Below are 57,671 nucleotides of genomic sequence, written 5' to 3' on the forward strand. Positions count from 1 at the left end.
CCAGCAAACTAGTAGATGTCGTCAGATTCGAAAAACTGGATTTACTGCATGTACATTATGCGATTCCACATGCTTCCGTTGCCTATTTAGCAAAACAGATATTAGCCTCTTACGGCATCCATATCCCGGTAGTAACCACTCTACATGGGACAGATATTACACTGGTAGGAAAAGATAAAAGCTTCAATCCAGTAGTTACGTTTTCGATAAACCACTCTGATGGGGTGACGGCCGTTTCGGAGAATCTGCGTGAACAAACACTAGAATCCTTTGAGATTACCCGAGACGTACGTGTAATCCCTAATTTTATAGATTTCTCCCGTTTTCACAATAAAAATAGGGAACATTTTAAACGTGCAATAGCGCCAGATAACGAACGTATTATTATTCACACGTCCAATTTCCGAAAAGTAAAAAACACACCAGACGTTATTCGCATCTTCCAAAAAGTTAATGAGGTTATTCCCAGCAAACTGTTGATGGTGGGAGATGGTCCGGAACGAAGGAACACCGAAGAACTGGCACGCCAGTTAGAAGTTAGTCAAAACGTGCGTTTCCTTGGAAAACAGGAAGCCATTGAAGAAATTCTATCTGTCTCGGACTTATTCTTAATGCCTTCTTCCTCAGAAAGTTTTGGGCTAGCTGCTTTGGAAGCTATGGCTTGCCATGTGCCTGTTATTTCCTCTAACACCGGTGGATTGCCAGAGCTCAATGTAAATGGTGTCAGCGGCTTTCTTAGTGATATTGGAGATATCGAAGATATGGCGAAAAACGCTATTCATATTTTAGAAGACTGTGAACGCTTACAGGTATTCAAAAACGCGGCTTTTGCTCGGGCGAAAGAATTTGATCTAAGCAACATCCTTCCGTTTTACGAATCCTATTATAAAGAGGTGCTGGAAGGATTAAAGAATAAATGACCTCGATGAAAAAAGCGTAATATAATAATCGGCGGCTAGAAAAAAAGTTCTATCTTTGGCTTTTGGAAATATTCCAAAAAACGATCATGAAATATAAACGTATCCTACTCAAACTCAGCGGAGAAGCCTTAATGGGCGAACAAAGTTACGGCATTGACATCAATCGGGTGATGCAATATGCAAACGATATCAAAGAAATTCACAGTCAAGGTTTGGAGATTGCCATTGTTATCGGTGGCGGAAATATCTACCGTGGCTTAAGTGCAGAAAAAGCTGGAATGGATCGGGTACAAGCTGACTATATGGGTATGCTAGCAACTGTTATCAATAGTATGGCACTACAGGATGCACTAGAAAAAGTTGGTTTAAAAACCCGTTTGCTGACCGCCATTAAAATGGAGCAAATCTGTGAGCCTTTTATCCGTAGACGTGCCGTGCGACATCTCGAAAAAGGACGAATTGTTATTTTCGGTGCAGGTACAGGAAATCCTTATTTCACAACAGATACAGCAGCCTCTTTACGTGCTATCGAAATCAATGCAGATGCTGTACTTAAAGGAACGCGCGTAGATGGTATATATACGGCTGATCCAGAAAAAGATCCATCTGCAAAACGTTACGACCAGATCTCTTTCCAAGAGGTTTACGAAAAAGGTTTAAATGTAATGGACATGACAGCATTTACGTTATGCCAAGAAAACAACCTTCCAATTATTGTGTTTGACATGAACAAACCGGGCAACCTGAAAAAATTAGCCAATGGTGACCACATCGGAACAGTTGTTAGGTAATTTATTGCAAAAGAAATACATAAAGATATGAATGAACTGATATCCTTAGAATTAGACGATTGTAAAGAGAGCATGGGTAGGGCCGTGACTCATACAGAATCTGAGCTGACTAAAATCAGGGCAGGCAAAGCCTCTCCCGGCATGTTGGATGGAATAGCCATCGACTATTATGGTAGTATGACCCCCCTTTCTCAAGTAAGTAATATTAATACGACCGATGCTAGAACTATTGTTATTCAGCCTTGGGAGAAGAATTTAATCAGCACCATAGAGAAAGCAATTATAGACTCAAACATCGGACTGAATCCGCAGAACGATGGTGCTATTATTCGTTTGGCCGTACCTCCGTTGACGGAAGAGCGTCGTCGTGACTTGGTTAAAAAAGTAAAAGAAGAAGCCGAGAAAGGTCGCGTGGCGATACGGAATATTCGTAAAGATGCAAATGAATCCATTAAAAAATTAAAAGGGGACGGTGTATCAGAAGATGAGATTAAAGTAGGAGAAACGGAAGTGCAGAAGCTAACAGACTCTTTCATTACTAAAGTAGATCAACTGGCCGAATTGAAAGAAAAAGATATTATGACCGTCTAGTCAATTTTCGAAGCGCTAAGCTTAGCGCTTCGAAAAAGTTAGAAGATCAAAATCATAGGAAAAGGGTTCTATAAAAAAATAGAATCCTTTTTTCATATCCTTTTTTCATATCCTTTTTTTAACTAACTTTCATCTCAGATTACCGATTTTTAAAGAAATTTCGCTAAAAACAATTTATACGAATGAAAAATAGAAGAGGATTTTTAAAACAGGCAGGCTTAGGTTTATCCGTCGCTTTTCTTAGTCCATACTTATTCTCCTGTCAAGACGATAAATCGAGAAGTAGCCCTTTTCATAATCTCGGTCTTCAACTGTATTCTATCCGCGACTTACTAAATGAGGATCCTATAAAAACAATAAGTACAGTAGCCAAAATCGGCTACAAGCATGTGGAAACATTTGGAGTAGACGATGTTGCAGGCACTTATTGGAAACTTCCTATTGCAGAACTGAAAAAGGTATTGGATGACAATAATCTGAAAACACATAGTGGCCACTATGATCTCTCTAAATACCTCAACAAAAACTTAACTGAACACGAAAATATTGAAAAATATATTGAGATTGCACATCAATTAGGCCAATCCTATATTGTCGCTCCTATCACGCCGATGGATGATCTAAACAACCTAAAAACCGAGGATTATCAATATGCCGCAGAACAGCTGAATAAGTTTGGAGAAATGGCTAAAAAAGCAGGCATTAAAGTAGGTTATCACAACCATTTTTGGGAATTTAGACGTTTTGCGAATGGAACACGAGGGTTGGATATTCTTATCGCATTTACGGAGCCTGATCTCGTAGATTTTGAGCTCGACCTTTTTTGGACGGAAAAAGCGGGTCTTAACCCACAATCTTATTTTGACAAATATCCAGGTCGATTTCCGATGTGGCATATAAAAGATATGGACAAACAGCACATCAATTCTGTTATTGGAGAAGGTTACGATGACGCTGATTTTGAGGATATCATGAAAGAAATCAAATATACAGAGGTCGGAACTGGGGCTATAGATTTTATCCGAATTGCGGATTATGCGGATAAATCGGGGCTAAAATATGCTTTTGTGGAACAAGATGACATCTATATGCCAAACAAATTTGAAAGCATAAAGAAAAGCTACGATTATGTCAAGAAGCATCTAACGAAATAAGAAGGGTTAGATATGGATAAGAAATCACTTTATATTATTCGGCATGCAAAGGCTGAATTACCTACTTTCGGTAAAGACGACTTCGACAGAGATCTGCTTTCAACCGGAATTGGCCGTGCTGAACTTATTGCTCAAAAGCTAAAAACACAGCTACCGGCTGCGGATGAAAAAACACTCGTTATTTCCTCAACAGCTAATCGTGCGATGCAAACCGCAAAAATATTTTGCGGTGTTTTAGGTTATCCCGAAGAACGTATTGTGTGGGAACCGAAAGTTTATGAAGCACATTATCTTTTTCTGATGAAACGCTTAAATGATATCCCTTCATCTTATGACCGCATACTGTTGTTCGGCCACAACCCCGGTGTTTCCGATCTTGTTGCCTATACAACCGATCATTCTGTCAATCTTAAAACGGCTCATACAGCTTGCTTGGAAGTGGAAGAAGGAATAGATTATTCGACGTTATCAGCCAATACGGCTATCCTAAAACAGGTCATTACCGAATATTGACAGCATACATACTGCGCTCTGATAAAAGGAATCTTTATAAAATATGGCAAATCAACTTTTATACGAAAACTCTCCCTATTTAAAACAACATGCACACAATCCTGTCGATTGGATGCCTTGGGGTGAGGAAGCGTTACAAAAAGCGAAGAACGAAAACAAACTCATTATCGTGAGCATCGGTTATTCTGCTTGCCATTGGTGTCACGTCATGGAGCGTGAAAGTTTCGAAAATGAAGCTATTGCAAAGACCATGAACACCTTATATGTATCTGTCAAAATCGATCGCGAGGAACGTCCCGACATCGATCAAATTTATATGATTGCGGTGCAATTAATGACCAACACGGGAGGTTGGCCGCTAAATTGCATCTGTCTACCCGACGGACGCCCTATATATGGAGGCACTTATTTTAAACCACATGATTGGCAACAGATATTGTTACAGATTGCACAAATGTGGGAAGAAACACCGGATGTGGCTTTAGATTATGCCGAACGCTTATCCAAAGGCATCCATCAAGCAGAAAAACTTCCGATTGTCCCTATTCCGGAAGCGTATACCACTACCGATTTACATGCTATTGTAACCCCATGGAAAGCACAATTTGATGCGACAAATGGAGGCTACAGCAGGGAGCCGAAGTTTCCCTTGCCAAATAACTGGTTGTTTTTCCTCCGCTATGCTTTCCTTGCAAAGGATCAAGCGGTATTGGAACATGTGCATTTTACCTTAGAGAAAATAGCAAATGGAGGTATATATGATCAAGTAGGTGGTGGATTTGCTCGCTATGCAGTAGATGGTCGTTGGCATATTCCTCATTTTGAGAAAATGTTATATGATAACGGACAACTTATTTCATTATACAGCGAAGCTTATCAGCAACGTCCTTCACGACTATACGAAAGAATTGTAGAAGAAACGATAGCCTGGGCACAACGGGAAATGCTTGCCGAAAATGGCGGTTTCTATTCGGCGTTAGATGCTGATAGTGAAGGAGTAGAAGGAAAATTCTATACTTTTCATCACGAAGAACTGGAAAACATACTAGGTAAAGATGCTCCCCTTTTTATTGATTATTTCCATGTGACGAAAGCCGGAAATTGGCCGGAAGAAAGTACGAATGTGTTATATTGTGCCATCGATGGGGATAAAATGATGCTCAAAAGTGGATTCTCAGAAGATGAGTGGGAAAAATATCTCCGTAAAATAAAAGTAAAACTCCATGCCTATCGCGAAAAGCGAATAAGACCGGGCTTGGACAACAAACAATTGACTTCCTGGAATGCACTTTTTGTAAAAGGATTAGTGGATGCCTACCGCGTCTTTGGCAAGCAGCAATATCTCGATCTCGCCATCCAAACGGCAAACTTCATCAGACGAGATTGTTTTTCGGATGAAACCAGCTTACTCCATCAACCGGCAGACCACAACCGGAAAATTTTTGGTTTTTTAGACGATTATGCTTTTACAATCGACAGTTTTATATCCTTATACGAAGCCACATTTGACGAAGACTGGCTGTACGAAGCGGAAGGCCTGACTCAAGAGGCTGTCGGCATGTTTTATGATGAGGAGGAAAAGACATTTTTCTATACCGCTGATGATGCAGAAGAGCTAATTGCACGCAAAAGTGAAATCATGGATAATGTTATTCCTGCATCGTCGTCCGCCATTGTACGCGTACTCTATCGATTGGGGGAGATATTCGATCAAGAACGCTACATCGCGATAGCCGACCAAGTGTTTGCTAATGTTTTTCCACAGATCAAACAATATGGATCAGCCTATTCAAACTGGGCAATCCAACTGTTAGAACATGTGTACGGGAACAATACGATCGCATTAACCGGCAAGGAAGCGGGGGCTTGGCGGAAACAGCTAGACAAACATTATATTCCAAATAAAATAACGCTGGGCGGAACAAAAAGCGATCTACCATTGTTAAAAGATAAAGCCGGTATGGAATCAAAATCCTACCTTTGTAAGAATAAAGCCTGTAGTTTACCCCAAAATTCGGTGGCAGAACTACTGGCATTAATACATGATAACAGGGATTCATCCCAAATAAATTAAACAAAATGGCAATAGAAAACAACAATGTCGTTGCATTGAATTACAAGCTTCACACCGTAGAAGCAGACGGAGAAAAAGCATTTGTAGAAGAAACCACAACTGAAAACCCTTTGACCTTTCTATATGGTGTAGGCATGATGCTTCCCAAATTTGAAGAAAATATAGCTGGATTAAGCATTGGTGATAAGACTTCCTTTACGTTAGAGCCAAACGATGCTTACGGAGAAAAAGATGACCGCGCAGTAGCACAATTGCCTGCAGATATGTTTAAAGAAACGGGACTTCCTCCAGTTGGTGAAGTTTTACCTTTACAAGATAACGAAGGCAATCAGTTCCGTGCGGTAGTTGTTGAAGTGACTCCTGAAGCAGTGGTAGCTGATTTGAATCACCCAATGGCAGGAAAGACATTGAATTTTGATGTCGAAATTTTAGCCGTTCGCCCTGCTACCGAAGAGGAATTGGCACATGGACATGCACATGGCATCGACGGTCAGTCAGGTCATTAAGAACTCGGAACAAAGAAGAAGGACCATCCTTCTTCTTTGTTCCTTTATCTTTTTTCTTTTACAGCTCGTAACATCTCGCGTTTACCAGGAGCACCAGGTGCTTTTTCAATAGCAAAACCTAAAGCTTTCATGATACGTTTTAAATTTCCAGTAATAGCGTAAGTAACAAATATCCCTCCCGGCCGCAAAAAAGAACATACGTGTTCCAACGTTTCCGCCGTCCACATCTCGGGTTGATGTACAGCAGCAAAAGCATCGAAATAGATCACGTCAAATTTTTGTATATCGCTGAAATCTATTACTTTTTTATGTGCAATCAATAGGTTAATAGACGCTGTAAAAGGAATCACTTCCGTCTGCGATTTTTCATAATTATCGATGAAACTCGTCCAGATTTCCGGCTTTACAAAGTTATCGTATCCAGTTTTGAATATCACTTCTTCTTTTAAAGGATAAGCTTCAATACCTACGTATTCCAAATCTATACCTTGGGTATCGGCATAATCTGCTGTCAACAGAAAGTTTAATCCCGTACCAAACCCCACTTCCAACACCGCTACATGTGTTTTTTTTTCTTTTTGCAAGAAAAAATCAAGTCCCGAACGGAGAAAAACATGGTGACTTTCCTGTAAAGCGCCGTGTTTAGAGTGATAATGCTCTCCGACTTCAGAATGGTATAAGGTAGACGATCCATCGCCTGTTATTACAAATTGCATATTGGAGATTATTTTCACAAATTTACGACAAAAAACGGGACAACTGTGTAGAACAATTCTAAATAGTTTACAAAGTTTGGCAAATTCCTATCTTGCAAAAGCATTTCGTAATTTTGTATTTCATTTAGAGATAGTGCGATATGAAACCGAGATGTAAATAATACGGAAATGAGGACACAATGATTATTTACATCGGACTCTCATCAGCCATTAAAAAAAATAATTAGATGAAAAAAAGCTCAATTATCTTAATTGTTATCATCGCTATAGCGATTGCGATGATTGTTGTTATTTATACTGACTCTAGTACATATTCTACTTTTACGGAAGCAAAAGAGAAAAAAACAGAGCTTTACGTCGTGGGTGTCCTAAATAAAGAGAGAGACTTATATTACGATCCGATTAAGGACGCCAATCATTTTTCTTTCTACATGTATGATAATGATAGTACAGAATGCCAAGTCGTGTTTAGGGGCTCTAAGCCTCAAGACATTGAGCGGTCTGAACAAATCGTGCTTACTGGTAAAATGGAAGGTGATGTATTTCATGCGAGTAAGATATTAATGAAATGCCCATCTAAATATAACGAAGATGAAGTGGAAGTCATTGAAACAAGTGTAGCGCCTGCAACGGCATTTTTGGGTCGCGAATAGCGACAATCCTATTTGTGGATCATCTTTAGATATTTTTTACATTTATTTTGAACAATGGACGTTAACTACGTTGGAGAACATCTTTTACCGGGAAAAATCGGTCAGTTTTTTGTGATTCTTTCCTTTGGTGCTGCCCTTTTTTCACTTATCAGCTATTTTTTCGCTACACGTGAACCCGAGGTTAAATCGTGGAAAACACTTGCCCGGATTGGCTTTTGGACTAATTTAGTCTCTGTTGTGGCTATTGGTACCATTCTATTCTACCTCATTTACAATCACTATTTTGAATACCACTACGTTTGGGCGCATTCTTCAAAATCACTCCCGACCCACTACATCATTTCTTCTTTTTGGGAAGGACAGGAAGGGAGTTTTTGGCTCTGGATGTTCTGGCAAATCGTATTAGGCGTTATCCTCGTATTTAAGGCCAAAAGTTGGGAAGCACCGGTTATGACGTTCGTTATGCTGTGTCAAGTTTTCTTGGGCTCTATGTTGATCGGCGTAGAAATATTGGGATCCCGTATCGGGAGTTCCCCTTTTATTCTGCTACGGGATGCTATGCAAGGCCCAGTTTTTACCCGACCTGATTACTTAAGTATGATTGGAGATGGACGCGGATTAAATCCCTTATTACAGAACTACTGGATGGTTATTCACCCTCCTACCTTATTTCTCGGCTTTGCCTCCATGATTGTTCCTTTTGCGTACGCAGCATCTGGTCTTTGGCTTAGGCGTTACAAAGAGTGGATGAAACCGGGATTACCTTGGGCACTTTTTGCTGTTATGATTTTAGGAGCAGGTATTATTATGGGATCTTTCTGGGCATATGAAGCACTGAATTTCGGTGGTTTCTGGGCATGGGATCCGGTAGAAAATGTATCGATTATTCCTTGGTTAACATTAATCGCTGCTGTCCATGTAATGCTTGCTTATCGCAATTCAGGACATGGATTCTTTACAGCTACTTTATTAACGATGATTAGTTTTGTACTCGTCATTTATGCTTCCTACCTCACAAGAAGTGGCATATTGGGAGAAACATCAGTTCACTCCTTTACCAGCTTAGGGATGTCGGGCCAGCTCATCGTCTTCAATCTCATTTATCTGGTATTGATGGTCGTAATGCTCGTGTGGCGAAACAAAGAGATGCCATCTTCCAAACAAGAAGAAGATATCTATTCCCGCGAATTCTGGTTATTTATTGGCGGGTTAGTATTAACGGTCGCTTGCATACAAATGATAGCAACTACCTCTATTCCGGTATTTAATGCTTTGTTTGGCACAAAAGTCGCTCCTCCAGTAGATCCCATTCCACATTATAACAAATGGCAAGGTGCTTTTGCCGTGGTGATTATGCTCGTAACAGCATTCACACAATTTTTAAAATATAAAAAAACAGATCCTAAGAAATTTTGGGCATCTACATTAGCCTCTTTTCTATTTGCGGTTATACTAAGTGCTATAATTGTTTATTTCACGAAGACATATACCAACGTGATGTATATCCTGTTGACGTTGACTTGTATATTTTGTCTATTAGCGAATATGCGTGTTTTCGGCGATGCGTTGAAAGGTAAATGGCGATTAGCAGGATCTGCTGTTGCACATATCGGATTTGCATTATTGCTATTGGGAGCACTTATCGCTGCGGCAACAAACGAGGTGATCTCGATTAATGAGAGCCGCTACATACAAGTACAGAACTTTGGCCAGGAAGGTGACAAATTCTCCGACCCGGGCGAAAATCTGTTTTTGACAGAGGGTGAGCCTAAACAAATGGGGAACTACCGAATTACCTATGTCGGCGATAGTGTAGCTCCTCCTAATGTGTATTATAAAATTTTATATGAACGCATCGATGAGGAGACGGGGAATGTAAAGGAATCGTTTGTATTACGTCCATTTGCACAACACAACCCCGAAATGGGAGGTCTAATCGGTACGCCCGATACCCGCCACTACCTGACACATGATATTTATACCTTGATCACCGCAGCAGCCGCAGAATCACAGGTGCAAGCGGAAAACATTCCGGCTGAAGAGCAGACCGGCTATGAAGATTATGATGAACCCGCAACCTATCAGGTGGGCATTGGTGATACGCTGCGTTACAGAAATGGGTTTTATATCATTGAGGGCATTAATAGAGATGCTACGTTGAATAATATTCCTAAAGGAGCGGACGATATTATTGTCGGATTGAAAATTAAGGTCATTGCTGCGGACGAAAAAGAATATAATATAGAACCAATTTTCCTAATAAAGGATGGACACAGTTATGATTTTAATAAAGATGTCGCGGAACAAGGGCTTCGTTTCCGTTTTACGAACATCCTACCAAAAGAGGATAAATTGGAAATTATGCTGTATCAAAAGCCGTTACCGGAGAAAAAATGGATTGTTTTTAAAGCAATTAAATTCCCTTATATCAACTTCTTCTGGGCCGGCACGATCATTATGACCATCGGTTTCATGATGGCCATCTATCGTCGTCTAAAAGATGCAAAGATCTCTAAACAAAATCCTGTGTAATGACCATTGTTATTTTAGGTAGTGGAAATGTGGCTACACATATAGGAAAAGCTTTCCACGCACTTGGACACCAAATTTTACAAGTGTATAGCAGAGATAAGGCCAATGCAAATGCATTGGCTTCTGTTTTAAACGCCGACACAGTAGACGTGGTTAGCGAAATCACCGATAGCGCAGATTTATATCTTATCGCTGTCGCAGATCAAGCCATACAACAGATAGTTGATACGCTTCCAAAACCTGTTAAAGGAATAGTAGTACATTGCTCCGGCGCAGCGGACATCAATATATTAGCACATTTTCCTTTATATGGCGTTGTCTACCCCGCCCAAAGTCTTCGCAAAGATATTTCTACTTCTTTGAAGAACATCCCTTTTGGAATAGAAGGTGCTAATACAGAAATCTCCGATCGTCTTCTTGAGTTGATGCGACATATTTCTGCCAAATCTTTCTTATGTGATAGTGAACAGCGCCTAGCATTGCACATAGCAGCCGTATTTGTCAATAATTTCAGTAATGTGCTTTTTCAGACAGCTTACAACATCATGCAAGAACAAAACCTGTCTTTTGATTTACTAAAACCTATTATTTTGGAAACAGCACAAAACGTGCAAAAACACATACCCAAAGACGTACAAACGGGCCCGGCTATGCGTGGAGACACAGAAACGATCAAAAAGCATTTACAGTTTCTCATGAAAAACCCATATTGGCTCAAAATATATCAACAATTAACCGAAGAAATCATCAGAAACAAGGGTTAACAGCAGGAATATTACCAAACCGATAAATCTTTCACGAACCTGCTTGTTTTTTCACTTTCATCTAATAACTTTCTAATTTTGTATATAACTGTGAGGACATGGTTATTAATGGCTCGCGGTTTGCTAGTCATAAGGGTGTTACGCAATGTAAAATATATCATATAAAAATATGGCAGTTAGAAAACTTATTCTGTTAACGATAGTTGTCATCAATCTCGTCATCTTCTCTTTTGGTGTTGTCTTCACACCACGCTGGTTTTGGTTACTTATCATTCCTTTCCCATTAATGATATTAGCTTTCTACAACAGCTATCAAAGTAGACACGCGATTTTACGCAATTATCCTATTTTAGGTTATTTCCGGTTTTTCTTTGAAAGCATCCGTCCAGAGATGCGACAATATTTTTGGGAGTCCGATACAGATGGACGTCCGTTTAATCGCCGACAGCGCTCTATCGTGTATCAACGTTCTAAAAATGAACGAGAAACGGTAGCCTTCGGAATGCAGTCTGATCCACAAGCTGCAGGCAATGAGTGGGTCGCCCATTCTGTCTTTCCTTGCCATATCGAAAACCATAACTTGCGAACAGCCGTCGGCAATCATTTTTGCAAACAACCTTATAGTCTCAGTGTATTCAATATCTCTGCTATGAGCTATGGTGCGTTAAGTAAAACAGCTATTACTGCCCTCAATAAGGGAGCAGCTTTACAAAATTTTGCACACAATACAGGAGAAGGGGGAATTAGCCCGTATCATATCAACGGAGCAGATTTAATTTGGCAGGTAGGTACAGGATATTTCGGTTGTCGTAACGAAATGGGCATGTTTGATTCTGAATTATTTGCAGAAAAGGCGAATCGTCCTTATGTAAAAATGATTGAACTAAAATTGTCACAAGGCGCAAAACCTGGTCACGGAGGGATATTGCCTGCAGCAAAAAACACACCCGAAGTAGCTGCTATTCGTCATGTAATTCCCGGGACAGATGTAATGTCACCTCCGGCACATAGCGCTTTCAACTCCCCCGAGGGCATGATACATTTCATCCAGCAATTACGCGAGCTATCAGGATATAAACCTGTCGGTTTTAAACTATGTGTGGGAGACAAACAAGAGTTTATCGACATCTGTCATGCGATGTTAACCACACAGATATTTCCTGACTTTATTTCCATTGACGGCTCAGAGGGGGGAACAGGCGCTGCTCCACTGGAATTTACAGACAACTTAGGTATGCCTTTATATGATGCATTGTCTTTCGTCACAACTACACTTATCAAATTCGGTTTAAAGAAACATATAAAATTGATCGTTTCGGGCCGTATTGTTACCGGTTTTGATTTATTAAAAGTTATTTCTTTAGGTGCAGATGCATGTTACAGTGCCAGAGGAATGATGTTTGCATTAGGTTGTATCCAAGCATTAAAATGCAACGAAGACGTATGTCCTGTCGGTGTGGCAACCCAGCGTCCTCACCTATATAAAGCTCTTGATGTGGAAGATAAATATATACGGGTAGCACAGTTTCACCGTAACACGTTACGTGCTACAGTAGAAATTATGGAAGCTTGTGGATTTAAAACATTGGACGAAGTCTCCGCAGATAAATTTTTCCGCAAGGTCGACAGTGTAACCACCTTGAGTTTTCAAGAAATCTACTTTAAAGATACCGGAAAGCTGGTCAATAGCCACAGTGCATTTCAAACGGAGGAAATATAATAATTAATTTCCCTTACCATTTTACGACAAATTACTGTACAAAACATCTAGTGTGTTACGTGCTTTTACCATATCTTCTCTGGTCACGCCTTCCAACGCTTGGTCGATAGTTCTTTTTGCTTGGCGCAAACAGGCTTCCTTCATTTGGCGCCCTTGTTTTGTTAAGAAAATGAGATTCGTACGCTTATCTTCTTTGTCGTTGACACGAATCACCAATTTAAGCTTTTCGAGATTATTGATTAGACGAGATACACTCGGTTTATCACGAAAAGTTAAACAAGCAAGTTCTTGCTGGGTTCGTCCTTCCTCCATCCATAAATAATATAAGAGAGACCATTGCTCCGAGGTAATATTTACGCCCTCTTCCTTTAGATTTCGTTGTAAGCGTCTACCCAAGGCAGCGTAAGCTTTTCCTGTTAAGAAAGAAAAAAATTCGTCCGTATCTTCAAAATTGTCATTCATATCGGATAATATTGGGTTAGAATAATTGTATATACAAACAAACCAAAAAACTAAATACAATGCAAATAAAATCTAATATTTCCTCTATAAAATAGCCTTTGATGGCAGAGGAAAGCAAAATAGAATTTATTTTATATGCAGACGCGATTATATTGCATATAAAATAAATTTATTTAGGTTTGACTTTTTTCTAAAATTTAATTAAATTTACCCTTATGGAGAACTTCTTACCTGCATTGTTGATTATCGGTGGTATCATTTATAAAATTTACACGGAATATCAGAAAGAGCAAGAGAAAGCACGTCGACGTATGCCGCAGGTACCACCACCAACGCCTCCTGTAACATACGAACAACAACCGAAACCTATTGTCATTGAACCGACAACATTCATTCCAATTCCCACAAAAAAAGCAGAGCGCTTACGCGACATTCCGAAAGAAGTGAAAAAGACAACCGATGGAAGACTTGCCGAAGTGAATCGTAAGAAAGCAGCGATGAAAGTCGTTCCCGAAATCGAAGAAGAAGAAGATGTTGTACCTTTCGACTTACGTCAGGCTGTGATACAATCTGCCATATTAAACAGACCCTATCAATAATTAAACAAACCCTTATCAGTAGATTTTTTCTTCTAAAAGACTTGCAAGAGATATTACATGGAAAAATCATCTGCATCAGCTAGGAACGGAAATTGCTCCCGGGCTTTAATCAAATCAGTTGGATTTAACGTAAACGTATACAAATCTTCATCTTCGGGCTTATAGTAGACTACATCTCCATTAGGGGAAATGCACATTGAACCACCCGAATAATAGATTTCGTTACCGTCGTACCCCACACGATTTACACCGATTACAAAGGATTGATTCTCAATAGCGCGTGCCGGAATGAGTGCTCGCCAATGTGCAGAACGTTTATCTGGCCAGCAAGCGGTATAGACTAGTAAATCGTAAGCGTTTCCTAAATTTCGAGACCAAACGGGGAAACGTAAATCGTAACATACCATAGGACACACCCGCCAACCTTTAAGATTTAAAACAATACGGGAATTTCCGGGCGTAAAAACTTTGTCTTCTTCTGCCATCCCAAATAAATGGCGCTTGTCGTAATGTACAAAACTTCCATCGGAAGACATCCACACGAAACGGTTATAATAATGTCCATTTTCCTCAATAATCAGTGTCCCCGCAACAACACAATTATAAGCTTTAGCGTGTTCATACATCCAATGCATCGTTGGACCATCCATTTTTTCCGCGCACTTTTCAACGTTAATGGTAAAGCCGGTATTAAACATTTCTGGCAGGAGAATCAAATCTGTTTTTTCCTTCAACGCAGATAGCCGCAATGATAAATTATTTAAATTTTTCTCTACATTCTCCCAAAACAAGTATGCTTGAAATATCGTTATCTTAACCGGTTCCATATCTGCCATGCGCAACTTAATATTTTTGTTATATTGATGTTTTGACAATTTACTAAAAAACTAGAGTTTTATCAATTTTTAACCGCAAAAGGTTACTGTACTCGATGCATCAGCGCGTCCGAAAGAGAAAAAAGAGCTTCCTTTTTATCTGCTTCCACTTGAATTTCCGTTAGTTTTTCGTAAGCAATAGTCGTAAATTTTTCTTTCTGATATATAGCTAACGTCTGAATATCATATTTAGCGTATAAGCCGATCATTTTATCTACTTTTTCCGGTTCGCTATCGATATTCTGTTTAAGCAAATATTCCAATTCTTCCTGATCTGTTGGAGAAATAAGTTCTTGCAGTTTTACAAAAAGAATTGTCTTTTTATTCGACAGTATATCACCGCCTATCTGCTTACCAAAACTTTTGGGATTTCCATATACATCCAATATATCGTCTTGCAATTGGAAAGCAATTCCTAAGTTTACGCCAAAGTCGTAAAGCAATGTTTGTGATCGTTCATCTGCGCCCGCGACAATAGCGCCCATTTGCAATGCACAACCAAGCAATACAGATGTTTTCAGTCGTATCATGTCGATATACGCTGTTTCGCTTACTTGTGCTCGTTCTTCAAAATCCATATCGAATTGTTGTCCTTCACAAACCTCTAATGACGTGGTGTTGAAAAGATGAAGCAACGCGGGGATCTTGTCTATAGGGCATTTCGCTAGTTCTTGATACGCTTTAATTAGCAATGCATCACCCGATAGTATAGCCACATTATCGTTCCATTTTTGATGTACAGTAGGCTTTCCTCTCCGTAAAGGGGCAACATCCATTATATCATCATGAATTAAGGAAAAATTGTGAAAAAACTCTATGGCGGCACTTGCAGGCAAGGCTTGCTCGACAACAGAAGAATCAAAAAGCTCTGCTCCCATCAATACCAATAGTGGGCGTATCCGCTTACCTGATAAAGACAATATATAGCGAATTGGATCGTATAAATGTTGCGGGGTATGCGGGAAATCAGCTTTCTCTAAATAATTCTGAAAAGCTTTTGCGTGTACTGACTCTTGGAACATAGCTAAAAAATGATACGCGAAGATAAGGATAAAATGGGAAATAGTATCTTTGTGAAAATCCTATGTTCTATGCGTATTCTTGTTATTCATAATTTCTATCAACATGCAGGAGGCGAAGATACTGTTTTTCGACAGGAAGTCGAGGAATTAGAAAAAGAACATGTTGTAAAAACACTAACCTTTCAGAATAAAAAAGGCTGGCGTGGGCTACTACAATTTCTCGCCTACCCTTGGAATATCTATGCCATTCGAAAAGTGAAAGAAAGCATCAAAAGCTTTGCTCCAGACATTGTGCACATTCACAATCTATATTATGCAACGGGGCCTGCCATCATTAGAACCATAAAAAAGAAACAGATTCCGGTGGTCATGACGCTTCATAACTTCAGGTTACTTTGTCCATCCGCAACACTATTTTTTCGAGGCAAACTGTACGTAGATAGTATCTCGAAAAATTTCCCGTGGAAAGGAATCAAACTGGGAATATTGGATAACTCTCGTGTCAAAACATTTTGGACAACATTGACTCATTTTATACATTGGAAAATAGGAACCTGGCAGTCCATTGACAGCTTCATAACACTTACCGATTTTTCCAAAGACCTGTTTTTATCTTCTGGCAAAAAATTTATTCCAAAACAGTTTATCGTTAAACCTAACTTTGTAGACCTCTCCATAAATAGTCTGCATACAGGTAATTACTATTTATTTATCGGCAGATTATCTGCGGAAAAAGGAATTATACCGTTAATAGCGGCTATAAAAGAAAGTGATAAAATATTAAAGATTGTGGGTGACGGCCCTCTTACAAAAAATGTCAGCGATATAATCAAAAACTGCAATAACATAGAACTTCTGGGGCAAAAAAATAAGCAAGAAACGATACAGATATTAGCAAACAGCAAAGCGTTAATAGTACCGTCGGTATGTTATGAAGGGGCGGTTCCGTTGACAATTATCGAAGGAATGGCTACCCACACTCCGGTTTTAGCAAGTAATCTCGGTGCTATTCCTGATGTGATTATCCCAGATAAAACAGGCTGGTTATTTGATCCCTATCAAATGGAAAGCTTATTATCCGCCATTCAGAAATTTGAAAATTCGGATAAAAAAGACGACATTGTCAGAAATGCGTATACACTATATGAAGAAAAATTCACAAAGGCTCCTGTCATGAATCAGTTGACAGATCTTTATCATAAAATCACAAAAACATGAGCAATATCATCATCATGGATAGGTTGAATCTGGCAACTGCCATACAGGAACAACTAGAGACCGTATATGATCCTGAACTTAAACCAGCGAATATCTTGGATTTAGGTTTGGTATATGAGATTATCACAAAAGAAGACGGTATAGCGAAGATTGTCATGACACTAACTGCTCCGGGATGTCCTGTTGCAGGTGAGATCATGGAAGAAGTACAACGAAAAGTAGCGGCTGTCCCAGGTGTTAAGGAGGCCCTTGTGGAACTCACATTCGACCCACCCTGGACAAAAGACATGATGAGCGAGGAGGCTAAATTAGAGCTAGGTTTTCTTTAAGAAGAAGACTTTCCCGCTGATTTTTCCAGCTGTTCTAATGTCTTTTTCTGTTTTAAAGGAGGGGCGTCTTTTCCGAACAAGGCAGTCCATAATGTACGGGATTCTTTGGTCAGTAAAGGCGATACGATAGATAAGATAAGCACATAAACTACTACAAAAGATTGTAGAATGGGGAGCAAGCCCCCTGCTTTTCCAATATTCGCCATAATAATAGAAAATTCTCCCCTTGCAGAAAGCGTAAACCCTATGTCAAATGAAGCTTTGGGTTTTCTGCCCGAAAATCTGGCAGCGAAATACCCCGACGCCACATTGCAAATGATAGTAATAGCCGCTGCCAATGTAGCCCAACCTACAGCTCCTCCTAAAGTATACATGTCAATAGATAATCCGAAACTAAAAAAGAACATCGCTCCGAAGAAATCACGATAGGGCGCGATCACCCCTTCAATCTTCTTAATATAACGGGAATCAGCAAACACCAACCCAGCCATCAACGCTCCGATTGCTTCCGCAACATGTATCGTTTCTGAAAATCCCGCAATGATAAACAACAAACTGAATATGATTAAGATAAATAGCTCGGGCGATTTATCCTGTAAAAGCCGATCAATGGCCGGAACAAGCTTCCGTCCTAATATCAAAAACGTCAAAATAAAACCTAGGGCTAGCAGGGATGTTCCCAGCACCGACCAAAAGGAAGTTCCTCCGGTCAGAATCAATCCCGAGAGGAAAGAGATATGCATGGCGATAAAAAGATCGTCAAACATAATCATCCCCATAATTATCTCCGTTTCGGGATTCGCTGTCCGTTTCAAATCGGTCAGCACTTTCGCAACAATTGCCGTCGATGAACTAGTCATGACACCACATAGCACCATCATTTCCTTAAAAGGAAGATCCATGAGCCATCCTATCAGGACACCCGAGATAAAATTAAGAAAAACATAAACTATGCCCCCCGTAACAATGGATTTTCCGGATCGCATTAACCGTCCTACAGAAAACTCCAATCCTAGATAAAACAAGAGGAAAAGTACCCCCAATCGCCCCATGAAATCGATAAACGGCTTACTCTCTGTAAACGTGAAGTCGATATATCCAATTTGAGGCGCGTGTTCGCCAACTACCATACCAATTATTATAAAAAATGGAATCACCGAAAAACGCAATTTATTGGCCAACAAACCAACAATGGCGACTAACAATACGGCAATACCAACTTCTAATACCAAGGTATGTGATAGCATAGGATTAAATTAGGATTTCTTTTAATTGTTTAATATTCGTTTTCTTTCCAGCGACTACCAGTGTTGTTCCCGGTGTAATCACATAGTCTGGTCCCGGATTAATGATCGTATCTTCTTCCTTAATGGCAGCAATAATCGATGCTCCGGTACGTTGCCGAACGCCCAATTCCCCGATACTTTTGTCAACACCATCACTAGAAACCCCTACTTTATACCATTCAATCCGTAAATCGTCCAACGCAACTTCCATAGTTTCCAACGCTTTGGGCTTATAAGACAACCCTCCGATGATACCCGCCACCTGACGGGATTCCTCATCAGAAAGCGTCATAACACAATGCGTTTCACTGTCATCTCCCTCCGAACGATAAAGTTCGCGTTTACCATCGTCGTGGATAACAACCACCATGTTATCACCGGCTTCCGTCTCAATTTGGTACTTCTTACCTATACCAATCAAGTCGCTTTCTCTAACTATTGACATAGCAAAAAAATTAAATACAACGTTCGTATTCTTCTTAGAACACCTGTTTCAAACAAAACTAACAAAAATATTTAGAGAGTTCGGAAAAGCTTTTAACAAAAAGGATTCTCGATATCTTTTTTATTTATTATAACATCATAAGTCACAACCTCTTTTATGCCTAACAAGGCCACCTATTAGGTAAACCCGTTTACAAAATGTATATTTACACGTTAATACAACGGCAACAATATGCAAAAAAGATGGGTGGTTAAGCCAAAAAACAATGTTCAAAAAACCAACAAACTACGTGATGAGTTGGGTATAAACGCTGTAATAGCCGAACTACTTCTCAACCGTGATATTGAAACCTATCAACAGGCCAAGCATTTTTTTCGTCCAAACTTCGATCTGTTGCACGATCCGTTTTTAATGAGAGATATGGACAAAGCCATATCGCGAATTGAAAGAGCAATCGGCAACAAGGAGAAGATATTAATATACGGCGATTATGATGTCGATGGTACCACTGCCGTTTCTGTTGTCTATAGTTTTTTTCGTGATTTTCATTCGGGTTTGGAGTTTTATATCCCCGATCGGTACTTGGAAGGATACGGAATTTCTTTTAAAGGAATTGACTACGCCGCAGAAAATGGTTTTTCTTTAATTATTGCTTTGGATTGTGGTATCAAGGCGATTGAAAAAGTCAAATATGCCCACAGCAAAGGCATTGATTTCATTATCGGGGATCATCATCTTCCAGGCAACACCATTCCGGATGCAGTAGCTGTATTAGATCCTAAACGTAGCGATTGCCTCTATCCTTATAAAGAGCTATCGGGCTGCGGTATCGGTTTTAAATTAATCCAAGCCTTCGTCCAAAAAAACGATATGGATATGCAGCTTGCGTATCAATATCTGGACCTGGTAGCCGTGAGTATTGCATCAGACATCGTACCGATTACTGGAGAAAATCGGGTACTCACTTATTTTGGACTCAAAAAATTAAATACCAATCCAAATTGTGGGCTCCAAGCACTCATCAATCTCTCTTCCAATAAAAGCGGGCATTTTTCTGTAGGAGATATCGTTTTCCAGATTGGCCCGCGTATTAATGCTGCGGGACGCATCGAACATGCTAAAGATGCTGTAAAACTATTGATTTCAAAATCGTTGGCGGAAGCCGAAGCGTATTCGACGACAGTTGATGATCAGAATACGGTACGCAAGGGCTTTGATCTTAAAATAACGGAGGAAGCGTTGGATATCCTTGATAACAACGAGGTATTAAAACAACGCAAGTCAACTGTACTTTTCAAAGCCGATTGGCACAAAGGCGTGATCGGTATTGTGGCTTCGCGTTTAACAGAAAAATACTACCGTCCTACCGTTATACTTACTCAAACCAATGGACACATTGCCGGTTCGGCACGATCCGTATTAGGTTTTGACCTTTACGAAGCATTGAGCGAATGTGCCGATTTGTTAGACCAATACGGCGGCCATAAATACGCAGCGGGTCTCACGATGCGCTTGGAAAATGTACCGGCGTTTCAAGAAAAATTCGAAGCGGTAGTACAGAACAGTATTAAGCCCGAGATGCTCCAGCAGGAAGTGCTCATAGAAACGGAACTAAATCTTAACGACATCGATCCTAAATTTTGCCGTTTATTAAAGCAATTTGAACCTTTTGGCCCACAAAATGAAGCACCTATTCTTCTCACGCGCAAAATACAGGGATCGGGATATATCGTGGGCACCAATCATATCAAAATAGTGGTAAAACAAGACGATTCGGTATCGTTCGATTGTATAGGTTTCGGTTTAGCGGAACACATAGACTATATTAATGCAGGCCATAAATTTGATATCTGCTATACGATAGAAGAGAATAATTGGCGGGGTAAAAAGAATTTGCAATTAAATATCAAAGCAATACGATATTAAAATATATTTGTGTATAAAACGGTTTAAAGCAGTAGATGATTTTAAAGGCAGAACATTTAATCAAGAAATATAAACAACGGACGGTTGTCAATGATGTGTCTTTTCACGTTGAACAAGGCGAAATTGTCGGATTGCTGGGCCCTAACGGGGCTGGAAAAACAACGTCGTTTTACATGATTGTTGGTTTAATTAAACCAAACGACGGTCATGTTTTTCTAGACGACCAGGAAATCACACAAGATGCTATGTTTCAGCGTGCGCAAAAAGGGATTGGGTATCTAGCACAAGAAGCATCTGTATTCCGAAAGCTATCGGTAGAAAACAATATTTTGGCTGTTTTAGAAATACATTATAAAAATAAAGAGGAACGTCTCGAGAAACTGGAAGAACTATTGACAGAATTCAGTTTGCATAGGGTTCGAAAGAACCGTGGAGATCTTTTATCAGGAGGAGAAAGGCGCCGCACGGAGATCGCTAGGGCATTAGCGGCAAACCCACATTTTATTTTATTGGATGAACCGTTTGCCGGCGTAGACCCTATCGCCGTGGAAGAGATACAAACAATAGTCTCTAAACTCAAGCGGAAAAACATTGGTGTACTGATTACCGACCACAATGTACAGGAGACATTGTCCATCACCGATAGAGCCTATCTGTTGACGGAAGGAAAGATTATGCTTACGGGGACTCCAGAAGAAATTGCAGATAATGAATTAGCACGAAAATTCTATTTGGGACGTCATTTTGAATTGAGAAGAAAAAAACTATAAAACTAGCTAATAGGATCCTTTATACATGGCATTACTAAATTCTCTCTTCACATGGATTATGAAAAAGCGCATTCATCAGATTGAGCTTTTCATGAAATATCCCCATGATGTGCAGGAAGAATGGTTTCAAAGTTTAATTTCCACGGCAGAAGCGACCGAGTGGGGAAAAAAATACGACTACAACAGCATCCTTACACCAGAAGAATATAAAGATCGTGTTCCGATCCAAGACTACGATGATATTAAAGGGTATGTGGACCGCATGATCAAAGGGGAACAAAACTTAGTATGGCCTTCCGATATCAAATGGTTTGCAAAATCATCAGGCACCACTTCGGATCGGTCTAAGTTTATCCCCGTGAGTATGGAGGCGCTAGAAGACTGCCACTATCAAGGCGGGAAAGATATGCTGTCTATTTATTGCCACAACAAACCAGAAAATAAAGTCTTTACAGGTAAATCGGTTGTGATCGGCGGATCCTCTCAAATCAATAACTTCAGTCCGGATTCGTATTATGGCGATTTGTCTTCCATTTTAATACGTAATCTGCCGTTCTGGGCAGAATTTAAGCGCACACCTAATTTGGAAGTGACCTTAAATCCGAATTTTGAAGAAAAAATTGAACAAATTGCACAGATTACCATTAAGGAGAACGTCACCAGCCTCGCCGGTGTTCCAACTTGGAATATCGTCATGGCTAAGCGGATATTAGAAATTACAGGCAAAAGCAATCTTTTGGAAGTATGGCCCAATTTGGAGTTTTATGGGCATGGCGGCGTAAGCTTTAAACCATACCGGGATTTATTCAAACAACTGATACCTTCGGATAACATGTATTACCTCGAAAACTATAACGCTTCCGAGGGATATTTTGGTTTGCAGGACCAATCGGACTCCGAAGACCTCTTACTCATGTTGGATTACGGCATTTATTATGAGTTTCTCCCCATGGAGCACGCATTGGAAGAGCATCCCAAAACGTTGCGATTAGACGAAGTAGAAATTGGAAAGAATTACGCCTTGATCATATCAACGAACGCCGGTTTATGGCGTTATAAGATCGGAGATACCATCAAATTCACTTCTTTATCACCTTATCGTTTTCAAATATCCGGACGCACGAAACACTACATCAATACTTTTGGCGAAGAGCTTATCGTAGATAATGCAGAACACGCGTTGCAGATAGCTTGTCGTGCAACGGAAGCTATTATCCGTGATTATACCGCTGGTCCTGTTTACTTCAGAAACGGGGAGGCTGGTGCGCATGAATGGATTATCGAATTTGAAAAACAGCCCAACGATTTTCAAACGTTCTGCGATACATTAGATAATACACTGCGGGAAATCAATTCCGACTACGACGCCAAGCGTTTCAAGGATCTGGCATTAGCTTACCCCATTGTTCACCAAGCAGAACAGGATACCTTTTATAAGTGGATGAAAAGCCGTGGGAAACTTGGAGGCCAAAACAAGGTCCCTCGTCTGGCGAATGAAAGAACCTATCTTGACGCGTTGTTGAAAATAATCAATACTTAATTATATTCGTACTTTTTTCCTAAATTGCACACATTAAAAATTTTAATGTGATGAGCGATACGAATACCTATTCCATTCGCGTAGAGCCAACGAAAGAATCAAGACTCTCGCAAGTAGATTTCAGCAATTTGAAGTTTGGTGCTATCATGTCTGACCACATGTTAGTCGCCACATATGATGACGGTGCGTGGCAAGATGTAGCTGTCGTCCCTTATGGAGACTTTACGGTCAATCCATCGATGTCTGCCTTGCATTATGGTCAAGCTATTTTTGAAGGAATTAAAGGTTACAAATTTGCCGATGGAACAGTAAGTATATTCCGTCCGGATAAAAACTGGGAACGTTTCAACAAATCTGCAAAACGCCTTCAGATGCCGGAAGTTCCGGAGGGAATTTTTATGGACGGCCTGAAAACACTATTGGATGTGGATCGCAGCTGGGTACCATCACAGGAAGGTACATCCTTATATATCCGTCCGTTTATGTTTGCAACCGAAGGCGCACTGGGTGTGCATCCCTCTAAATCGTATACATTTGCTATTATCACTTGTCCGGTAGGTGCCTATTACAGTAAACCAATCAGCTTAAAAGTGGAAACGTATTACACACGTGCTGCAGAAGGTGGTGTTGGATTTTCGAAAAATGCAGGAAATTATGCCCTGTCGCTATATCCTACCCAATTGGCAAACGACGAGGGGTATGACCAAATTATGTGGACAGATGCCAATGAGCATAAATATGTAGAAGAAGCGGGTACAGCCAATTTGATTTTCCGTATCGGCGATACGATTATCACACCACATGGTGATACAATCTTACATGGTGTTACCCGCCGCACAATCATGGAGCTCGCCGAAAAATGGGGATACAAAGCAGAACAACGTAAAGTTTCCGTACAAGAATTGACTGACGGCATTAAGGATGGTCGCGTATCAGAGGCTTTTGCTGCCGGAACCGCTGCGACAGTCACGCATATCTCCAGAATTGGTTATGAAGGGCAAGACTACGAGTTGCCGCCGGTAGAAGGAAGAGAGTTTTCTAACAAAGTATTGGATTATTTAAATCAACTTCGATACGGTAAGATAAATGATCCTTTTGGATGGAATTTTATCATCTAACGATCTTTTTTAAGGTAGGGTTGAACCCTACCTTAAAAAAGATAAAATCCCTTTCCAATCATCAGGTTCAAACCATACCGTATTCCCATATTTTTTGAACCAAGTAATCTGCCTTTTTGCATAACGCCGGGAATTCTGTTTAATACGGAAAATAGCTTCCTCCAGTGTAATTTCCCCATCAATAAAATCAAATATCTCCGCGTAACCAACTGTCAATAATGCCGGTTTGTTCCGATAGGATAGCAGCGAGCGCACTTCATTTACCAATCCCTTTTCTATCATCATGTCCACACGTAGATTGATGCGATCGTATAGCATTTGCCGATCCATATTCAATCCAACGGTTATGATCTCAAACGGACGTTCAACCATTTCCCGTACACGGTAGGATGAGAAGGGTTTCCCTGTTGCTTCGTACACTTCCAACGCACGAATGACGCGCTGCGGATTATGTATATCCGCGTGGTGATAATAATCGGGATCAACTTCTTTAAGTTTCTGTTGCAATGACTCCAGTCCCTTCCGTTCAAAAATACCATTCAAACGTTCGCGTACCACAGCTGGAGCTTTTGGCAAATCATCCAACCCTTCACAGACCGCGCGTACAAACAGCCCAGATCCACCTACCATCACAACCACATCATGCTTTTCAAATAGGGTATCCAACAAGGATAATGCATCTCTTTCAAAATCCCCCGCCGAATATTCTTCCTCGATTGTATGGGAATCAATAAAGTGATGTTTCGCTTCCGTAAGCTCATTGACATCCGGCTTTGCCGTGCCAATAGACATCTCCTTATAGAATTGCCTGGAATCTGCAGAAATAATTTCGGTTTTAAAATGTTTGGCCAGTGCAATACCCATAGTGGTCTTTCCTACCGCGGTAGGCCCGACGACTACGATTAATCTCTTTGTGTGACCACCTGCCATCAATATTCATCTTCCGCACCACTGGTCCCTTCTCCTTCTTCTCCTCCACCTTCGTCTTCGCCGTCAAATAAATCGAAGTCTTCATCTTCATCAACGCCGTATTCTGTGTCATCTGTCGGTAAATCTTCTTCCTCATCGTCCTCATCATCGGCTGTCGATAACGGAAAATTCGCAGCGGCAACTTGCTTGGGCACCGTTCCGACCGTCTTAGATACCAATGGGTATTCCTTACCATCTTCCTCTTTTAAAATTTTAATCAGCTCCACATGAAAGTCATAAGGACGGTCAAAGTTATAGACATAATAAAATTTTTGGTGTGGATCGTCGATAAACTTACTCAAACGAATACCCTCCATTTCCAGCACACCGTTACTCTGTTTTCTTTCCGTAGGCAGAAAAGCAATCTCTGTCCCTTTTTTCCACTGATCATTACTCACATAAAATGACGAAGAAACATCTGGAGTGTAGCCGGTAGCGTTATGGATAGCCTGATGCAATTCTAAAAATGTAGCTTTCGAAGGCATATCTATTTCCCGATATACATCCTCATAATCCTCAAAAGTTACTCGAAATCTGTAAATAGCCATTCTTAATCGTATCGTTTAGTTTATCGTTTATACAAAGGTTAAAATTACAATAATTTTTAAAAAATTAAAGTGCTGTATTCGTTTTGGGTGATAAACCTAAATGCTTTCCCTGTTTTAGAATAAAAGACAATGCCTCTTCACGAGAATTAGGAATCTCTCCCTCCAAAATGGCTTCTCTCATCGCATTCTTGATTGTACCGACCACACGCCCCGGCCCTATTTCAAAAAGTGCCATAATATCCGCCCCCGATACAGGAGGTTGCCAATTCCGGATTTTATCCCGCTCTTCTACATCTTTCAATTTCTGTTTTACCAGCTCAAAATTATTACGGTATTTTTTCTTCTTAAACTCATTCTTGGTGGTCACATCGGCATGACACAGTAGCATTAAGGCATCAATATCATCACCTGCTTCATACAGCAATCGGCGTACGGCCGAATCCGTCACAATATCTTGTGCCAACACAATGGGCCGCAAGTGTAGTTGCACCAGTTTTTGGACGAACTTCATCTTATCATGGAGCGGAAGTTTCAGTTCAGCAAAAAGCTTCGGTACCATCCTTGCACCGCGATCTTCATGACCGTGAAAGGTCCATCCTACTCTTTTATCATATCGTTTGGTGGCAGGCTTGGCTATATCATGCATAATCGCCGCCCACCGCAACCATAGATCGTCCGACAGGGACGCCACATTGTCCAAAACCTCCAATGTATGGTAAAAGTTGTCTTTATGTCCGCGTCCGTCTATTGTATCGACCCCATGTAAATTGGACATCGCAGGAAAAATAATCTTCAGCAACCCGGTATCGAATAGATAGCGGAAACCAACGGATGGTTTAGTCGCCATGACGATTTTATTCAGTTCATCTGTAATACGCTCCTTAGAAATAATTTTAATGCGTTCCGCATTTTCCGCGATAGCTTGAATCGCTTTCACATCAATCTTAAAGTTAAGTTGTGTCGCAAAGCGGATGGCGCGCATCATGCGTAACGGATCATCAGAAAACGTGATAGCCGGATCAAGCGGTGTCCGAATAATACGGTTTTGAATATCTTCCACCCCACCAAAAGGGTCTACAAGTTCACCAAAACGATCAGCATTTAAACAATACGCCATCGCATTAATCGTAAAATCCCGACGGTTCTGATCATCTTCAAGCGTACCATCCTCGACAATGGGTTTTCTGGAATTGGAACGGTAAGATTCTTTCCGGGCGCCTACAAACTCCAAGTTAATGCCATCATATACCAACATGGCTGTTCCAAAACTTTTGTAGACCGCAACTTTAGTATGTAAAATTTCGCCGAGCTTCGAAGCAAAATCAATCCCACTTCCAATTACAACCAAATCGACGTCGTTTTTAAAAGGCCGTTTCATGATGCAATCACGGACATATCCGCCAACAACGTAGCATTCGACCTTTTCTTTATCCGCTAAATCTCTGATTATTTGAAAAATAGGATGTTGTAAATTTTCTCGCATAGCTTCTTCTCTAGGCTCAACGCCTACAGCGGGCAAAAATACAGATTATTTCGTACAAACCGCCTCTTGCTAATCCCTATCTTTTGATAGGCGGCGGAATGGCAGCGGATTGGCGACGAGTTCTTCTTGCTCCCGGCGGCGTTTCACAATATGAATAGCAGAAAAAATCGCCTCTAGGAAAGATTCATGTGAAGCCAAGTTTTTTCCGGCAATATCATAGCCCGTTCCATGATCCGGAGATGTACGAACGATAGGTAAGCCCGCAGTGTAATTAACCCCTTTACGAGAAGCAATATGTTTAAATGGAATCAACCCCTGATCGTGGTACATCGCTAAGACACCATCAAATTTGGTATACGTATCGCTTGCAAAAAAACCATCGGCAGGATAAGGTCCAAAACAGAAAATCCCTTCTTCTTTTGCTTTTTGGATAGTCGGCGCAATAATATCTTCATCTTCCGTACCGATTAATCCATTATCTCCCGCATGGGGATTTAATCCAAGTACAGCTATTTTAGGTTTCTCCATCCAAAAGTCTTTCTTAAGACTTTCGTTCATCATCCGTAATTTCTGTAAAATAGCCTCCGCTGTTATAGCAGCCGCAATTTCCTTGACAGGAATATGCCCGGTAACAACCCCTATGCGAAGCTCATCAGCAATCATAAACATCAAGACATCAGATGCTTCCATTTTAGATTGCAGATATTCAGTATGTCCCGGAAAATGAAAACCATCTTGCTGTATATTGTGCTTATTGATAGGCGCAGTAACTAAAGCATCGAGTTTACCATTACGAAGGTCCTCCGCAGCTCTCTCCAAAGAAAGAAAAGCATATTTCCCACCGATTTCATTTTGTTCACCCAATGTAATTTTCACGTCTTCTTGCCAACAATTAATCATATTGGCACGTTTAGGATTTGCTTGATCCGGATGATGAATGACATTGAAACTAAAATCCTGTACACCAATCGCTTTTCGGTGAAATGAAGCAACTTTAGTATTACCATATACAATCGGCGTAAAGTAATCCAACACCCGATTATCCATCAACGATTTAATAATCACTTCTAATCCGATGCCGTTTACATCCCCTACGGTAATACCTATTTTTAGTTTTTCACTCATTTTCCGAAAGCTTTGAATCAAAATTACAAAATTTAAGATAAATAAAAAGCTTTACTTTTTACAACATTTTACCGAGTAAACCGCAGTAAATACTCGTTGGCTACACGGTAAATTCCCGGTAAATGTCCGAACAGCCCCCCGAACAGCGAGCGAATCTGATCTAAAGAAAGTATAGAGCAGGTATGTATAGAATGTAGCAGAATAATTTTTATTTTTGTAACTCAACATCCCCTCAACGAATGAGTACCGTACGCGCAAAGAAACATTTAGGGCAACACTTTCTAAACGATAAGCATGCTGCACAGAAGATTGTGGAAGCCCTTGAACCTGCTTTGGGGTTTAAACAGGTATTGGAAGTAGGTCCTGGCATGGGCGTGCTATCTGATTTTTTACTTCAAAAAGACGCCTATGAAACGTGGCTGATTGACGTGGACGATGAATCCATCACGTTTCTTGCAGATAAATATCCACAGTTGGATAACAGACTTATTCACGGAGACTTTCTTACACTGGATTTCGGTCATTTTTTTGGAGATAAAATGGCGGTCATCGGCAATTTCCCGTATAATATATCTTCGCAGATTCTATTTAAGATTTTGGAGGAGCGCGGGCGTGTAGTACAGATGGTCGGCATGTTCCAAAAAGAGGTAGCGGAACGTTGTGTGGCAAAACCAGGTAATAAAGAATACGGCATTCTCAGCGTATTCTTACAGGCTTATTACGATGTACAGTATCTTTTCACGGTAAAAGCCGGAGCATTTAATCCGCCTCCCAAAGTACTTTCGGGTGTTATGAAAATGACAAGAAACGACCGTAAAACACTTGATTGTGACGAAAAACTATTTTGGCGTGTCGTAAAAGCGGCTTTTAACCAAAGACGCAAAACGTTACGAAACGCTCTATCTGCTGTTGTTCCAAAAGATAGAATGAGCGACAATCCATTATATGAGCTCCGAGCAGAGCGATTATCGGTTGAAGATTTTGTTGCTTTAACAAATGAAATTACGAATGCCATACACCAAAACGATAGATAGTGATTTCGCCATAGTAGGTGGTGGTGTGGCAGGGCTTGCCATGGCCATAGCTCTCCAACAAATCGATAAGGATTTTGTACTTTTTGAGCAGACAAAAGAACTGAAGGGAATCGGTGCAGGATTTGGGCTGGCAGCAAATGCGATGCGTGCTTTAGACCTACTTGGCTTGAGAACTGAAGTAGAACAAATAGGTTATTACTTGGATAGCTACCATATTTTAGACGATAAAGGGCAGCTTTTGGCATCTCCGGACACCCATGCTATCAGTAAAAAGTATAAACAACAAAATTTTGCCATTCATCGCGCGGATTTACACCTTTTCCTGCTATCTAAAATCAAAGCTCAAAAACTACAGTTAGGCAAAAAAGCTACGCGATTAGAACAGCATATTGATACTGTTACCTTGTTTTTTGAAGACGGCACACAACACACAGCACGCTTTTTAATTATTGCTGATGGGGTAAGGTCTCCACTCCGACAACAACTCATACCATCCTCCAAACCTCGCTATTCGGGATATACCTGCTGGCGCGCGACCATTGATAATACGGAGATGACATTAGATAAAGGAACCGAAACGTGGGGGAAATTAGGAAGATTTGGGATGACACCTTTAAGCAATAATCGTATCTATTGGTATGCATGTATAAATGCTACGCCTGGTAATCCTATATATCGAGATTACAAAGTCAGCGATTTGTTAAAACACTTTCAATCGTACCACGCTCCTATTCCTGCTATTTTAGCGCATACTAAGGATCGCGAACTGATTTGGAGCGACATTGTAGACATCGAACCGCTCAAACATCTGGCTTATGATAATATTCTCCTTATTGGTGACGCCGGACACGCCACGACGCCCAATATGGGACAGGGTGCCTGCCAGGCTTTAGAGGATGTCGCTGTTCTATTGGATGAACTGGGATTGAAGCAAGATGTTAAGAAGGCGTTCTCCTCGTTTGAGAAAAGAAGACTGTCTCGAACAAAATATATTACGGATACTTCCAGGCGGATCGGAGAGATCGCACAATGGGACAATAGCATATTCATTAGCATACGCAATATGCTAATGAAGCTCATGCCCGCCAAAATAGCTCAAAAAAATCTGGACAAGTTATTATCTGTAGATTTCATGAAATATCCATAATTACAAAATCACCAACACGAATGTAATATAACCTTGATATTCCATATGGCCTTTAAAAGAGAAACCGAGCTTGCGAGCTCATCAATAATTATTTACGTATAAAACTTTAGTTAAAAAATGAATATTCTTATTGTAGACGATATACACCACATACTATTAGAGAAGTTGGATGAAGCCAGAATAGCTTACAATTATCAACCTAGCTTCAGCAGAGCGGATGCCGAAAACGTTATCCAACAATATACGGGATTGATTATCCGTTCGAAATTTCAAGTCGACGAATCCTTTCTTGACCTCGCCACCAACCTACAATTTATTGCCCGTCCAGGCGCAGGAATGGACAACATTGATGAGGAATATGCCGCTTCGAAAGGTATTCGTCTATTCCCGGCAAACGACGGTAATAAGGACGCTGTTGGCGAACACATGATCGGAATGCTACTGGTCTTAATGAACAACCTAAACCGTGGACATCGAGAGGTGTGTACTGGACAATGGTGTAGGGAAGAAAACCGCGGATATGAATTAAAAGGACGAACAGTAGCGCTAATCGGGTATGGCCATAATGGGCAAGCAATGGCGAAAAAACTTTCAGGTTTTGACGTTAATGTCATTGCATATGACAAATACAAAACTGGGTTTTCCGATGCCTATGCCAAAGAGGTTTCAATGGAAGAAGTTGTCCGCCAAGCGGACGTGTTAAGTTTTCATATTCCGCTGACACGTGAAACCAGAGGGATGGTAGATGATGAATATCTCTTTCATTTCCGCAAACCCATCTTTTTTCTGATGGGCGCCAGGGGCGCTATAACAAATATCCCATCGGTTTTGAAACACCTGGATACCGGTAAAATTTTAGGGGCAGCATTTGATGTATTACCTATTGAAAAATTCCCAGCGCTCGGCGAAACGGACTGGTACGCCGACCTTATTTCTAGGGATAATGTGCTGTTGAGCCCACATGTAGCCGGTTGGACATTCGAAAGTTATTATAAACTGTCAGATATTATAGCCGATAAAATTATAGGATTTTATACAAACAAATAAACAATTAAAAACTGTGCTATTAACGCAAAGTCCAACAAGAAAGCATAATGATAACGATTTGCATTTCGGAACACAACCTGTTTAAGCACAATCGCAATAAACAGGTTTGTTGTCAATATTCCCATCTGCACTTTCAATTGGATATCGAATAGCAGCACGATACCGCTATGCACTATTAAAAGTGCATAGCACAATAAAATCGCCCTATTTGCACCAAGCATATTCGGTATCGTTTTTAAATGATAATAGGAATCTTGTTGGATATCCCGAATATCGAAAGGTAATGTACAAATCAGCAAAAAAATAAACTTCAGCACAAAAAGCGTTTGGAATAACTGTAAATCAACCCCTAATCCATCCAAATGCATTTCAAAAACCGGCAAACACACTGAACTTAATGTCCAGATGAACGCAATATGAAAAATCTTCATGCCGGGCAGCTGGCGAAATCCGACCCATTTCCCTTTATAGGGGATTATTGGAATAGAATACGCCACACTCATAGCCCCTATCCCTATTAGGAAGAACAAACTATACAAATGGATATGCCACGCGGCATACCCTAGCACCACGATTCCTATCCCACCATTCAACCACAATAACCATTCATTCCTGAATATCCACCGTGTACGCCTATATGCTGATTTTTCAGGTTCTCGAGGTTTTGAGAGTAACATACTAAAATTATACAGCAACAAGGTTGCAGCACCTTCTATCATCATAATGGGATAATCAAAAGGAGCGTCGAAGAATAGATATGTCAATGCGGACTGCGCTATTGCAGCACCTGCGATAAGCAGGTTGGTATAGATTAAGAAATAGTATACTTGCTTTAGCAGCTTCATCGGCTATAAAAATACGAATACATAAAGTTAAAAAATTGACATTGATGGCAAAAAAAAGTAAATTAGTGCTTGTATATCCAATACGGACAGATTTCAATAAATAAATGTCTGCATTGGATAAAAGTTAATCATTTAAATTTTGTATTTAAAAAAAACATGAACCTACAAATTAAAAGTTTTGAGGAGTACCAGGAGGCGTATAAAAATAGCGTCGAAAACCCGGAAGCATTTTGGGGAGAAATTGCGGAAAACTTCTTTTGGAAACGAAAATGGACAAATGTATTAAACTGGAACTTTACCGACCCTAACATTAAATGGTTTGAAGGAGGAAAACTTAACATTACCGAAAATTGTTTAGATCGACATATTTATCAGTTAGGAGATAAACCTGCCATTATATGGGAACCTAACGACCCAAACGAGGCACATCGCATCCTCACTTACAAGCAACTTTTAGAGAAAGTCGAAGTCTTTGCGAACGTGTTGAAAAACAACAAGGTAGTCAAGGGAGACCGTGTATGTATATATCTTCCTATGGTACCTGAGCTAGTCATCGCCGTATTGGCTTGTGCTCGTATTGGTGCCATCCATTCCGTTGTATTTGGTGGTTTCTCCGCTCGCTCTATCGCAGACCGAATCAACGATGCAGCATGCAAACTGGTCGTTACCTCTGATGGTGGATTCCGTGCCGGAAAAGTGTTGGAGTTAAAATCTATTGTGGATGATGCACTTATGCAATGTGACTCCGTGGAACGTGTCATTGTGTTAACACGTACACGCACGCCAATATCCATGATAAAAGACCGTGATGTATGGTGGGAAGACGAAATTAAAAAAGTGGAAACTCAAGGTAATCCACCTTGCCCTGCCGAAGAAATGGATGCCGAAGATCCGTTATTTGTGCTCTATACATCGGGCTCGACCGGCAAACCTAAAGGTGTTGTACACACTACCGGAGGTTACATGGTTTATACCGGATACACCTTTTCAAATGTATTCCAATATCAACCCGGAGAAGTCTATTTCTGTACAGCCGATATCGGTTGGATTACGGGGCACAGCTACATCGTATATGGTCCATTATCACAAGGTGCGACTTCCTTAATGTTTGAAGGAACGCCAACTTATCCGGATGCAGGACGCTTGTGGGACATTGTCGATAAATATAAAGTGAACATCCTATATACAGCACCTACGGCCATTCGCTCGTTAATGGCTTTTGGAGACGAATATTTAGAGGGTAAAGATCTAAGCAGTATTAAAAAACTAGGATCTGTGGGTGAACCTATTAATGAAGAGGCTTGGCATTGGTTCAACGAAAAAATCGGAAAAGGAAAGGCACCGATTGCCGATACCTGGTGGCAAACAGAAAATGGAGGTATATTAATTGCACCGATGGCAGGTATCTCACCAACCATTCCGAGCTATGCGATGTTACCGCTCCCGGGTGTACAACCTTGTTTAATGGACGAAGATGGTAAAGAAATCGAGGGCAACGATGTAACAGGAAATCTGTGCATCAAGTTTCCGTGGCCGGGCATGTTACGCACGACCTGGGGCGACCACGAGCGATGCCGTCAAACCTATTTCTCTACCTATCCAGATAAATATTTTACGGGCGACGGCTGTTACAGAAGTCCCGAAGGCTATTATAAAATTACCGGACGTGTGGATGATGTGTTGAACGTCTCTGGTCACCGCATTGGCACGGCTGAGGTGGAAAATGCGATCAACATGCACTCTGATGTCGTAGAATCGGCCATTGTCGGTTATCCACATCCGGTTAAAGGACAGGGTATTTATGCGTATGTCATTGTTGCAAACCATCACATCGATGCCGAAAGTACGCGTAAGGATATTTTACAGACTATCACACGCTTAATCGGTGCTATTGCCAAACCTGATATTATTCAGTTTGTATCCGATTTGCCAAAAACGCGTTCTGGGAAAATCATGCGTCGTATTTTACGCAAAATTGCAGAAGGAGAAATTGATAATTTAGGCGATACGTCTACACTGCAGGATCCCACCGTAGTCGAAGCGATCATCAAAGGAGCAGAAGAAATGAAGAAATAGCTAAAAAATAAGATAAACCAGCATAAAAAAGCCTCTCGCAAAAACGAGAGGCTTTCTTTTTTGAGGATTTTTTGTAATTTTATAACGTTTCCAACATTATTTAAACATAAAGACTGCATGCTATTTACTGTTTTAACAGGGTTAATAACATCAAGCCTTCTCGTTCCTTTCGGCAAGATTATTAAGACGAAATGGAGTATTTTACTCCCGTTTATACCTGTAATTCTCTTTTTGTTCTATTTATGGCATGTGCCTGTCATAGCGAACGGAACAAACGTTATCCAACACCTCGCTTGGGTTCCGAGTTTGGGCGTTAACTTTGACTTCCGTCTGGATGGTTTATCTTTACTTTTTGCGCTATTAATTACCGGTATTGGAACAGCCATTTTCTTTTATGGTCGCAGTTATCTAAAAGGACATGTTTATTTTGACCGGTTTTTCGCTTATCTACTCCTTTTTATGAGTGCTATGTTAGGCGTCGTACTTGCTAACAATATCCTGACATTATTTGTTTTCTGGGAACTGACCAGTATCAGTTCCTTTTTCCTCATCGGCTTCAATAACGACAGCAAGGAATCCAGGAATAGTGCACTTACAGCACTTAGTATTACCGGATTAGGAGGCTTTTTCTTATTAGCAGGATTGGTGTTAGCGGGAAATATTGCAGATACATTCATCATTAGTGAACTATTTGCCCAACATGATAAAATTGCTAACCATCCGTTATACCCGCTAATTGTCGGACTGGTTTTTATTGGTGCTTTTACCAAATCAGCACAATTTCCATTCCATTTTTGGTTACCGGGTGCGATGAAAGCGCCTACGCCCGTATCTGCATATCTTCACTCGGCTACCATGGTCAAGGCCGGTATATATCTCTTGGCGCGTCTAACACCTGCGCTAGGTAGCACCGAGTTATGGAATACCACCCTGATGATTGTGGGCGGATTTACCATGGTATATGCTGCCATACATTCTCTGTTTCGCACAGACCTAAAAGGCGTTTTAGCATACTCTACCATATCTGCACTGGGCATCTTAACGTTTTTATTAGGGATAGGTAGCGACCAAGCCATTATAGCAGCCAGCGTATTCATCTTGGTTCATGCGCTATATAAAGCTACACTGTTTATGGTTACGGGCATCATTGATCATGAGGCGCACACGCGTGATCTCACGAAATTAAGCGGATTGCGCAAGGTACTTATGCCGGTTTTCATCGCCGCATTATTAGCGGCGCTTTCCAGTGCCGGCCTTCCCTCAACATTCGGCTTTATCGGCAAGGACCTGATTTATGAAGCGACCTTACACTATCATCATAATTGGGCTATCTGGCTGACGGCATTGGCAGTCATCACCAACATCGGTTTGGTAGCTGCAGGGTTTATGGCAGGAATAAAACCTTTTACCGGAAAATTACCTTCGGAATTTGAACAGGTACATCTCCCCTACAAATCCATGTGGATCCCACCACTTATCCTCGCTTTATTGAGTCTGGCTTTTGGTATATTTCCCGGTATCGTTGGGGATTATTTCAACCACCAAACTGCCAATGCCATCGCGGGCCAAGAAACAAGCATGCATCTTAAGATATGGCATGGATTTAATACGGTACTCATTTTGAGCTTGGCTACGTTGGCAGCAGGTACCGTTGTCTATCTTTTAAATAAACCAAGTAGGGCTAAACTAGCGGCTATTGAGCAATTTAACAAGATTTCGCCACAACATATTATCAGCAATATTGCGAACGGTATTACACGATTTTCCAGTGTATACACAAACGCCATCCATGACGGATACCTTCGTTCTTACCATCTTAAGATTATCCTTTTTGCCGAACTCTTGCTAGCGTATAAACTCTGGTTAGGTGGCCCCATCCAAATTGACTTTGAAAACCTGACACCGTTGTCATGGTACGAAGTCGGTATCGTGGCGATGTTAATAGGGGCATTGTATATTATCGTAACGACCAGGTCTCGTCTAACATCTGTGGTGTCGACAAGCGTTATCGGATATTGTATCTGTTTGCTTTTCGTATTCTATAGTGCACCAGATTTAGCGATGACACAATTTACCATTGATACGCTGACCACGGTATTGTTTGTATTGGTTTTATACAAGCTTCCACCTTTTATTAATTTCGTACGCCAAGGAATATTGATACGGGACGCCATCGTAGCCTTAGGCTTCGGCGTTATTATTTCGCTTATAGCCTTACGGGTATTATACGAACCCAACACCACGGCTATCAGTGATTTTTACGGCGAAAATGCTTATCTGCTGGCGAAAGGAAAAAATGTGGTCAACGTGATTTTGGTAGATTTCCGTGGAATGGATACGATGTTTGAAACTGTCGTACTGTCTATAGCCGCATTAGGCGTTTATAGTTTAATTAAATTACGGTTGAAATCGTCAGAGAAGGAATAAAAAACAAAAAATATGAAGAGTGCTATATTACAGACAGCTACCCGGTATTTACTCCCGATATTGCTGTTATTTTCATTTTTCTTGCTTCTACGCGGACACTACTATCCTGGCGGTGGTTTTGTGGGCGGGTTAGTAGCTTCTATCGCATTTGTACTCCATAGCTTTGCTAACGGCACCGAAAACACCATGAAAATCCTTCGGTATAAGCCGTTATCGTTAATCCCTATTGGCCTTGCCGTATCTGCGGTGAGTGTTACCTTTCCATTGTTGCTCGGATTTCCGCCCATGACCGGCCTGTGGTTTGAAGAACCTATTCCCGTCATCGGTATGATTGGCTCCGCGCTATTTTTCGACCTAGGGGTCTATCTAGTCGTGATTGGCGTCGTATTAACTATCTTATTTACCATAGCGCTAAACGATTAATATGGAATTACTATTGGTTTTAATATTAGGCTTATTATATGCGGCGGGCGTATATCTCATTCTGCGACGAAGTATGGTTAAGCTTCTCTTGGGTATTATATTATGGGGTAACGGCGCAAATATTTTGATTTTCGTCTTGGGGAAGATTACCAAAGGAAGTCCTCCGGTTATTGATGGCGCATACAAAGTTTTTCAAGACGTTTATGCCGATCCCATACCTCAAGCGTTAATTTTAACCGCTATCGTCATTAGTTTTGGTTTAACTTCCTTTGCGATTGTACTGCTTAAACGCGTGTATGCATTAGTCGATTCAGATGATTTGGACGATTTAAACACACCTGAAGAAGAAGATATATGATAGACAACCATATTTTAGCACCTATTTTTGTGCAATTATTTACGGCCATCATCCAACTTATGTTTTGGAGAAAAACGCTTACCCAACGTTATTTAAGCGTAGGAGGGAGTTTGGTTGGCCTTATGGTCGCTTTCCGTCTGTTCGGGCGCGTAAAAGAAAGTGGTATTCTGACGTTGAATGCCGCAAACTGGGATGCCCCTTTCGGAATTGTGTTTGTTGCGGATTTACTGAGTGTCACCTTGGTGTTGCTTACCTCTATTGCTTGTTTTGCAGTCTCCATTTTTTCTTCGGTCGGGCTTAGCCGACAACGGATGCTCTACGGATACTTCCCTATTTTTCATTTTCTTATTATGGGGTTACACGGTGCATTCCTAACGGGGGATATCTTTAACCTGTATGTATATTTTGAGGTTATTATTATTTCTTCTTTTGTATTGATGACCTTAGGGGGAAGAAAAGCTCAACTGGAGGGCGCCGTCAAATATATGGCGATGAATATTCTGGCATCCATGTTTTTTCTGACGGGAATTGGTATTCTCTATGGCATAACCGGCTCGCTTAATATGGCTGACTTGTCCATTCGAATCCAAGAAGTGCAAAACAAAGCACTCATCGGTATTACATCCTGTTTTTTCATTATTGGTTTCGGTATTAAGTCGGCCGTATTCCCATTATACTATTGGTTGCCGTCTTCCTACCACACGCCTCCTTCAGCGGTTGCTGCAACGTTTGGGGGGTTATTAACAAAAGTAGGAATCTACGCTATGCTGCGTGTCTTTAGCCTAATTTTTGTTCCAGACGAATTTACACGAACCCTCTTAATGGTCATCGCCGTATTAACGATCTTAACAGGAGCATTTGGTGCACTTATAAAAACGAATATACGGCGTTTATTCTCTTATCTCATCGTGTGCCATATTGGTTTTATGGTTGGAGGTATTGCCATGTTTAGTAAGATAGCGCTTATGGGAGCTGTATTTTACCTGATACATGATATTATGGTGAAAACCAACATGTTTCTCATCGCCGGACTCATCCGTCAACTAGGAGGGACAATGGATATGGGCAAATTAGGTGGTTTATATCGCGATTATCCAAAAATATCGCTCCTTATCGCCATTGTCTTATTCTCCTTAGTAGGAATACCACCCTTATCGGGATTTTGGCCAAAAATCTTTCTTTTTCAAGAAGCCTTCGCTCAACACCAATACTTCTACGTCGCAGCCTTAATCATCGGTAGCTTTGTGACACTATACGTTATTGCTAAAATGTGGTCGGAAGTATTTTGGAAAAACCCACCAACGGAGGAAGAAATAGACAATCGTTTCGCTCCTATGCCCCCGTATAAAAAAATTTTAATGGTATTACCGATCGCCCTATTGGCGCTTGTAACACTTTATATAGGATTAAATGCGGAAGCTATTGTTAAAGTAGCAGATACAATATCGACACAGTTAATCGACCCTTCAGCATATATTGATGCTGTTTTGGGCAACAAAACGGATTAAGATATGATTAAGAATTTTTTAATGAACCTGCTGCTCTCGGCGATATGGGTAGCACTTACGGGTTCTCTTTATTACACCAACTTCTTGTTCGGGTTCATGCTCGGCTTCTTCATCCTATGGATCATGAATCGCAACGAAGCAGATCAACGATATTTTTATCGGGTTCCGAAAATTATAAGCTTTGCTTTTTACTTTCTTTATGAAATCATAAAAGCAAATGTGCAGGTGGCGTTTGATGTGATTACACCGAAATATTTCTTTAAACCCGGGATCGTTAAATATCCGATGAGTGCCCGGACAGATTTTGAGATAAATTTATTGTCGACCATGATCTCGCTGACGCCAGGCACACTCATTGTGGACATTAGTGACGACAAGAAAACGATTTATATTCACGTGATGTACTTAACAGATCCGGAGACATTTGTCAGACAGACACAAACTGGTTTGGAGAGGAGACTATTAGCGATTTTAAGATGATTACACTAGAAGCCTATTTCGACTACGTTATCCTTCCGATATTAGCGATCTCTGTTATGTTGGTATTCATCCGGCTGTTCAAAGGCCCTGCGGTAGTAGACCGTGTAGTAGCACTGGACTTGATCATCACAACAGGTATCGGGATTATAACCGTTTACAGCATCCGTTCTAATCAAGAGGTTTTTTTGGATGTAGCCATTATTCTTGCCCTAATTGCCTTCTTAGGCACGGTGGCTTTTGCTTATTATATAGAAAAACAAAAAGATGATTGATATTGTATTAGCCCTTTTAAGTACGGTAGGCGCACTTTCTATTTTATTTGCATCTATCGGCATATTGCGCATGCCAGATTTCTATTTACGCTTGTCCGTAACGGTGAAAGCCTCCACCTTGGGAGTAGGTTTATTACTCATTTGCGCCGCCATCATGTTCCCCGATGTATCGGTGACTACCAAAGCTATTGCTATTATTTTCTTTTTGATTATTACCGCTCCTATCGGTGCTCATATGATTGGTAGAGCTGCTTATTTCACGGGCACACCACTCTGGAAAGGTACTATTGTTGATGAACTTGCCGGCATGTACAACGAAGAAACCCATGAATTGGACAGTGAAGACGACGATGATGAAGATGATGATACACCCAATATCGCTAAAACGGAGGAAGAAACAGAATAGAGAAGTTTAAAAAACAATACAAACAGGGGTTGATACCTCAATTTGTTTACCTGTATCTTTTAGTTCGCCGGTTTCCATATTACGTTCAAAAACCGTTATATTATTTGTCTTCTGATTCGCAACAAGCAAAAAACGGCCATCAGGAGATAAATTGAAGTTCCGAGGCCCTTCACCCCCAGTAGGATACACTTTTTTACGTTCCAGCTTACCCGATTTATCTATTGCAAATAATGTAATGGTGTTGGCATCACCACGATTGGTTGCATAGATGAATTTTCCATCCGCAGAACGCTTTATCTCTGCGGCACCATTATCTCCCTCGAAGCCATCTTCGTTGATGGAAATCGTATCTACCAAGATCCAATTTTCGCCATTCTTTTCATAATGGGCAATCTTAGCCGTCATCTCTAACAATACATAACTATTTTTCCCATGCTCATCAAATACCAAATGGCGGGGACCACCTCCCGCTGGGGTTGACAAATGACCTTCTTCTATTAAACGGTAGTTATTATTTGTATCTACCCGATACACGGTGACCATATCTGTTCCCAGATTTTGTACATAGACATGCTTTTCATCCGGAGTGAAGAAAGCAGAATGTACATGCGAGGCTTCTTGCCTTGCGCTATCCGGTCCCGTTCCCTCCTGTTGGATGTGCTGTATCTTCTCTACCAGTCCCCCATTTTCCCCCAAGCGGTACACCGATAAGGATCCTCCACCATAATTAGAAACAACAGCAAGGGGATGGCGCTTGCTCACCGCGACATGGCAGGGATAACTTCCGCCGGTAGGCATGGCATCTACAAAAGACAATATATCCCCATCAAAAGTGAAAACGGACAATGCAGCGGTACTATCGCCCGTTTCGTTTACGGCATACAACATATCCCCCTTTGCTGATCTCGTCAAGAAGGACGGATGCTCGCTAGCGGTAGATGAATACATCGTCGCCTCTCCACTTTGTTGGTCAAACATATATAAATAGATCCCCTGACTCCCCGCATGGGTATACGTGCCGATAAACATCGGAATTTCCTGCGCCATCGCCAATTGTGTAAAACATCCCAACAGGATGATCATGGATATTTTCATATTGCTGTATTTACGGATAACCGTTACTAAATTACATATTTTTCTGCTACGATAATATATTTGATGACAGCGGAGCGCAAAATCCAAGACAACTTTTTAACATTTTTAACAGTTTTGCAGACAAAGTACCTACAAAAATCCGGTTATTTATGGTAATTTTGCGGAGTATCGATGCAACATTTATGATGAAGAAATATATAAGTTTACTGGGAATAGCGATGATGTCTATCATCTACTTGCAATCCGTGTATGGCCAAGGGAGACTGGTAGACCGTGTGGTTGCCACCGTCGGATCCAGCATTATTTTGCAATCAGATGTAGAAATGCAATATGCTCAATATTTGGCGCAGGGTGAAAAGCCGAATGAGGAGATGAAATGTTTCGTCTTACAACAGCTCCTGACGCAAAAGCTATTATCCCAGCAGGCAGCGATCGACTCTATAGAAGTGTCCGAATCAGAGGTTGACGACAACCTAAATAGACGGATGCAAATGATGGTAAGACAAGCCGGCGGAAAGGAACGGCTGGAAGAATTTTTAAATCGTTCCCTTCTGCAATATAAAGAAGAAATGCGTTCCAATGTGGCCGAACAGCTGAAAGCCGAAAGGATGCGTCATACTATCGTATCTACCATAAATGTAACACCCGCCGAAGTCAAACAATATTTTGAAAGTTTAGACCAGGATAGCCTTCCCTATTTTGATACGGAAGTAGAAATCGGCGAGATTGTCATCAAACCAGAATTAACCAAGGAAGAAAAAGAGCAATTCAGGAAAAAAGCTGAAGGTTATAGACAACAAGTATTAAATGGCTCTGATTTTGGGACAGTGGCCCGTCTGTATTCAGAGGACGGTTCAGCTCCATATGGTGGTGAGCTGGGGTTTGCCACGCGCGACCACTATGTCAAAGAGTTTTCAGCTATGGCTTTTAAACTTAAAGAAGGTGAAGTTTCGCCGGTATTCGAAACCCAGTTTGGCTTCCACTTTTTACAGGTTCTACAGCGGCGAGGAGAAGAAGTCAATGTGCGGCACGTATTGATAAAGAAGAAAGCCACATCATCCAGTTTACAACGTGCAAAAGCAAAAATAGACAGTATTTATGAAAAAGTGTCGGAAGGCAAATTGGCTTTCCACACCGCGGCGTCGTTGCACTCCGATGCCAACGAAACAAAATATGCTGGAGGGATGATGACAAACCCAGAAGACAATTCCCCTTTAATTCCCATCAATAGAATGGATAAGGAGACATTTACCGCGATTGATCCGCTGGAAGTTGGGCAATATTCTAAGTCGTTCCTATCCGCAGATCAGACAGGAGAGCAGGTTTACAAATTCGTCTATCTTAAATCTCGCATTGCACCACACAAAGCAAATTTAGGACAAGATTTTGCTAAGATACAGGAAGCAGCGAGCCAAGATAAGGTAAACAGAAAACTTAGTGAATGGTTTGAACAACGTAAAGAAAATACTTTTATTGATATTAATGAGGATTTCCTGAGATGTGATGTTCTAAAACCTTGGATGGAAGAAAACAAAGAAATTCTAGCAAACAAATAAAAAAGAGGCAAATGCCTCTTTTTTATCGCTCAAACATCATCTCTATAATAACCCGCCATTGATAATCATCTTTCAATTGCCAAATACGGATATAGTTAAAATTAACAACCTTTTCTTTGGACCGTACAGTTGCCGTTCCGGAAGTGTACGCATATTCTCCGCTATAAGCACGCCCCACCCCAGAAGGATCTGTCGTGATTTCTATTCGCTTTTTCTTTAGAAAAGCAAGCACATTTTTCTTACCTTCTATTTCTGTCTCCCAAGGATAATAATAACGTACGTCGTCGGCAAGAAATTCATTGAATGCCGCTTCATTATTTGCTTTTAAGATCGTAGAAAAGAGTTCGTCACTTTGGGTTACAACCTCCTCCCGTTGCTGCAAACGTACTTTGGAACGATGCTTTAAGTACCAAGAATCATCCGGTTCATAAAATACGAGGTCTGATTTGGAACCTTTTCCAAAATTCTCCACTTCAGCCCGTATATGCACTTTCCAATTTCCTTTCCGGTCACGACGCCAAACCGTAAGGTATTGTCCATATCTTTTTATTGCACCTACCTTTTGAAACTCCATAGGTCCGGATGTCACACCCCAATCTAAGCTTTTGGAAACCAACGCAAAATTAGGCTCCCAAGACATAACATCGGGTATATTCGGTCGGTTATTCAGGTAATTTATAGCATTTACCGGTGACGGAACATATAAGGTAGACTCTTTGTCTACGATCGACGTAAGCGCTTTGTGTGGATTCTCTCTTTTTGCTATATTAGCCGCTGTCCGATCTGCACTGATCAAGCTTCCTACTTTCCCCGGTAACTGTGCATGTACAATAGACGATGTACCAAAATATGCGACGACGGCTAGTAACCAATAGACTTTTATCAATTTCATTAAATTACTGTTTTCGTCCTTTACAATCAAATCTTGTTCCAAAGCGTTCCATCTTTGCTATCTTTTAATTGGATACCAATAGACTGGAGATCTTCCCGAATACGATCAGACGTCGTAAAATCTTTATTTTTCTTTGCTTCATTGCGCAGGTTTATAATAATCTGCATCAATCCGTCGGTGTCATCTGCGTCCTCCGCCAGAACCCCATTCTTTAAGCCCAATATATCCACCACAAAAATTTGCATGAACGATTTGAGTTCCGCTAGCATTGTTTGATCGATCGTCATCTTCCCATCGTATACTGCGTTGATAAAACGCACCGCTTCAAACAGTTCAGCGATAAGCACTGGCGTGTTGAAATCATCATCCATCGCCTTGTAACAACGTTTTTTTAACGTGAGTAAGTCAAAATCACTGCTATTTTTATTCGAAGCCTTTATCTTCTCCAATAATACAATAGCATTCATGAGGCGCTTATACCCTTTATCAGCTGCGTCCAGTGCCTCATTTGAAAAGTCCAATGTACTACGATAATGTGCTTGCATCATAAAAAAGCGAACCGACATAGGAGAATATCCTTTTTCCAACAACGGATGATTACCGGTAAACAGCTCATGGGGCAAAAAGCCATTTCCAGCCGATTTTGACATCCGTGCACCGTTCACGGTTAGCATATTCGTATGCATCCAATATTTGGCAGGATGAACGTGATGACAGGCTTCCGATTGGGCGATCTCATTCGTATGGTGGGTAGCCGCAAGATCCATTCCTCCACCATGTATGTCGAACTGTGCACCGAGATATTTACTGCTCATGGCAGAACATTCGATATGCCAGCCAGGGAATCCAACACTCCAGGGAGCCGGCCAACGCATAATGTGCTCCGGCTTCGCTTTAATCCAAAGTGCAAAATCCAAACGCCCGCGCTTTTCATCCTGTCCGCCCAGCTCGCGTGTGTTGTTTAAAAGATCCTCCAATTTACGATTGGTTAACACCGTATAATCGTGTTCTTTTACATATTTCTCTACATCAAAATACACGGTACCGTTGACTTCGTAAGCATAACCGTTGTCGATAATGCGTTGTACCATCTCAATTTGTTCCGAGATATGCCCCGTTGCTGTAGGTTCGATGCTCGGTGGTAACGTATTGAAAAGTCGTAAAACCTCATGGAAACCGAGCGTATATTTCTGCACAATTTCCATAGGTTCCAATTGTTCTAATTTTGCCTTTTTAGAAAATTTATCATCTCCTTCGTCCCGATCCCCTTCAAGATGTCCGGCATCGGTAATATTTCTTACATACCTTACCTTATACCCCAGATGTAGCAAGTAACGAAAGATCATGTCGAAAGACACAAATGTACGGCAGTTTCCCAAATGCACATCACTATATACCGTGGGGCCACACACATACATGCCGACAAACGGTGGATTTAGGGGATCAAACTTTTCTTTTTTTCGGGTAAGGGTATTATAAAGAACAAGATTAGGTTCCATAAAAATCTATGATCAGCTTACTTTTGTCTAAAAAATATTTGAATAGGTACTCCGGTAAAATCAAAATGCTCGCGCAATTTATTCTCAATAAAACGCTTGTAGGGCTCTTTAATATATTGCGGCAAATTACAGAAAAAGGCAAACATAGGGGAGCGCCCTGCGAGTTGCGTGATATATTTGACTTTGATATATTTTCCTTTGATAGCTGGCGGTGGATAGTGTTGAATGATTTCTAACATCGTATCATTCAGTTTCGAAGTGGGTATCTTTTTCGTTTTATTGGCATACACCTCCATGGCTTTTTCAACCACTCTATAAATACGCTGCTTTTCTGTTACCGAAGTGAAAATAATCGGAACATCCGTAAACGGCGATATTTTCTCCCGAATTCGTGTCTCAAACTCTTTGGTGGTCTTGTGATCTTTTTCGATGGTATCCCATTTATTAACAACAATGACGACTCCCTTTTTATTCTTTTCCGCCAAATGGAAAATATTAATATCTTGTGACTCAATCCCATCATTGGCATCTAACATCAGAATAACAACGTCCGAATCTTCCAACGCCTTGATCGTCCGCATAACCGAATAGAATTCGATATCCTCATTCACTTTTGTTTTCCGACGAAGCCCAGCCGTATCGATCAGTAAAAACTCGTTACCAAATTGATTATAGTGGATGCGGATAGAATCTCGGGTTGTCCCCGCAATATCCGTCACGATATTCCGTTCTTTCCCCAATAGCGCATTCGTTAACGATGATTTTCCCACATTGGGGCGACCGACAATGGCCAACTTAGGCAAGGAAATTTCCTCTTCTTCCTTCTCTTCCGGAAAATGGGACACTACGTCATCCAATAGCTCACCGGTACCTGAGCCCGTTATCGAAGATATATTATAAACTTCACCCAATCCAAAGGCATAGAACTCTGCAGATTCATGTGTTCTTTTGGCATGATCCACTTTGTTAGCGACCACATAAACAGGTTTTGACGTACGGCGAAGTAAATCGGCTATTTCGTCATCCAAATCGGTAATACCCGTAGTCACGTCCACCATAAAGAGGATAACAGATGCTTCCTCTATAGCAATATGAACCTGCTTCCGAATAGCTTCTTCAAAAACATCGTCTGAGCCGTGTACAAATCCACCTGTATCGATAACCGTAAATTTCTTTCCTATCCATTCCGCCATTTCATAGTGACGATCACGTGTAACACCACTGAAATCGTCAACAATTGCTTTTCTGCTTTCTGTTAAACGGTTAAATAAAGTCGATTTCCCTACGTTCGGGCGACCAACAATTGCCACTATATTTGCCATATTATATTTTATACATCGACAAGTATCCTTTTAGATACCTTTCTAATCCTGTCCTTATTTATGAGGTCACAAAGTTACGTAAAATAGATGGCATATAAGCTAATACTAAAAAAGGGAATCTGTAGAGATTCCCTTTTTTATATCATTGTATCTAATCTTATCCATTGGATAAGGCAGCTGCACCAGAGACGATCTCCGTCAACTCGGTTGTTATGGCAGCTTGCCTTGCCTGATTGTAAGACAACTTCAATTGTTTCAATAACTCACCTGCATTTTCGGTTGCTTTATCCATCGCTGTCATCCGCGCTCCATGCTCAGAAGCATTAGAGTCTAAAACCGCCTTATACAATTGCGTTTTGATAGCTTTTGGAATAAGCTCTTCAATGATTTTCTCCTTGGATGGTTCTATAATATAATCCGTTTCTGCTGCTACTGCCGTTTCCGGCTTATCTTGTGGTACCAACGGCAACAACTGCTCTGTCGTCAACACTTGAACAGCTGCATTGCGAAACTCGTTATATACAACCTCTACCCGATCAATGTTTCCCGCTTTGAACGCTTGCATTGCATAATCCGTTACTTGAGATACATTTAAAAAGTTAAGGTCACTATACAGCTCGTTGTAGTTACCGATCACATTAAAACCACGTTTCTCAAAGAAATCATGCCCGCGTTTACCGATGGCAATGATGCTTAGATTACCCCGGGCATGTTGTTCCGCATATTTACCGAAAATTAAATTATTCGCAGCTTTAATTGCGTTGGCATTAAATGCACCGGCCAAACCTCTGTTGGACGTCAATACGATAACCAATACCTTTGTGGGTATACGATCTTGTGTATAGGGTGAATCATTCCCTTCAACAGAAGCAGAAACTTGTGCCAGAATATCCCTTAATTTGTTGGCATAAGGGCGTAACTGTACGATAGCGTTTGTAGCACGCTTCAATTTCGCCGCAGCCACCATTTTCATGGCTTTGGTAATCTGTTGCGTTGATGTTACCGAACTAATCCGGCTTCTTACTTCTTTTAAATTTGCCATCTAAGACTAATATTTTGCGGCTAATTCGCTAGCTACTTTTTCCAACACATCTGTTAACTCATCCGTAAATTTACCAGCTTTGAAGGCTGCCAAAACTTCTGGATGACGTTGCTCCAATTGTGTCAAATACTCTGCCTCAAACTGACGAACTTTATTTACTGGTACTGAACGAAGCAACCCTTTTGTACCTGCGTAGATGATCGCTACTTGTTTCTCTACCGAAACTGGAGAATATTGTCCCTGTTTCAAGATTTCTACGTTACGGATACCTTTATCCAGTACGGCTTTTGTAGCCGCATCCAAATCCGAACCGAATTTAGCGAAAGCTTCCAATTCACGGAATTGAGCCTGATCTAATTTCAATGTACCAGATACCTTTTTCATTGGTTTAATCTGCGCGTTACCACCTACACGTGAAACCGAAATACCTACGTTGATCGCCGGACGGATACCTGCGTTGAACAAGTTGGATTCTAAGAAGATCTGACCATCGGTAATCGAGATTACGTTTGTTGGGATATAAGCAGAAACGTCACCCGCTTGTGTTTCAATGATCGGAAGTGCCGTTAATGAACCACCACCTTTCACCAAGTGTTTGATAGATTCTGGCAAATCGTTCATGTTACGTGCGATATCGTCAGACGAGTTGATCTTTGCAGCTCTCTCCAATAGACGGGAGTGCAAATAGAATACGTCACCAGGATAAGCCTCACGACCCGGTGGGCGACGTAATAACAAAGAAACTTCACGATACGCTACTGCCTGTTTTGACAAATCATCGTATACGATCAATGCTGGACGACCTGTGTCGCGGAAAAACTCTCCGATAGCAGCACCCGCCATTGGCGCGTAGAACTGCATTGGAGCCGGATCTGCTGCAGATGCAGCAACAACAACGGTATAAGCCATTGCTCCATTTTCTTCCAACACGCGTACAATGTTCGCTACTGTTGAATTTTTCTGTCCTACAGCAACATATATACAGAATACAGGCTCACCTGCATCGTAAAACGATTTTTGATTTAAGATGGTATCGATACATACCGCCGTTTTACCCGTTTGGCGGTCACCGATAACCAACTCACGCTGGCCACGACCAACTGGAATCATCGCATCAATCGCTTTGATACCTGTTTGCAAGGGTTCCGTTACAGGCTGACGGTAGATAACACCTGGTGCTTTACGCTCGATAGGCATTTCATAGGTTTCGCCTGCGATAGGACCTTTACCATCAATAGGTTGTCCCAATGTATTGACAACACGACCCAACATACCTTCACCTACCTTAATAGATGCAATACGTTTCGTACGCTTAGCCGTATCTCCTTCTTTAATTTCATCTGAAGAACCCAAAAGAACGACACCCACGTTGTCTTCTTCCAAGTTTAATACGATACCTTCTAATCCATTATCAAATTCAACCAACTCACCGGACTGAACTTTAGTTAAGCCGTATATACGAGCAATACCGTCACCAATGGTAAGTACGGTACCCACTTCCTCTAGTTCGGCTTCTGATTTAAAGCCCGACAATTGCTCTCTAAGAATTGCCGAAACTTCATCTGGTCTTACCTCTATCATTGTTATTATTATAAGGGGTTTTTGATTCTATTTTCAATTCAATACTAAGGCTTAAACGCCCTGTGCTGCAAAATGCTTTTCTAGTTTATTCAATTTACCAGCAATACTTGCATCAATCTGTCTATCACCTACACGTACCACAAAACCTCCGATTAGGGCTGGATCTATGGTATTTTTAAGGATGACCTCTGCTTTTATTTCTTCGGTAATGATCTTTTGAAGATCCGCAAGATTAGCCTCGGAAAGCGCTGTAGCCGATGTAACAGATGCTTTCACAATACCTTTTGTTTCGTTATATTCCCGAACAAACTCCTGTGCAATATCCAATAGAATAGCTGCACGCCCTTTGTTCACTAAAATATAAAAGAAAGAAAGAATGATGGGGTTGAGATTCCCTTCGAATATCGCCGCCAGGATATTGCGTTTCTTATCACCTTTAATAATCGGGTTTTTAAGAATAGCCAACAGCTCCGTATTAGACTTCAATACCGAAACCACACCTTCGATATCCCCTTTCACGGCATCTAATTGACCTTGTTCCTCCGCTAGATCTAGCAAAGACTTCGCGTATCTGGATGCAACTGTAAAAATTGACATATTTTTTATTTAAAATCTGAACAACCCGTTAGTTTAACTTCACATCTTTCAACAAGTCACTTACAAAAGCGTCCTGTTTAGTCTGATCTTCAAACTCTTTTGTTAAAACTTTACGGGCAATATCCAAAGATAAAGAAGAAACTTGATTTTTAACTTCGGCTAATGCCTTGTTTTTCTGCTCTTCGATTTCTCTTTTTGCTTGCTCCAAAATCTTTTTGCCGGACTCCTGGGCTTCCGTTTTCGCGTCGGCAACGATCTTATCTTTAAGCTCTTTTGCTTCTTTTAAGATATTATCCCGCTCCACACGTGCTTCTTTTAACAACTGTTCATTTTCATTGGTTAGGCGAGCCATCTCCAATTTCGCCTTTTCTGCCGAATCCAGCGCATTTTGGATATTTCCCTCTCTTTCCTTAATTGCTTTCAGTACGGGTTTCCAAGCAAATTTACCCAATAAAAATAACAGGATTAAGAAACTAACGGTGTGCCAAAAAATCAGACCAATTTCGGGAATTAATAAATCCATATTATTATGCTATGTATGACGTTTAAAGTTTTTCTTTTTAACTATTGTTTTTTGATGAATAAAAGAACCCGAAATGGCAACCCCAAGACAGGTTCTTTTAATCCTTTGGTTTCTTAATGCTATTATTAAGCGATCAAAGAAACAACCACTGCGAATAGAGCAACCGCCTCGATAAAGGCAGCAGCGATCAACATAGCAGTTTGGATTTTTGAAGCAGCCTCAGGCTGGCGAGCGATAGATTCCATTGCAGAACCACCGATTTTACCAATTCCCAAACCAGCTCCGATAGCAGCTAAACCTGCTCCAATTGCGGCTAATGTACCTGTCATAGTTTTAAAATATATTAGTTAAAAAATTGTTCCCTCAATCTGTTATTAATGTTCGTGGTGTTCTTCGATAGCCATACCGATGAACAAAGCCGACAGAATTGTAAAGATAAACGCCTGTATAAAAGCTACTAACAATTCTATTAAGCTGATAAAGATAGTAAATATAACTGAACCTCCAGCTACTGCACTTGCATTAAAGATAAACGGCAAACACAATAAAGACAACACTAAGATGTGACCTGCGGTAATGTTCGCAAACAAACGAATCATCAACGCAAATGGCTTTGTAAATACACCGATAATCTCTACAGGAATCATCAGCGGTTTCAACCACCAAGGTACCGGCGGATTGAAAATATGCCCCCAGTAATATTTATTCCCGTTAAACAAAATAATCAATAACGTAATAACAGCCAACACCATCGTCACGGCAATATTTCCCGTTACGTTGGCCGATCCCGGGAAGAACGGCACCAAGCCCAACATATTCATAAACCATATAAAAAAGAACACCGTCAATAAATAAGGCATAAAGCGCTCATATCGGTGTCCTAGGTTTGGAATAGCTATTTCATCCCGTACAAAAAGAATAATCGGTTCCATAAAGGACTGTATACCCTTTGGTGCTTTCCCAGCATTTTTCTTGTACCCTCTTGCTACAGCAAAGAACACCAGAATCAATACGATGAATCCTAAAAAGATGCTGAATACGTTTTTAGTAATGGAGAAATCCAACGGACGTTTATTCGTAGCGTGATGCTCATCATCATACACGATATAAGCGCCATGGTCATTCGCCTGCTCCGCGGCATAGTAAATCTTACCATGGTATTTAACAAAAGCTTGGCCTTTTTTCTCGACGATTTTGGTACCGTCGTCGTTCCGTGCAAATTCACTCGAACAAAAAGTTACCAAACCATTCTCTGTATATAATATAACAGGTAAGTAAATACCAACCCATTTTGATTTGCCTTCCGGATCGCCACCAAAAATAGTAAATTCATGCGAATCACCGATGTGATGGAAAATAAACGCAGTAATATCAAAACCTTTCTTCTCGTGTGCATGGTCATCCGCTGTTTCGGCATGCTGTTCCGGTGCAGATGTAGTAGTTAAAGAGGATGCAAACGAAGAGAAAGAAGCTAGAAAAACGCACAAAATCATCAAAGTTCTGATTCTGGCTGAAGTTAAAAAGTGGCTTATTTCCATCTATACAATATTTTTAGCTATTTTATTTTGCGCCGCAAGTTACGTAACAAAACAATAACTTCAAAGCATGACATTAATAAATATATACAAAAAAAGTTCAGCCCTAATAGCACCTTATTTTCGGCTTTAAAACCGTACAAAAAAACCATAAAAATACCGAGCGATATCAGCATTTTTATCATGACACCACCCAAAATAGCATACACGCCGAGCTCCGGATTACTATGTATGCCGAGATACGATATAGCATACGCAAATACCGTAACCATATATAATAATATACAGAGTGGCACGAACGTGCTATCTAAAAAACGTAGGTCTGCCGATTGCTGTATAATATAAGCGCCGCCGAAAACGAACACGCTGCCCAACAATAATTTCCAGGCAAACTGCCCTGTAGTTTTTAAAATATCCAATGTATTACAAATTTATTTTCCGTTCTTCCCCATACGCTGCACCTGCACAATCAACTGATATAAGGAAATCAACACAGCAAACAACGTCAGCCCTATTGTCCACCAGTTTTTTTCAACCGCATACTTTTCGTCCAACCAGCTTCCCAGCCAATAGCCCGCAAAGATAGTCGCTAACATCTGGAATGGCACACCGATCCAAGTTGCCATTTTTCTGCGATTTGATTTTTCTCTCATTGTCTGTGTCGTTAAGGGCGTTAAACCTTTTCACTTTCCAGCACCTTTTGCCCCAGCTTTATATCGGGGTACGAATAATCTTCACCGAGTATCATCTTGATCTCCGAAGAAGACTTCCCGTCATTTTTACGCAATACCTCCAATAGCACCTCCAGTTTTGCGCTGTCTATTAAATCTTCCGCTTCCACTTCATTTCCTACAAAATGAATGAGGTGCCCGTATATCGTACCAACCACCATACCACGCTTCTGCGCGATATCATCCACACTCAATCCGTCCAGGAACAAATCTAAGGAAATTGCTTTGGTATCTTTTTCCACACCCTCCTCCTCTGCTTCCTTAACTTCGCTATCCTTCGTCTTTTCCTGTTGACTGAGCGTCTGTACATGTAAAGACAGATCACCTTCCTGCGTCAATATATCTGCAATCGTCAGGCAATGTGCGAGCTGTTCCTTCTTGCGCCTGAAATCCAATAGTATGGACCGTAGCTCTTGTACATATTTTTTGGTACGTTTTTTAATCGTCCATGCTTCGATATGTTCCTGCATAGTCAGCAGCACCTCCTCGTCAAGCCGAGGTAAGAACCAAGCTACCGCCGCTTTTGTGCGTTCGCAAATCTTACCATAATCCAATGCTTCCTTATCGCGCAACATGCTATATAATAAGGTAACGAACTTATTCGCCACTTTCTCCTGCTCCTTTAATATCCCGGAAAGATTGCCTAGGTATTCCAACGCAGCCTCTTTACTGTCGATATTCCGTTTTCCTAAAGATGCTATGAGTTCATCTACACTTTCAACTAAGGTTCCCCAGCGAAAACTTTGCAGCACGATCTGTCCCAAATAATTGCGTTGACACGTTTCCAGAATTTTGGCCACCCCTGCATTGGGTATCATCCGCTGCATAAAATCCACTACTTGTGCATCTGTACGGATAGAATGCATCGGAATTTTAGATTTTAATACCAGGCCCTCCAATCCGGTCAGTCTACTCAACGCCACGTACACCTGCCCTGCGGCAAACGAAGTTCCCGCATCAATTACAGCCTTATTAAAGGTAAGCCCTTGACTTTTATGTATAGTGATTGCCCATGCGAGCCGTAACGGGAATTGGGAAAATGTCCCCATCACCTCTTCCTCGATCTTATCTTCGCCTTTATTATACTTATATCGGATATTCTCCCAGGTCTCGCGTCGAACCACGACATCATCCGAACCGTCGTTAAAACCGACGACCACTTGGTGGCGATCCAAATTTAATTCCTTAACCGTTCCTATTTTTCCATTAAAGAATTTCCGATCTTCTCCACTATCATTTTTAATAAACATAACCTGCGCACCTATTTTCAAGGGGAGCATTTCATCTGCCGGAAAAGAACCCTGTTGAAACTCATCTTTCACGACAGCCTGTACGTTATGCATTGTTCCTTTCAGCCTAGTCAGTTCTTCCTGATTAATGGCATCCGCCAATTTATTGTGTGACGTTAAAGTAATATATTGTTCTTCTTCATCTGGAGAAAACGCGGGCTGATAGTGACCGTTCAACTTCTCCAAATCGTCTGCGGAACACTTATTATTTCGGATGTTGTTTAACAGATCGATAAAATCATTGTCATTCTGCCGATAGATCTTGCTAAGCTCCAAGATAACTGGTGGATGCTCCCGCAATACTTTCGCATCAAAAAAGAACGGGCTACGATAATGATCACGTAATACCTGCCATTCATGCTCCCGAACAACGGGTGGTAACTGATAAAGATCACCGATAAAAAGCATCTGTACACCTCCAAACGGACGCATGTCGCGACGTACCGATTTCAAAATAACATCAATCGCATCCAATGTGTCGGCACGCACCATCGAGACTTCATCAATGACCAATAGCTCCAGCTCCTGTAAAATAGCACGTCGTTGTCGGGTCAGTTTGATGGTCGAAAATAATCGACTCTTGTTATAGATATGGCTATCCTGTTCGTTCCATTGCAAAGGGTAATCTTCGATAAATGTTCCAAACGGCAACCAAAAGAGCGCATGCAGGGTTGTTCCGCCGGCATTCATTGCAGCCACCCCCGTAGGAGCCGTAATCGCCATTTTCTTGTGGGAGTTTTCCCGAATATATTTTAAAAAGGTAGTTTTACCGGTACCTGCTTTACCCGTTAGGAACAAATGTTGGTTTGTTTGATTCACAAAAGAAACTGCCTGCAAAAAAGCTTCGTTTTGTTTGTCAAATTTTAACTGTGTCATTGATTTTCTTTTTTGGATTGTTAAGCATGTTACTCAAATGTAAGAAAAGTTAAGGAGCTTAAAAACATGTATTGTTTAATTTCAAGAAAACTCCTAACTTCACCGCATAAAAACGGTGCTATTTAAGACATAGCTACCAACATTATTAAAGATGCTTCGTAACCTCAGTATGACAGACGAGCGGATTAGTTTTACAATTACTAACAAATAAACAGATATGTCAGAACAATACGTTAATAAAGGCGAATTATTTAGTCAAATAGAAGAAAAATTAACAGCACAAGGTTTTACTATTGATCATATAGACCAAACCCGCCCTTGGGGAGGTTTCTTTGTTATTGCCGAGGAACAGGCACAACAGTTTGCCAACACCTATTTTGATGGATTAGACGTACAAAATCTCAAAATATCCGGCAAATTAAGTCCTAAGATCTTGGTGGTTGCTCCGGAAAAACGGTTATCCTGGCAATATCACCACCGTCGTGCGGAGATATGGCGTGTTACACAGGGCGAAGTAGGTATTATCACCAGCGCTACGGATGAACAAAACGAACTAAAAAAATTAAAGGAGGGTGATGTTATCCGCCTGTCTCAAGGAGAGCGTCACCGTTTAATTGGTTTGAAAACCTACGGTGTAGTAGCTGAAATATGGCAACATACAGACGCCAACAACCCTTCTGATGAGAGCGACATCGTTCGGGTTGAAGATGATTTTGGAAGATAAGGATTAAACCCAATACCAAAAATAAAATAAACCGATCCGCTACGTAAAGCAGGTCGGTTTATTACCTATAGCGGCCCCCTACTTACCGCCAAACAATGCTTTAACCGAATCAAAAAAACCAGGCTTGGCGATTGCTACCCCTAATCCAAACGCACTTTCTTTACCTATTGCCGCATATTTGTCACGCAAGTCGGCGATATCCTCCACCGGCACTTCCACATTCGAAAGTGGGATATATTCAATCTCTGCCGTAGCACCATACTTATCGATTTTTTTCTTCAAGCTATATTTAAAAAGCCTATAGTCCACATCCATTCGCCTATTTGTATAGTGATCCTGCATATCTATCGGTTTATCTGAACGGATCGTTATTGAATAACGCTCACTATCATACGAATGCCAGAAACTCACATCTTTCAGCACATAATCCTTTAAGTGGTTTTTCAAGATGTTGCCATCATAAAACTTCACGTATTTACGCCCGTCATTGCCCACATAATAGGGTTTATCAATAGTGGCTGTGTATAGCGTTACGAAGATATTATTCACTTTATCGTCGCTTACGACAGTCAGCGAAGCATCTTTAAATACCTGGCGCTTATCATTCCCATTTTCACCTTCGACAAAATCCATACAGCTGAAAACGAAGTTGTTGGTATTATCTACCACTGCTTTTTTATTGGTGGTCTTCACATAACGGCGCATGCCATTTGCCCGACCGTAGCGATAGGTGGTTTTTATGGTAATGGTCCCCACCTCATCCTTCACATCCAGCGTAACCTCGTCAAAAATCGAAAAATCAGCACTTTTATAAGGTTCGCGCTCTTGCAAAACACTATTCGGCTTGATTTCCATATAGTTCAGAAAGCTGATAAACGTACGGTTTTCGAGCGTACCATATTCGTCGCGATACGTAGCATCCACAAAATAGTCTTTCTCTTTATGACGCACTTTTACAATCACATGGTTAAAATTAAATAACGATGGCAGATAATATCTCAAATAATAATCCGCGTTGTAATTTACCAGCGTAACCGATGAATCAACACCTAAATAATCCAGCACACATTTGAGCAGCACGGTTTTCGCCTTACAATCTCCTTGTTTAAATTCATACGTAACCCACGGATCTTGCGGTTTATGACCGTGCATCTCCTCTTCGTTATATATATAACGCACATGGTTCTGTACAAATTCAATCGCCAACTGAATTTTAGCTTCGAGGTCATCGCCAAGTGCATCCAGTTTAGCAACCAGATCAGGGGCATATTCCAAAAGCGGCTTAGCCGTCAATGCTGTCTCGTAATAAGGCAGCACCAAACCCAGCAATTCTTCATAAGTACTCTGCGTGACGAAATCAATAAAAGGAAATAGCTCGCGATTAACATCTACCGGATTTAGATAATGCGTATAGCGTAACGAAAACGTATCTCCCGATGCGATCACCCCCTCCTCTATGGGCAACAATTCCCCCTGTTCATCACGGAAAAACTGCTTCTTATAAGTAATCGGTTTAGAACGTTTATTGATAAAATCAAAGGCATAGCTTCCATACGCCCAATATACGTCGGGACTAGACCATACATATTTTATCAATTCTCTACGTAAAAAATCTTTATCAGTAAAGGTCAACACGCGGGTATCTTCCACCAAGATAATGTCATAAAGCCGCACATCCTTAATATTAATATTGACTTTCTTCGAACTATTGATGACGCCGTCCAAACTTTGTCCTTC

The 57,671-nt window shown here is 40.9% G+C and carries 56 protein-coding genes (2 of these 56 running past the window's edge); 31 read left to right on the forward strand and 25 right to left on the reverse strand.

What is annotated here, in order from left to right; genetic code table 11:
- The 7 genes from bshA to EWE74_RS19000 form a co-directional block, all read left to right on the forward strand.
- Positions 1 to 920, forward strand: the 3' portion of a protein-coding gene (gene bshA / locus EWE74_RS18970; protein ID WP_130143238.1) for an N-acetyl-alpha-D-glucosaminyl L-malate synthase BshA. The gene continues 217 nt to the left of window position 1, outside the view; only the last 920 of its 1,137 coding nucleotides appear in the window; its start codon lies off the left edge, out of view; the stop codon is at positions 918 to 920.
- 86 nt (positions 921 to 1,006) lie between these two features.
- Positions 1,007 to 1,711, forward strand: a complete 705-nt coding sequence (gene pyrH, locus EWE74_RS18975) for a UMP kinase (RefSeq protein ID WP_130143239.1) — start codon at positions 1,007 to 1,009, stop codon at positions 1,709 to 1,711.
- A 27-nt stretch (positions 1,712 to 1,738) separates the two neighbouring features.
- Positions 1,739 to 2,302, forward strand: coding sequence for a ribosome recycling factor (gene frr, locus EWE74_RS18980; RefSeq protein ID WP_130143240.1), 564 nt, complete (start codon positions 1,739 to 1,741; stop codon positions 2,300 to 2,302).
- A gap of 182 nt (positions 2,303 to 2,484) precedes the next feature.
- Positions 2,485 to 3,456, forward strand: a complete 972-nt coding sequence (locus EWE74_RS18985; protein ID WP_130143241.1) for a sugar phosphate isomerase/epimerase family protein — start codon at positions 2,485 to 2,487, stop codon at positions 3,454 to 3,456.
- A gap of 12 nt (positions 3,457 to 3,468) precedes the next feature.
- Positions 3,469 to 3,969, forward strand: coding sequence for a SixA phosphatase family protein (locus EWE74_RS18990; protein ID WP_130143242.1), 501 nt, complete (start codon positions 3,469 to 3,471; stop codon positions 3,967 to 3,969).
- A 43-nt stretch (positions 3,970 to 4,012) separates the two neighbouring features.
- Entirely contained in the window at positions 4,013 to 6,043 is a 2,031-nt protein-coding gene (locus tag EWE74_RS18995; protein WP_130143243.1) for a thioredoxin domain-containing protein, read from the forward strand.
- 5 nt (positions 6,044 to 6,048) lie between these two features.
- Positions 6,049 to 6,549: an FKBP-type peptidyl-prolyl cis-trans isomerase gene (locus EWE74_RS19000; protein ID WP_130143244.1), complete on the forward strand. Its 501-nt coding sequence runs from the start codon at positions 6,049 to 6,051 to the stop codon at positions 6,547 to 6,549.
- Positions 6,550 to 6,593: 44 nt separating this feature from the next.
- Here EWE74_RS19000 and mnmD read toward each other — a convergent pair whose 3' ends face one another.
- Positions 6,594 to 7,265, reverse strand: a complete 672-nt coding sequence (mnmD, locus tag EWE74_RS19005; RefSeq protein WP_130143245.1) for a tRNA (5-methylaminomethyl-2-thiouridine)(34)-methyltransferase MnmD — start codon at positions 7,263 to 7,265, stop codon at positions 6,594 to 6,596.
- A 227-nt stretch (positions 7,266 to 7,492) separates the two neighbouring features.
- Here mnmD and EWE74_RS19010 point away from each other — a divergent pair, with 227 nt between their 5' ends.
- The 4 genes from EWE74_RS19010 (at position 7,493) to EWE74_RS19025 (ending at position 12,934) form a co-directional block, all read left to right on the forward strand.
- Positions 7,493 to 7,918, forward strand: coding sequence for a cytochrome c maturation protein CcmE domain-containing protein (locus EWE74_RS19010; RefSeq protein ID WP_130143246.1), 426 nt, complete (start codon positions 7,493 to 7,495; stop codon positions 7,916 to 7,918).
- A 54-nt stretch (positions 7,919 to 7,972) separates the two neighbouring features.
- Complete coding sequence (gene ccsA / locus EWE74_RS19015) at positions 7,973 to 10,450, forward strand: cytochrome c biogenesis protein CcsA (protein WP_130143247.1); 2,478 nt, start codon at positions 7,973 to 7,975, stop codon at positions 10,448 to 10,450.
- Complete coding sequence (locus EWE74_RS19020) at positions 10,450 to 11,214, forward strand: Rossmann-like and DUF2520 domain-containing protein (protein WP_130143248.1); 765 nt, start codon at positions 10,450 to 10,452, stop codon at positions 11,212 to 11,214. The genes ccsA and EWE74_RS19020 overlap by 1 nt, the downstream gene beginning before the upstream one ends.
- A 169-nt stretch (positions 11,215 to 11,383) precedes the next feature.
- A complete protein-coding gene (locus EWE74_RS19025; RefSeq protein WP_130143249.1) occupies positions 11,384 to 12,934 on the forward strand; it encodes an FMN-binding glutamate synthase family protein in 1,551 nt (516 codons plus the stop codon).
- 21 nt (positions 12,935 to 12,955) lie between these two features.
- Here EWE74_RS19025 and EWE74_RS19030 read toward each other — a convergent pair whose 3' ends face one another.
- A complete protein-coding gene (locus EWE74_RS19030) occupies positions 12,956 to 13,396 on the reverse strand; it encodes a MarR family winged helix-turn-helix transcriptional regulator (RefSeq protein ID WP_130143250.1) in 441 nt (146 codons plus the stop codon).
- Positions 13,397 to 13,611: 215 nt separating this feature from the next.
- Between EWE74_RS19030 and EWE74_RS19035 the strand changes: the two genes are divergently transcribed.
- Entirely contained in the window at positions 13,612 to 13,995 is a 384-nt protein-coding gene (locus EWE74_RS19035; RefSeq protein ID WP_130143251.1) for a hypothetical protein, read from the forward strand.
- Positions 13,996 to 14,048: 53 nt separating this feature from the next.
- Here EWE74_RS19035 and EWE74_RS19040 read toward each other — a convergent pair whose 3' ends face one another.
- Positions 14,049 to 14,822 (reverse strand): amidohydrolase, encoded by a 774-nt coding sequence (locus EWE74_RS19040; RefSeq protein ID WP_130143350.1) that lies wholly within the window; start codon positions 14,820 to 14,822, stop codon positions 14,049 to 14,051.
- A 92-nt stretch (positions 14,823 to 14,914) separates the two neighbouring features.
- Positions 14,915 to 15,892 (reverse strand): polyprenyl synthetase family protein, encoded by a 978-nt coding sequence (locus EWE74_RS19045; protein ID WP_130143252.1) that lies wholly within the window; start codon positions 15,890 to 15,892, stop codon positions 14,915 to 14,917.
- A 9-nt stretch (positions 15,893 to 15,901) separates the two neighbouring features.
- Here EWE74_RS19045 and EWE74_RS19050 point away from each other — a divergent pair, with 9 nt between their 5' ends.
- Together EWE74_RS19050 and EWE74_RS19055 are read left to right on the forward strand one after the other, a co-directional pair.
- Positions 15,902 to 17,110 (forward strand): glycosyltransferase family 4 protein, encoded by a 1,209-nt coding sequence (locus EWE74_RS19050; RefSeq protein ID WP_239018722.1) that lies wholly within the window; start codon positions 15,902 to 15,904, stop codon positions 17,108 to 17,110.
- Complete coding sequence (locus EWE74_RS19055; RefSeq protein ID WP_130143253.1) at positions 17,107 to 17,439, forward strand: iron-sulfur cluster assembly protein; 333 nt, start codon at positions 17,107 to 17,109, stop codon at positions 17,437 to 17,439. Before EWE74_RS19050 ends, EWE74_RS19055 begins: the two co-directional genes overlap by 4 nt.
- On the opposite strand, the gene EWE74_RS19060 is transcribed toward EWE74_RS19055, so the two are convergent.
- Together EWE74_RS19060 and EWE74_RS19065 are read right to left on the reverse strand one after the other, a co-directional pair.
- Complete coding sequence (locus tag EWE74_RS19060) at positions 17,436 to 18,686, reverse strand: cation:proton antiporter (RefSeq protein ID WP_130143254.1); 1,251 nt, start codon at positions 18,684 to 18,686, stop codon at positions 17,436 to 17,438. The two genes, EWE74_RS19055 and EWE74_RS19060, sit on opposite strands and share 4 nt — an antisense overlap.
- 4 nt (positions 18,687 to 18,690) lie before the next feature.
- Complete coding sequence (locus EWE74_RS19065) at positions 18,691 to 19,170, reverse strand: cation:proton antiporter regulatory subunit (RefSeq protein WP_130143255.1); 480 nt, start codon at positions 19,168 to 19,170, stop codon at positions 18,691 to 18,693.
- A gap of 231 nt (positions 19,171 to 19,401) precedes the next feature.
- On the opposite strand from EWE74_RS19065, the gene recJ reads away from it, so the two are divergent.
- From recJ to EWE74_RS19085, 4 genes are read left to right on the forward strand one after another with little or no spacing between them, the layout of a single operon-like run.
- Positions 19,402 to 21,096, forward strand: coding sequence for a single-stranded-DNA-specific exonuclease RecJ (gene recJ, locus EWE74_RS19070; protein ID WP_130143256.1), 1,695 nt, complete (start codon positions 19,402 to 19,404; stop codon positions 21,094 to 21,096).
- A gap of 35 nt (positions 21,097 to 21,131) precedes the next feature.
- On the forward strand, positions 21,132 to 21,866 hold the full coding sequence (lptB, locus tag EWE74_RS19075; protein WP_105717006.1) for an LPS export ABC transporter ATP-binding protein: 735 nt from the start codon (positions 21,132 to 21,134) through the stop codon (positions 21,864 to 21,866).
- Positions 21,867 to 21,891: 25 nt separating this feature from the next.
- Complete coding sequence (locus EWE74_RS19080) at positions 21,892 to 23,406, forward strand: GH3 auxin-responsive promoter family protein (protein WP_130143257.1); 1,515 nt, start codon at positions 21,892 to 21,894, stop codon at positions 23,404 to 23,406.
- 50 nt (positions 23,407 to 23,456) lie between these two features.
- Positions 23,457 to 24,524, forward strand: coding sequence for a branched-chain amino acid aminotransferase (locus EWE74_RS19085; protein WP_130143258.1), 1,068 nt, complete (start codon positions 23,457 to 23,459; stop codon positions 24,522 to 24,524).
- A 27-nt stretch (positions 24,525 to 24,551) separates the two neighbouring features.
- Here the strand turns inward: EWE74_RS19085 and miaA are convergent, their stop codons facing one another.
- The 4 genes from miaA to pdxA all read right to left on the reverse strand — a co-directional run bounded on the left by miaA (position 24,552) and on the right by pdxA (position 28,649).
- On the reverse strand, positions 24,552 to 25,454 hold the full coding sequence (miaA, locus tag EWE74_RS19090; protein ID WP_130143259.1) for a tRNA (adenosine(37)-N6)-dimethylallyltransferase MiaA: 903 nt from the start codon (positions 25,452 to 25,454) through the stop codon (positions 24,552 to 24,554).
- Positions 25,454 to 26,041, reverse strand: coding sequence for an IS1096 element passenger TnpR family protein (locus EWE74_RS19095; protein ID WP_130143260.1), 588 nt, complete (start codon positions 26,039 to 26,041; stop codon positions 25,454 to 25,456). The genes miaA and EWE74_RS19095 overlap by 1 nt, the downstream gene beginning before the upstream one ends.
- Positions 26,042 to 26,105: 64 nt before the next feature.
- Positions 26,106 to 27,524 carry a CCA tRNA nucleotidyltransferase gene (locus tag EWE74_RS19100; RefSeq protein ID WP_130143261.1) on the reverse strand — a complete coding sequence of 473 codons (1,419 nt, stop codon included), beginning with the start codon at positions 27,522 to 27,524 and terminating at the stop codon, positions 26,106 to 26,108.
- Positions 27,525 to 27,593: 69 nt separating this feature from the next.
- Entirely contained in the window at positions 27,594 to 28,649 is a 1,056-nt protein-coding gene (gene pdxA, locus EWE74_RS19105) for a 4-hydroxythreonine-4-phosphate dehydrogenase PdxA (protein ID WP_130143262.1), read from the reverse strand.
- A 239-nt stretch (positions 28,650 to 28,888) separates the two neighbouring features.
- Between pdxA and rsmA the strand changes: the two genes are divergently transcribed.
- The 3 genes from rsmA (at position 28,889) to EWE74_RS19120 (ending at position 31,877) form a co-directional block, all read left to right on the forward strand.
- Positions 28,889 to 29,683: a 16S rRNA (adenine(1518)-N(6)/adenine(1519)-N(6))-dimethyltransferase RsmA gene (gene rsmA / locus EWE74_RS19110; protein ID WP_130143263.1), complete on the forward strand. Its 795-nt coding sequence runs from the start codon at positions 28,889 to 28,891 to the stop codon at positions 29,681 to 29,683.
- The gene (locus EWE74_RS19115) at positions 29,646 to 30,830 is read left to right on the forward strand and encodes an FAD-dependent monooxygenase (RefSeq protein ID WP_239018723.1); all 1,185 of its coding nucleotides are present in this window, start codon (positions 29,646 to 29,648) and stop codon (positions 30,828 to 30,830) included. Before rsmA ends, EWE74_RS19115 begins: the two co-directional genes overlap by 38 nt.
- A 117-nt stretch (positions 30,831 to 30,947) precedes the next feature.
- On the forward strand, positions 30,948 to 31,877 hold the full coding sequence (locus EWE74_RS19120; RefSeq protein WP_130143264.1) for an NAD(P)-dependent oxidoreductase: 930 nt from the start codon (positions 30,948 to 30,950) through the stop codon (positions 31,875 to 31,877).
- Here EWE74_RS19120 and EWE74_RS19125 read toward each other — a convergent pair.
- Positions 31,862 to 32,722 carry a UbiA prenyltransferase family protein gene (locus EWE74_RS19125; protein WP_130143265.1) on the reverse strand — a complete coding sequence of 287 codons (861 nt, stop codon included), beginning with the start codon at positions 32,720 to 32,722 and terminating at the stop codon, positions 31,862 to 31,864. The two genes, EWE74_RS19120 and EWE74_RS19125, sit on opposite strands and share 16 nt — an antisense overlap.
- A gap of 156 nt (positions 32,723 to 32,878) precedes the next feature.
- On the opposite strand from EWE74_RS19125, the gene acs reads away from it, so the two are divergent.
- From acs to mnhG, 8 genes are all read left to right on the forward strand, one after another.
- A complete protein-coding gene (gene acs, locus EWE74_RS19130; protein ID WP_130143266.1) occupies positions 32,879 to 34,798 on the forward strand; it encodes an acetate--CoA ligase in 1,920 nt (639 codons plus the stop codon).
- A gap of 117 nt (positions 34,799 to 34,915) precedes the next feature.
- On the forward strand, positions 34,916 to 37,225 hold the full coding sequence (locus EWE74_RS19135; protein ID WP_130143267.1) for a putative monovalent cation/H+ antiporter subunit A: 2,310 nt from the start codon (positions 34,916 to 34,918) through the stop codon (positions 37,223 to 37,225).
- A gap of 12 nt (positions 37,226 to 37,237) precedes the next feature.
- Positions 37,238 to 37,648, forward strand: a complete 411-nt coding sequence (locus EWE74_RS19140; protein WP_130143268.1) for a Na+/H+ antiporter subunit B — start codon at positions 37,238 to 37,240, stop codon at positions 37,646 to 37,648.
- Position 37,649: 1 nt separating this feature from the next.
- Positions 37,650 to 38,006, forward strand: a complete 357-nt coding sequence (locus EWE74_RS19145) for a Na+/H+ antiporter subunit C (protein ID WP_130143269.1) — start codon at positions 37,650 to 37,652, stop codon at positions 38,004 to 38,006.
- Positions 38,003 to 39,514 carry a proton-conducting transporter transmembrane domain-containing protein gene (locus EWE74_RS19150; RefSeq protein WP_130143270.1) on the forward strand — a complete coding sequence of 504 codons (1,512 nt, stop codon included), beginning with the start codon at positions 38,003 to 38,005 and terminating at the stop codon, positions 39,512 to 39,514. Before EWE74_RS19145 ends, EWE74_RS19150 begins: the two co-directional genes overlap by 4 nt.
- A 3-nt stretch (positions 39,515 to 39,517) precedes the next feature.
- A complete protein-coding gene (locus tag EWE74_RS19155) occupies positions 39,518 to 39,994 on the forward strand; it encodes a Na+/H+ antiporter subunit E (RefSeq protein WP_130143271.1) in 477 nt (158 codons plus the stop codon).
- Positions 39,991 to 40,266: a monovalent cation/H+ antiporter complex subunit F gene (locus tag EWE74_RS19160; RefSeq protein WP_130143272.1), complete on the forward strand. Its 276-nt coding sequence runs from the start codon at positions 39,991 to 39,993 to the stop codon at positions 40,264 to 40,266. The genes EWE74_RS19155 and EWE74_RS19160 overlap by 4 nt, the downstream gene beginning before the upstream one ends.
- The gene (gene mnhG, locus EWE74_RS19165) at positions 40,259 to 40,672 is read left to right on the forward strand and encodes a monovalent cation/H(+) antiporter subunit G (RefSeq protein ID WP_130143273.1); all 414 of its coding nucleotides are present in this window, start codon (positions 40,259 to 40,261) and stop codon (positions 40,670 to 40,672) included. Before EWE74_RS19160 ends, mnhG begins: the two co-directional genes overlap by 8 nt.
- Positions 40,673 to 40,678: 6 nt before the next feature.
- Here mnhG and EWE74_RS19170 read toward each other — a convergent pair whose 3' ends face one another.
- A complete protein-coding gene (locus tag EWE74_RS19170; RefSeq protein WP_130143274.1) occupies positions 40,679 to 41,767 on the reverse strand; it encodes a lactonase family protein in 1,089 nt (362 codons plus the stop codon).
- A 149-nt stretch (positions 41,768 to 41,916) separates the two neighbouring features.
- Here EWE74_RS19170 and EWE74_RS19175 point away from each other — a divergent pair, with 149 nt between their 5' ends.
- On the forward strand, positions 41,917 to 43,323 hold the full coding sequence (locus tag EWE74_RS19175; protein WP_239018724.1) for a peptidylprolyl isomerase: 1,407 nt from the start codon (positions 41,917 to 41,919) through the stop codon (positions 43,321 to 43,323).
- Between the two features lie 22 nt (positions 43,324 to 43,345).
- Here EWE74_RS19175 and EWE74_RS19180 read toward each other — a convergent pair whose 3' ends face one another.
- The 12 genes from EWE74_RS19180 to EWE74_RS19235 all read right to left on the reverse strand — a co-directional run bounded on the left by EWE74_RS19180 (position 43,346) and on the right by EWE74_RS19235 (position 55,210).
- Complete coding sequence (locus tag EWE74_RS19180; protein WP_130143275.1) at positions 43,346 to 44,215, reverse strand: DUF4440 domain-containing protein; 870 nt, start codon at positions 44,213 to 44,215, stop codon at positions 43,346 to 43,348.
- A gap of 26 nt (positions 44,216 to 44,241) precedes the next feature.
- Positions 44,242 to 45,714 carry a cysteine--tRNA ligase gene (cysS, locus tag EWE74_RS19185; RefSeq protein WP_130143276.1) on the reverse strand — a complete coding sequence of 491 codons (1,473 nt, stop codon included), beginning with the start codon at positions 45,712 to 45,714 and terminating at the stop codon, positions 44,242 to 44,244.
- A 17-nt stretch (positions 45,715 to 45,731) separates the two neighbouring features.
- Positions 45,732 to 47,036 carry a ribosome biogenesis GTPase Der gene (gene der / locus EWE74_RS19190; RefSeq protein ID WP_130143277.1) on the reverse strand — a complete coding sequence of 435 codons (1,305 nt, stop codon included), beginning with the start codon at positions 47,034 to 47,036 and terminating at the stop codon, positions 45,732 to 45,734.
- Between the two features lie 157 nt (positions 47,037 to 47,193).
- Positions 47,194 to 48,078: an ATP synthase F1 subunit gamma gene (gene atpG, locus EWE74_RS19195; protein ID WP_130143278.1), complete on the reverse strand. Its 885-nt coding sequence runs from the start codon at positions 48,076 to 48,078 to the stop codon at positions 47,194 to 47,196.
- Between the two features lie 6 nt (positions 48,079 to 48,084).
- Entirely contained in the window at positions 48,085 to 49,659 is a 1,575-nt protein-coding gene (gene atpA, locus EWE74_RS19200) for a F0F1 ATP synthase subunit alpha (protein ID WP_130143279.1), read from the reverse strand.
- 51 nt (positions 49,660 to 49,710) lie between these two features.
- On the reverse strand, positions 49,711 to 50,256 hold the full coding sequence (locus EWE74_RS19205) for a F0F1 ATP synthase subunit delta (protein ID WP_130143280.1): 546 nt from the start codon (positions 50,254 to 50,256) through the stop codon (positions 49,711 to 49,713).
- 28 nt (positions 50,257 to 50,284) lie between these two features.
- Positions 50,285 to 50,779 (reverse strand): F0F1 ATP synthase subunit B, encoded by a 495-nt coding sequence (locus EWE74_RS19210; protein WP_130143281.1) that lies wholly within the window; start codon positions 50,777 to 50,779, stop codon positions 50,285 to 50,287.
- Positions 50,780 to 50,904: 125 nt separating this feature from the next.
- Positions 50,905 to 51,108 carry an ATP synthase F0 subunit C gene (atpE, locus tag EWE74_RS19215; RefSeq protein ID WP_105727133.1) on the reverse strand — a complete coding sequence of 68 codons (204 nt, stop codon included), beginning with the start codon at positions 51,106 to 51,108 and terminating at the stop codon, positions 50,905 to 50,907.
- 45 nt (positions 51,109 to 51,153) lie between these two features.
- Positions 51,154 to 52,272, reverse strand: a complete 1,119-nt coding sequence (gene atpB / locus EWE74_RS19220; protein WP_239018725.1) for a F0F1 ATP synthase subunit A — start codon at positions 52,270 to 52,272, stop codon at positions 51,154 to 51,156.
- Positions 52,273 to 52,334: 62 nt separating this feature from the next.
- Positions 52,335 to 52,733 (reverse strand): hypothetical protein, encoded by a 399-nt coding sequence (locus EWE74_RS19225; protein ID WP_130143283.1) that lies wholly within the window; start codon positions 52,731 to 52,733, stop codon positions 52,335 to 52,337.
- Between the two features lie 12 nt (positions 52,734 to 52,745).
- Positions 52,746 to 52,967, reverse strand: a complete 222-nt coding sequence (locus tag EWE74_RS19230) for an AtpZ/AtpI family protein (protein ID WP_130143284.1) — start codon at positions 52,965 to 52,967, stop codon at positions 52,746 to 52,748.
- A gap of 20 nt (positions 52,968 to 52,987) precedes the next feature.
- On the reverse strand, positions 52,988 to 55,210 hold the full coding sequence (locus EWE74_RS19235) for a helix-turn-helix domain-containing protein (RefSeq protein WP_130143285.1): 2,223 nt from the start codon (positions 55,208 to 55,210) through the stop codon (positions 52,988 to 52,990).
- Between the two features lie 217 nt (positions 55,211 to 55,427).
- On the opposite strand from EWE74_RS19235, the gene EWE74_RS19240 reads away from it, so the two are divergent.
- Positions 55,428 to 55,934, forward strand: coding sequence for a cupin domain-containing protein (locus EWE74_RS19240; protein WP_130143286.1), 507 nt, complete (start codon positions 55,428 to 55,430; stop codon positions 55,932 to 55,934).
- Between the two features lie 78 nt (positions 55,935 to 56,012).
- On the opposite strand, the gene EWE74_RS19245 is transcribed toward EWE74_RS19240, so the two are convergent.
- Positions 56,013 to 57,671: the 3' portion of a hypothetical protein gene (locus tag EWE74_RS19245; RefSeq protein ID WP_130143287.1), read on the reverse strand. It continues 360 nt past the right edge of the window; only the last 1,659 of its 2,019 coding nucleotides appear in the window; its start codon lies off the right edge, out of view; the stop codon is at positions 56,013 to 56,015.

The organism is Sphingobacterium corticibacterium, assembly GCF_004208525.1.
GTDB lineage: Bacteria > Bacteroidota > Bacteroidia > Sphingobacteriales > Sphingobacteriaceae > Sphingobacterium > Sphingobacterium corticibacterium.

Excerpts from the sequence above, each read along its gene's own strand:
- EWE74_RS19050 (WP_239018722.1), top strand. The coding sequence starts at position 15,902 with ATGATACGCGAAGATAAGGATAAAATGGGAAATAGTATCTTTGTGAAA.
- EWE74_RS19115 (WP_239018723.1), top strand. The coding sequence starts at position 29,646 with ATGAAATTACGAATGCCATACACCAAAACGATAGATAGTGATTTCGCC.
- der (WP_130143277.1), bottom strand. The coding sequence starts at position 47,036 with ATGGCAAATATAGTGGCAATTGTTGGTCGCCCGAACGTAGGGAAATCG.
- EWE74_RS19080 (WP_130143257.1), top strand. The coding sequence starts at position 21,892 with ATGGCATTACTAAATTCTCTCTTCACATGGATTATGAAAAAGCGCATT.
- frr (WP_130143240.1), top strand. The coding sequence starts at position 1,739 with ATGAATGAACTGATATCCTTAGAATTAGACGATTGTAAAGAGAGCATG.
- mnhG (WP_130143273.1), top strand. The coding sequence starts at position 40,259 with ATGATTGATATTGTATTAGCCCTTTTAAGTACGGTAGGCGCACTTTCT.
- acs (WP_130143266.1), top strand. The coding sequence starts at position 32,879 with ATGAACCTACAAATTAAAAGTTTTGAGGAGTACCAGGAGGCGTATAAA.
- atpB (WP_239018725.1), bottom strand. The coding sequence starts at position 52,272 with ATGATTTTGTGCGTTTTTCTAGCTTCTTTCTCTTCGTTTGCATCCTCT.
- EWE74_RS19125 (WP_130143265.1), bottom strand. The coding sequence starts at position 32,722 with ATGAAGCTGCTAAAGCAAGTATACTATTTCTTAATCTATACCAACCTG.
- EWE74_RS19055 (WP_130143253.1), top strand. The coding sequence starts at position 17,107 with ATGAGCAATATCATCATCATGGATAGGTTGAATCTGGCAACTGCCATA.
- EWE74_RS19145 (WP_130143269.1), top strand. The coding sequence starts at position 37,650 with ATGGAATTACTATTGGTTTTAATATTAGGCTTATTATATGCGGCGGGC.
- EWE74_RS18990 (WP_130143242.1), top strand. The coding sequence starts at position 3,469 with ATGGATAAGAAATCACTTTATATTATTCGGCATGCAAAGGCTGAATTA.
- EWE74_RS19060 (WP_130143254.1), bottom strand. The coding sequence starts at position 18,686 with ATGCTATCACATACCTTGGTATTAGAAGTTGGTATTGCCGTATTGTTA.
- EWE74_RS19065 (WP_130143255.1), bottom strand. The coding sequence starts at position 19,170 with ATGTCAATAGTTAGAGAAAGCGACTTGATTGGTATAGGTAAGAAGTAC.
- EWE74_RS19100 (WP_130143261.1), bottom strand. The coding sequence starts at position 27,524 with ATGCGAGAAAATTTACAACATCCTATTTTTCAAATAATCAGAGATTTA.
- EWE74_RS19120 (WP_130143264.1), top strand. The coding sequence starts at position 30,948 with ATGAATATTCTTATTGTAGACGATATACACCACATACTATTAGAGAAG.
- EWE74_RS19040 (WP_130143350.1), bottom strand. The coding sequence starts at position 14,822 with ATGGAACCGGTTAAGATAACGATATTTCAAGCATACTTGTTTTGGGAG.
- EWE74_RS18985 (WP_130143241.1), top strand. The coding sequence starts at position 2,485 with ATGAAAAATAGAAGAGGATTTTTAAAACAGGCAGGCTTAGGTTTATCC.
- atpE (WP_105727133.1), bottom strand. The coding sequence starts at position 51,108 with ATGACAGGTACATTAGCCGCAATTGGAGCAGGTTTAGCTGCTATCGGA.
- EWE74_RS19235 (WP_130143285.1), bottom strand. The coding sequence starts at position 55,210 with ATGACACAGTTAAAATTTGACAAACAAAACGAAGCTTTTTTGCAGGCA.
- EWE74_RS19150 (WP_130143270.1), top strand. The coding sequence starts at position 38,003 with ATGATAGACAACCATATTTTAGCACCTATTTTTGTGCAATTATTTACG.
- EWE74_RS19020 (WP_130143248.1), top strand. The coding sequence starts at position 10,450 with ATGACCATTGTTATTTTAGGTAGTGGAAATGTGGCTACACATATAGGA.
- EWE74_RS19205 (WP_130143280.1), bottom strand. The coding sequence starts at position 50,256 with ATGTCAATTTTTACAGTTGCATCCAGATACGCGAAGTCTTTGCTAGAT.
- pyrH (WP_130143239.1), top strand. The coding sequence starts at position 1,007 with ATGAAATATAAACGTATCCTACTCAAACTCAGCGGAGAAGCCTTAATG.
- EWE74_RS19085 (WP_130143258.1), top strand. The coding sequence starts at position 23,457 with ATGAGCGATACGAATACCTATTCCATTCGCGTAGAGCCAACGAAAGAA.
- EWE74_RS19030 (WP_130143250.1), bottom strand. The coding sequence starts at position 13,396 with ATGAATGACAATTTTGAAGATACGGACGAATTTTTTTCTTTCTTAACA.
- EWE74_RS19210 (WP_130143281.1), bottom strand. The coding sequence starts at position 50,779 with ATGGATTTATTAATTCCCGAAATTGGTCTGATTTTTTGGCACACCGTT.
- EWE74_RS19230 (WP_130143284.1), bottom strand. The coding sequence starts at position 52,967 with ATGAGAGAAAAATCAAATCGCAGAAAAATGGCAACTTGGATCGGTGTG.
- atpA (WP_130143279.1), bottom strand. The coding sequence starts at position 49,659 with ATGATAGAGGTAAGACCAGATGAAGTTTCGGCAATTCTTAGAGAGCAA.
- recJ (WP_130143256.1), top strand. The coding sequence starts at position 19,402 with ATGCAAAAAAGATGGGTGGTTAAGCCAAAAAACAATGTTCAAAAAACC.
- EWE74_RS19175 (WP_239018724.1), top strand. The coding sequence starts at position 41,917 with ATGGTAATTTTGCGGAGTATCGATGCAACATTTATGATGAAGAAATAT.
- cysS (WP_130143276.1), bottom strand. The coding sequence starts at position 45,714 with ATGGAACCTAATCTTGTTCTTTATAATACCCTTACCCGAAAAAAAGAA.
- EWE74_RS19240 (WP_130143286.1), top strand. The coding sequence starts at position 55,428 with ATGTCAGAACAATACGTTAATAAAGGCGAATTATTTAGTCAAATAGAA.
- pdxA (WP_130143262.1), bottom strand. The coding sequence starts at position 28,649 with ATGAGTGAAAAACTAAAAATAGGTATTACCGTAGGGGATGTAAACGGC.
- EWE74_RS19135 (WP_130143267.1), top strand. The coding sequence starts at position 34,916 with ATGCTATTTACTGTTTTAACAGGGTTAATAACATCAAGCCTTCTCGTT.
- EWE74_RS19035 (WP_130143251.1), top strand. The coding sequence starts at position 13,612 with ATGGAGAACTTCTTACCTGCATTGTTGATTATCGGTGGTATCATTTAT.
- EWE74_RS19140 (WP_130143268.1), top strand. The coding sequence starts at position 37,238 with ATGAAGAGTGCTATATTACAGACAGCTACCCGGTATTTACTCCCGATA.
- EWE74_RS19155 (WP_130143271.1), top strand. The coding sequence starts at position 39,518 with ATGATTAAGAATTTTTTAATGAACCTGCTGCTCTCGGCGATATGGGTA.
- EWE74_RS19025 (WP_130143249.1), top strand. The coding sequence starts at position 11,384 with ATGGCAGTTAGAAAACTTATTCTGTTAACGATAGTTGTCATCAATCTC.
- EWE74_RS18995 (WP_130143243.1), top strand. The coding sequence starts at position 4,013 with ATGGCAAATCAACTTTTATACGAAAACTCTCCCTATTTAAAACAACAT.
- lptB (WP_105717006.1), top strand. The coding sequence starts at position 21,132 with ATGATTTTAAAGGCAGAACATTTAATCAAGAAATATAAACAACGGACG.
- EWE74_RS19010 (WP_130143246.1), top strand. The coding sequence starts at position 7,493 with ATGAAAAAAAGCTCAATTATCTTAATTGTTATCATCGCTATAGCGATT.
- EWE74_RS19180 (WP_130143275.1), bottom strand. The coding sequence starts at position 44,215 with ATGAAATTGATAAAAGTCTATTGGTTACTAGCCGTCGTCGCATATTTT.
- rsmA (WP_130143263.1), top strand. The coding sequence starts at position 28,889 with ATGAGTACCGTACGCGCAAAGAAACATTTAGGGCAACACTTTCTAAAC.
- EWE74_RS19045 (WP_130143252.1), bottom strand. The coding sequence starts at position 15,892 with ATGTTCCAAGAGTCAGTACACGCAAAAGCTTTTCAGAATTATTTAGAG.
- mnmD (WP_130143245.1), bottom strand. The coding sequence starts at position 7,265 with ATGCAATTTGTAATAACAGGCGATGGATCGTCTACCTTATACCATTCT.
- miaA (WP_130143259.1), bottom strand. The coding sequence starts at position 25,454 with ATGGCAGGTGGTCACACAAAGAGATTAATCGTAGTCGTCGGGCCTACC.
- EWE74_RS19000 (WP_130143244.1), top strand. The coding sequence starts at position 6,049 with ATGGCAATAGAAAACAACAATGTCGTTGCATTGAATTACAAGCTTCAC.
- EWE74_RS19160 (WP_130143272.1), top strand. The coding sequence starts at position 39,991 with ATGATTACACTAGAAGCCTATTTCGACTACGTTATCCTTCCGATATTA.
- EWE74_RS19170 (WP_130143274.1), bottom strand. The coding sequence starts at position 41,767 with ATGAAAATATCCATGATCATCCTGTTGGGATGTTTTACACAATTGGCG.
- ccsA (WP_130143247.1), top strand. The coding sequence starts at position 7,973 with ATGGACGTTAACTACGTTGGAGAACATCTTTTACCGGGAAAAATCGGT.
- atpG (WP_130143278.1), bottom strand. The coding sequence starts at position 48,078 with ATGGCAAATTTAAAAGAAGTAAGAAGCCGGATTAGTTCGGTAACATCA.
- EWE74_RS19095 (WP_130143260.1), bottom strand. The coding sequence starts at position 26,041 with ATGGCTATTTACAGATTTCGAGTAACTTTTGAGGATTATGAGGATGTA.